The sequence below is a fragment of the Streptomyces sp. NPDC090994 genome (genome assembly GCF_044768905.1).
Taxonomy (GTDB): Bacteria; Actinomycetota; Actinomycetes; order Streptomycetales; family Streptomycetaceae; genus Streptomyces.
Window position 1 is genome coordinate 1 of the sequence record NZ_JBIVWS010000034.1, and the last position, 56,138, is coordinate 56,138.

General features: G+C 71.8%; 51 protein-coding genes and 1 tRNA gene (1 of these 52 running past the window's edge). 24 read left to right on the forward strand and 28 right to left on the reverse strand.

From position 1 onward, the window contains the following. Nucleotides 1–113: 113 nt before the first annotated feature. From prcA to arc, 6 genes are all read right to left on the reverse strand, one after another. Nucleotides 114–851, reverse strand: coding sequence for a proteasome subunit alpha (gene prcA / locus ACIQR3_RS35750; protein ID WP_403545424.1), 738 nt, complete (start codon nt 849–851; stop codon nt 114–116). A 65-nt stretch (nt 852–916) separates the two neighbouring features. Beyond that, nucleotides 917–1,762 carry a proteasome subunit beta gene (gene prcB / locus ACIQR3_RS35755; protein WP_215170747.1) on the reverse strand — a complete coding sequence of 282 codons (846 nt, stop codon included), beginning with the start codon at nt 1,760–1,762 and terminating at the stop codon, nt 917–919. Further along, entirely contained in the window at nt 1,714–2,226 is a 513-nt protein-coding gene (locus ACIQR3_RS35760) for an endonuclease VII domain-containing protein (RefSeq protein ID WP_403545425.1), read from the reverse strand. Before ACIQR3_RS35760 ends, prcB begins: the two co-directional genes overlap by 49 nt. A gap of 114 nt (nt 2,227–2,340) precedes the next feature. Then, nucleotides 2,341–2,559: a ubiquitin-like protein Pup gene (locus ACIQR3_RS35765; protein WP_011027899.1), complete on the reverse strand. Its 219-nt coding sequence runs from the start codon at nt 2,557–2,559 to the stop codon at nt 2,341–2,343. 210 nt (nt 2,560–2,769) lie between these two features. Next, nucleotides 2,770–4,281 carry a depupylase/deamidase Dop gene (dop, locus tag ACIQR3_RS35770; protein ID WP_374198418.1) on the reverse strand — a complete coding sequence of 504 codons (1,512 nt, stop codon included), beginning with the start codon at nt 4,279–4,281 and terminating at the stop codon, nt 2,770–2,772. Nucleotides 4,282–4,518: 237 nt separating this feature from the next. Then, nucleotides 4,519–6,285: a proteasome ATPase gene (gene arc, locus ACIQR3_RS35775; RefSeq protein WP_403545427.1), complete on the reverse strand. Its 1,767-nt coding sequence runs from the start codon at nt 6,283–6,285 to the stop codon at nt 4,519–4,521. Nucleotides 6,286–6,533: 248 nt separating this feature from the next. Here arc and ACIQR3_RS35780 point away from each other — a divergent pair, with 248 nt between their 5' ends. Continuing rightward, the gene (locus ACIQR3_RS35780; protein WP_215170744.1) at nt 6,534–6,833 is read left to right on the forward strand and encodes a ferredoxin; all 300 of its coding nucleotides are present in this window, start codon (nt 6,534–6,536) and stop codon (nt 6,831–6,833) included. 73 nt (nt 6,834–6,906) lie between these two features. On the opposite strand, the gene ACIQR3_RS35785 is transcribed toward ACIQR3_RS35780, so the two are convergent. The 3 genes from ACIQR3_RS35785 to ACIQR3_RS35795 all read right to left on the reverse strand — a co-directional run bounded on the left by ACIQR3_RS35785 (nt 6,907) and on the right by ACIQR3_RS35795 (nt 10,439). Beyond that, complete coding sequence (locus tag ACIQR3_RS35785) at nt 6,907–7,482, reverse strand: hypothetical protein (RefSeq protein WP_403545429.1); 576 nt, start codon at nt 7,480–7,482, stop codon at nt 6,907–6,909. A gap of 240 nt (nt 7,483–7,722) precedes the next feature. After that, nucleotides 7,723–8,625: a tRNA (adenine-N1)-methyltransferase gene (locus ACIQR3_RS35790; RefSeq protein WP_403545431.1), complete on the reverse strand. Its 903-nt coding sequence runs from the start codon at nt 8,623–8,625 to the stop codon at nt 7,723–7,725. Between the two features lie 38 nt (nt 8,626–8,663). Further along, nucleotides 8,664–10,439, reverse strand: a complete 1,776-nt coding sequence (locus ACIQR3_RS35795) for a site-2 protease family protein (protein WP_403545433.1) — start codon at nt 10,437–10,439, stop codon at nt 8,664–8,666. 243 nt (nt 10,440–10,682) lie between these two features. Here ACIQR3_RS35795 and ACIQR3_RS35800 point away from each other — a divergent pair, with 243 nt between their 5' ends. After that, nucleotides 10,683–11,765, forward strand: a complete 1,083-nt coding sequence (locus ACIQR3_RS35800) for a RecB family exonuclease (RefSeq protein ID WP_403545435.1) — start codon at nt 10,683–10,685, stop codon at nt 11,763–11,765. Between the two features lie 67 nt (nt 11,766–11,832). Further along, complete coding sequence (locus ACIQR3_RS35805) at nt 11,833–12,504, forward strand: response regulator transcription factor (RefSeq protein WP_215173697.1); 672 nt, start codon at nt 11,833–11,835, stop codon at nt 12,502–12,504. Nucleotides 12,505–12,621: 117 nt separating this feature from the next. Here the strand turns inward: ACIQR3_RS35805 and ACIQR3_RS35810 are convergent, their stop codons facing one another. The 3 genes from ACIQR3_RS35810 to metH form a co-directional block, all read right to left on the reverse strand. Next, nucleotides 12,622–14,226 (reverse strand): ABC transporter substrate-binding protein, encoded by a 1,605-nt coding sequence (locus tag ACIQR3_RS35810; RefSeq protein WP_403545437.1) that lies wholly within the window; start codon nt 14,224–14,226, stop codon nt 12,622–12,624. A gap of 456 nt (nt 14,227–14,682) precedes the next feature. Beyond that, a complete protein-coding gene (locus ACIQR3_RS35815) occupies nt 14,683–15,384 on the reverse strand; it encodes an HAD family hydrolase (RefSeq protein WP_403545439.1) in 702 nt (233 codons plus the stop codon). A 172-nt stretch (nt 15,385–15,556) separates the two neighbouring features. Further along, nucleotides 15,557–19,069, reverse strand: coding sequence for a methionine synthase (metH, locus tag ACIQR3_RS35820; RefSeq protein WP_403545440.1), 3,513 nt, complete (start codon nt 19,067–19,069; stop codon nt 15,557–15,559). 452 nt (nt 19,070–19,521) lie between these two features. Between metH and ACIQR3_RS35825 the strand changes: the two genes are divergently transcribed. The 6 genes from ACIQR3_RS35825 (at nt 19,522) to ACIQR3_RS35850 (ending at nt 26,537) form a co-directional block, all read left to right on the forward strand. After that, nucleotides 19,522–20,286 (forward strand): IclR family transcriptional regulator, encoded by a 765-nt coding sequence (locus ACIQR3_RS35825; RefSeq protein ID WP_215173705.1) that lies wholly within the window; start codon nt 19,522–19,524, stop codon nt 20,284–20,286. Nucleotides 20,287–20,641: 355 nt separating this feature from the next. Continuing rightward, nucleotides 20,642–21,436 (forward strand): MIP/aquaporin family protein, encoded by a 795-nt coding sequence (locus ACIQR3_RS35830; protein ID WP_403545442.1) that lies wholly within the window; start codon nt 20,642–20,644, stop codon nt 21,434–21,436. A gap of 47 nt (nt 21,437–21,483) precedes the next feature. Continuing rightward, nucleotides 21,484–23,022 carry a glycerol kinase GlpK gene (glpK, locus tag ACIQR3_RS35835; protein WP_403545444.1) on the forward strand — a complete coding sequence of 513 codons (1,539 nt, stop codon included), beginning with the start codon at nt 21,484–21,486 and terminating at the stop codon, nt 23,020–23,022. Nucleotides 23,023–23,030: 8 nt separating this feature from the next. Beyond that, entirely contained in the window at nt 23,031–24,647 is a 1,617-nt protein-coding gene (locus ACIQR3_RS35840) for an FAD-dependent oxidoreductase (protein WP_403545446.1), read from the forward strand. Nucleotides 24,648–24,737: 90 nt separating this feature from the next. After that, nucleotides 24,738–25,409: a FadR/GntR family transcriptional regulator gene (locus ACIQR3_RS35845; protein ID WP_215173710.1), complete on the forward strand. Its 672-nt coding sequence runs from the start codon at nt 24,738–24,740 to the stop codon at nt 25,407–25,409. A 135-nt stretch (nt 25,410–25,544) separates the two neighbouring features. Further along, on the forward strand, nt 25,545–26,537 hold the full coding sequence (locus ACIQR3_RS35850) for a PAC2 family protein (RefSeq protein ID WP_403545447.1): 993 nt from the start codon (nt 25,545–25,547) through the stop codon (nt 26,535–26,537). Nucleotides 26,538–26,636: 99 nt separating this feature from the next. Here the strand turns inward: ACIQR3_RS35850 and ACIQR3_RS35855 are convergent, their stop codons facing one another. The 5 genes from ACIQR3_RS35855 to ACIQR3_RS35875 all read right to left on the reverse strand — a co-directional run bounded on the left by ACIQR3_RS35855 (nt 26,637) and on the right by ACIQR3_RS35875 (nt 31,194). Then, a complete protein-coding gene (locus ACIQR3_RS35855; RefSeq protein WP_403545449.1) occupies nt 26,637–27,587 on the reverse strand; it encodes an SMP-30/gluconolactonase/LRE family protein in 951 nt (316 codons plus the stop codon). A gap of 130 nt (nt 27,588–27,717) precedes the next feature. After that, nucleotides 27,718–28,947 carry a cysteine--1-D-myo-inosityl 2-amino-2-deoxy-alpha-D-glucopyranoside ligase gene (mshC, locus tag ACIQR3_RS35860; protein WP_403545451.1) on the reverse strand — a complete coding sequence of 410 codons (1,230 nt, stop codon included), beginning with the start codon at nt 28,945–28,947 and terminating at the stop codon, nt 27,718–27,720. Nucleotides 28,948–29,043: 96 nt separating this feature from the next. After that, nucleotides 29,044–29,886 (reverse strand): SCO1664 family protein, encoded by an 843-nt coding sequence (locus ACIQR3_RS35865; RefSeq protein ID WP_403545453.1) that lies wholly within the window; start codon nt 29,884–29,886, stop codon nt 29,044–29,046. After that, the gene (locus ACIQR3_RS35870; RefSeq protein WP_215173717.1) at nt 29,850–30,440 is read right to left on the reverse strand and encodes a DUF3090 domain-containing protein; all 591 of its coding nucleotides are present in this window, start codon (nt 30,438–30,440) and stop codon (nt 29,850–29,852) included. The genes ACIQR3_RS35865 and ACIQR3_RS35870 overlap by 37 nt, the downstream gene beginning before the upstream one ends. Before the next feature lie 67 nt (nt 30,441–30,507). Next, complete coding sequence (locus ACIQR3_RS35875) at nt 30,508–31,194, reverse strand: histidine phosphatase family protein (protein ID WP_403545455.1); 687 nt, start codon at nt 31,192–31,194, stop codon at nt 30,508–30,510. Between the two features lie 61 nt (nt 31,195–31,255). On the opposite strand from ACIQR3_RS35875, the gene corA reads away from it, so the two are divergent. Next, nucleotides 31,256–32,248, forward strand: coding sequence for a magnesium/cobalt transporter CorA (gene corA / locus ACIQR3_RS35880; protein WP_403545456.1), 993 nt, complete (start codon nt 31,256–31,258; stop codon nt 32,246–32,248). Between the two features lie 13 nt (nt 32,249–32,261). Here the strand turns inward: corA and ACIQR3_RS35885 are convergent, their stop codons facing one another. Then, nucleotides 32,262–33,053 carry a ferritin-like domain-containing protein gene (locus ACIQR3_RS35885; RefSeq protein WP_403545458.1) on the reverse strand — a complete coding sequence of 264 codons (792 nt, stop codon included), beginning with the start codon at nt 33,051–33,053 and terminating at the stop codon, nt 32,262–32,264. Nucleotides 33,054–33,273: 220 nt separating this feature from the next. After that, the gene (locus ACIQR3_RS35890; protein WP_403545460.1) at nt 33,274–34,329 is read right to left on the reverse strand and encodes an LLM class F420-dependent oxidoreductase; all 1,056 of its coding nucleotides are present in this window, start codon (nt 34,327–34,329) and stop codon (nt 33,274–33,276) included. Nucleotides 34,330–34,441: 112 nt separating this feature from the next. On the opposite strand from ACIQR3_RS35890, the gene ACIQR3_RS35895 reads away from it, so the two are divergent. Both ACIQR3_RS35895 and ACIQR3_RS35900 read left to right on the forward strand, forming a co-directional pair. Beyond that, nucleotides 34,442–35,428, forward strand: a complete 987-nt coding sequence (locus tag ACIQR3_RS35895) for an aldo/keto reductase (RefSeq protein ID WP_403545462.1) — start codon at nt 34,442–34,444, stop codon at nt 35,426–35,428. Continuing rightward, nucleotides 35,425–37,899, forward strand: coding sequence for a helix-hairpin-helix domain-containing protein (locus ACIQR3_RS35900; protein WP_403545463.1), 2,475 nt, complete (start codon nt 35,425–35,427; stop codon nt 37,897–37,899). The genes ACIQR3_RS35895 and ACIQR3_RS35900 overlap by 4 nt, the downstream gene beginning before the upstream one ends. Nucleotides 37,900–37,990: 91 nt before the next feature. Here the strand turns inward: ACIQR3_RS35900 and ACIQR3_RS35905 are convergent, their stop codons facing one another. Continuing rightward, nucleotides 37,991–38,752 (reverse strand): hypothetical protein, encoded by a 762-nt coding sequence (locus ACIQR3_RS35905; protein WP_403545465.1) that lies wholly within the window; start codon nt 38,750–38,752, stop codon nt 37,991–37,993. Nucleotides 38,753–38,799: 47 nt separating this feature from the next. On the opposite strand from ACIQR3_RS35905, the gene ACIQR3_RS35910 reads away from it, so the two are divergent. Beyond that, a complete protein-coding gene (locus ACIQR3_RS35910; protein WP_215173731.1) occupies nt 38,800–38,988 on the forward strand; it encodes a DUF5703 family protein in 189 nt (62 codons plus the stop codon). Nucleotides 38,989–39,070: 82 nt separating this feature from the next. On the opposite strand, the gene ACIQR3_RS35915 is transcribed toward ACIQR3_RS35910, so the two are convergent. From ACIQR3_RS35915 to ACIQR3_RS35925, 3 genes are all read right to left on the reverse strand, one after another. Continuing rightward, nucleotides 39,071–39,892, reverse strand: a complete 822-nt coding sequence (locus ACIQR3_RS35915; protein ID WP_403545467.1) for a chaplin — start codon at nt 39,890–39,892, stop codon at nt 39,071–39,073. A gap of 213 nt (nt 39,893–40,105) precedes the next feature. Continuing rightward, the gene (gene chpH / locus ACIQR3_RS35920; protein WP_403545469.1) at nt 40,106–40,339 is read right to left on the reverse strand and encodes a chaplin ChpH; all 234 of its coding nucleotides are present in this window, start codon (nt 40,337–40,339) and stop codon (nt 40,106–40,108) included. A gap of 197 nt (nt 40,340–40,536) precedes the next feature. Further along, entirely contained in the window at nt 40,537–41,862 is a 1,326-nt protein-coding gene (locus ACIQR3_RS35925) for a M20/M25/M40 family metallo-hydrolase (RefSeq protein ID WP_403545470.1), read from the reverse strand. A 186-nt stretch (nt 41,863–42,048) separates the two neighbouring features. Here ACIQR3_RS35925 and ACIQR3_RS35930 point away from each other — a divergent pair. Further along, nucleotides 42,049–42,136 (forward strand) — tRNA-Leu (locus ACIQR3_RS35930). Nucleotides 42,137–42,239: 103 nt separating this feature from the next. Further along, nucleotides 42,240–42,614, forward strand: coding sequence for a YchJ family protein (locus ACIQR3_RS35935; protein WP_403545471.1), 375 nt, complete (start codon nt 42,240–42,242; stop codon nt 42,612–42,614). Nucleotides 42,615–42,622: 8 nt separating this feature from the next. Here ACIQR3_RS35935 and ACIQR3_RS35940 read toward each other — a convergent pair whose 3' ends face one another. After that, the gene (locus ACIQR3_RS35940) at nt 42,623–43,324 is read right to left on the reverse strand and encodes a FadR/GntR family transcriptional regulator (RefSeq protein ID WP_403545472.1); all 702 of its coding nucleotides are present in this window, start codon (nt 43,322–43,324) and stop codon (nt 42,623–42,625) included. Nucleotides 43,325–43,461: 137 nt separating this feature from the next. Between ACIQR3_RS35940 and ACIQR3_RS35945 the strand changes: the two genes are divergently transcribed. The 8 genes from ACIQR3_RS35945 to ACIQR3_RS35980 all read left to right on the forward strand — a co-directional run bounded on the left by ACIQR3_RS35945 (nt 43,462) and on the right by ACIQR3_RS35980 (nt 49,707). Then, complete coding sequence (locus tag ACIQR3_RS35945; RefSeq protein WP_403545473.1) at nt 43,462–43,986, forward strand: gluconokinase; 525 nt, start codon at nt 43,462–43,464, stop codon at nt 43,984–43,986. Between the two features lie 48 nt (nt 43,987–44,034). Then, a complete protein-coding gene (locus ACIQR3_RS35950) occupies nt 44,035–45,432 on the forward strand; it encodes a GntP family permease (protein WP_403545474.1) in 1,398 nt (465 codons plus the stop codon). An 84-nt stretch (nt 45,433–45,516) separates the two neighbouring features. Further along, on the forward strand, nt 45,517–46,026 hold the full coding sequence (locus tag ACIQR3_RS35955; protein WP_403545475.1) for an NUDIX hydrolase: 510 nt from the start codon (nt 45,517–45,519) through the stop codon (nt 46,024–46,026). Between the two features lie 28 nt (nt 46,027–46,054). Then, nucleotides 46,055–46,447 (forward strand): YidH family protein, encoded by a 393-nt coding sequence (locus ACIQR3_RS35960; protein ID WP_403545477.1) that lies wholly within the window; start codon nt 46,055–46,057, stop codon nt 46,445–46,447. Beyond that, complete coding sequence (locus ACIQR3_RS35965) at nt 46,444–46,821, forward strand: DUF202 domain-containing protein (RefSeq protein WP_403545479.1); 378 nt, start codon at nt 46,444–46,446, stop codon at nt 46,819–46,821. Before ACIQR3_RS35960 ends, ACIQR3_RS35965 begins: the two co-directional genes overlap by 4 nt. A gap of 177 nt (nt 46,822–46,998) precedes the next feature. Next, nucleotides 46,999–47,295, forward strand: coding sequence for a hypothetical protein (locus ACIQR3_RS35970; protein WP_403545481.1), 297 nt, complete (start codon nt 46,999–47,001; stop codon nt 47,293–47,295). A gap of 169 nt (nt 47,296–47,464) precedes the next feature. Beyond that, nucleotides 47,465–48,487 carry a phosphotransferase family protein gene (locus ACIQR3_RS35975; RefSeq protein ID WP_403545483.1) on the forward strand — a complete coding sequence of 341 codons (1,023 nt, stop codon included), beginning with the start codon at nt 47,465–47,467 and terminating at the stop codon, nt 48,485–48,487. A gap of 5 nt (nt 48,488–48,492) precedes the next feature. Continuing rightward, nucleotides 48,493–49,707, forward strand: coding sequence for an acyl-CoA dehydrogenase family protein (locus ACIQR3_RS35980; protein WP_403545484.1), 1,215 nt, complete (start codon nt 48,493–48,495; stop codon nt 49,705–49,707). Nucleotides 49,708–49,719: 12 nt separating this feature from the next. On the opposite strand, the gene ACIQR3_RS35985 is transcribed toward ACIQR3_RS35980, so the two are convergent. Genes ACIQR3_RS35985 through ACIQR3_RS35995 form a run of 3 tightly spaced genes read right to left on the reverse strand, consistent with a single transcriptional unit; the run spans nt 49,720 to nt 52,772 of the window. Next, nucleotides 49,720–50,313: a TetR/AcrR family transcriptional regulator gene (locus ACIQR3_RS35985; protein WP_403545486.1), complete on the reverse strand. Its 594-nt coding sequence runs from the start codon at nt 50,311–50,313 to the stop codon at nt 49,720–49,722. Nucleotides 50,314–50,343: 30 nt separating this feature from the next. After that, complete coding sequence (locus tag ACIQR3_RS35990) at nt 50,344–52,005, reverse strand: class I adenylate-forming enzyme family protein (protein WP_403545487.1); 1,662 nt, start codon at nt 52,003–52,005, stop codon at nt 50,344–50,346. Beyond that, a complete protein-coding gene (locus tag ACIQR3_RS35995) occupies nt 52,002–52,772 on the reverse strand; it encodes an SDR family oxidoreductase (RefSeq protein ID WP_403545489.1) in 771 nt (256 codons plus the stop codon). Before ACIQR3_RS35995 ends, ACIQR3_RS35990 begins: the two co-directional genes overlap by 4 nt. 123 nt (nt 52,773–52,895) lie before the next feature. Here ACIQR3_RS35995 and ACIQR3_RS36000 point away from each other — a divergent pair, with 123 nt between their 5' ends. Continuing rightward, complete coding sequence (locus ACIQR3_RS36000) at nt 52,896–54,158, forward strand: exo-beta-N-acetylmuramidase NamZ domain-containing protein (protein WP_403545490.1); 1,263 nt, start codon at nt 52,896–52,898, stop codon at nt 54,156–54,158. A 21-nt stretch (nt 54,159–54,179) separates the two neighbouring features. Here ACIQR3_RS36000 and ACIQR3_RS36005 read toward each other — a convergent pair whose 3' ends face one another. Continuing rightward, nucleotides 54,180–56,138 carry the 3' portion of a penicillin acylase family protein gene (locus ACIQR3_RS36005; protein ID WP_403545492.1) on the reverse strand. 855 nt of this gene lie beyond the right edge of the window, so the window shows 1,959 of its 2,814 coding nt (coding positions 856–2,814); its start codon lies off the right edge, out of view — the gene reads right to left on this strand; the stop codon is at nt 54,180–54,182.

A 56,138-nucleotide genomic window follows, 5' to 3' on the forward strand; every position in this document is an offset into this window, starting at 1 on the left:
GAGGACGGACACCCCCCACCCCGGCCCCGACCCACCCGCACACGACTGGGCGCTACGCGCACCCCCACCGGACCCGCACAGGCGCCGCAGGCACCCCCACTCAACCGCTACCGCTACTCCTCCTGCCCGCCCCCCGCCCCACCGGACGCCGAAGACGCGTCCAGCAGCCCCGACAGCTGACCCCCCACAATGCGCCGGAACTTCCGCTTCTGCGGCCGCGTACGGTCCAGCACCGCCACTTCCAGCCGCTCCGCGGGAATCTCCCGCTCGCTGCCGTTGGTGTCCCGCGACAGCGCCTGCACCGCCAGCCGCAGGGCCTCCGCCAGCGTCATCCCGTCCCGGTGCCGCTGGTCCAGGTACGAACTGATCTGCTCGGCATTACCGCCGACCGCCACCGACCCGTGCTCATCGACGATCGACCCGTCGTGCGGCAGCCGGTAGATCTGGTCGCCCTCGGGCGTCTCCCCGACCTCCGCGACGACCAGCTCCACCTCGTACGGCTTCTCCGCCGCACTCGAGAAGATCGTGCCCAGCGTCTGGGCGTAGACGTTGGCCAGCCCCCGAGCCGTCACATCATCCCGGTCATAGGTGTAACCCCGCAGGTCGGCGTAGCGCACGCCGCCGATCCGCAGGTTCTCGTACTCGTTGTACTTGCCGGCGGCCGCGAAACCGATCCGGTCATAGATCTCGCTGAACTTGTGCAGCGCACGGGACGGGTTCTCACCGACGAACACGATGCCGTCGGCATACTGGAGCACGACCAGGCTGCGACCACGGGCGATGCCCTTGCGGGCGTACTCGGCCCGGTCGGCCATGGCCTGCTGGGGTGAGACATAGAACGGCGTCGACACCGGTCAACCGTCCCTTTCTGTCGAAGTCACTGGATCACCTGACAACAAAGCAACCGTGCCCGCCGCTACAGCAGCGCCGCCCGCGGACCGTCGGGCTGCTCCAGCCGCCGCTCCAGCACCGAGCGGGCGATCTCGGACGACTCGTCCTCGGTCAGCCGGCGGAAGCCGTCCTCGGTGATCACGGTGACGATCGGGAAGATCCGCCGGGCGACGTCGGGCCCACCGGTCGCCGAGTCGTCGTCGGCCGCGTCGTACAGCGCCTGCACCACCAGCGTGGTGGCGTCGTCCTCGCTCAGGTCCCCCCGGAAGAGCTTCTTCATCGCGCCGCGCGCGAACACCGACCCCGACCCCGTGGCGGCGAAGTTGTGCTCCTCGGAGCGCCCGCCCGTCACGTCGTACGAGAAGATGCGGCCCTTGCCGCGGTCGACGTCGTACCCGGCGAACAGCGGAACGACAGCCAGCCCCTGCATCGCCATGCCGAGGTTGGAACGAATCATCGTCGACAGCCGGTTGGCCTTGCCCTCCAGGGACAGCTGCGCGCCCTCGACCTTCTCGAAGTGCTCCAGTTCCAGCTGGAACAGCTTCACCATCTCCACGGCCAGGCCCGCCGTACCGGCGATACCCACCGCCGAGTACTCGTCGGCGGGGAACACCTTCTCGATGTCCCGTTGCGCGATCACGTTGCCCATCGTCGCCCGCCGGTCACCGGCGAGCACGACACCGCCGGCGAACGTCACGGCCACGATCGTCGTGCCGTGCGGGGCCTCGATGACACCCTGGGTCGGCGGCAGCTGCCGGTTGCCCGGGAGGATCTCCGGCTGGTGCTCCGACAGGAAGTCCATGAAGGAGGACGACCCAGGCGTCAGGAAGGCAGCTGGTAGACGCCCGGTGCTACGAGTGTTGGCTTCCACGCGATTCCTTCCACATAAGCGGCAGCCCGCCTTATGGCATCGGGCCGGTCCTTGAACTGCCCCAGCGCGGCGTTGCAACTGAAGCACAGTACGCCACGGACCCTACCTGTCTCGTGGCAGTGATCCACATGTGCGGCGGGCGCCGCCAGACACACGCAGCAGACACCGCCCTGAGAAGCGATCAGCTCGTCGCGTTCCTCTTCGGTGATGCCGTACTGACGCTTCAGATGACCGGCGCGGCCCTGCGCCGCTTTGCAGGACTTGCAGAGCGTCGCCAGACCATCGGACGCTGTGCGATTCCGGGTCCACTCACTGTGGGGTTTGATCTCCCCGCACGTCCGGCAGAGCTTGTGCCCGTCGGGCACCTCCACTCGCGGACGGACGTTGCACCCCTTGGCCACCTGGCGTTCTTGGTGATAGGCCGCAGCACACTCCCGGCAATAGGCCTGCAACCCGTCACGCATCGCCTTGTTCCGCGCAAACGCTGCCCGCGGCTTGTGGTCCTTACACCGCGAGCAACGCCTACCAGAATCTTCGATCGTCAAGCGAACCCCCCGCTGCAACCTTCCTTTCGAAGGCTACTCGCCGCCCTTCTGAACGAACGAGCGAACGAAATCCTCTGCGTTCTCCTCCAAGACATCGTCGATCTCGTCCAGCACCGAGTCGACGTCGTCGCTCAGCTTCTCCTGCCGTTCCTTGAGGTCCTCCGACGCCTGCGCGTCCTGCGCCTGCTCCTCGACCTCCTCGGTGGAACGCGTGGCCTTCTGCTGCCCGCCGCCGGTGTCCTTGGTCGCCATAACCCTCACCCCGCTCGGTTCGCCCGACACATTCGCTCGTCAAGATCCGACCCTACAAGCCGGCTCTGACATCGGCCCCGCGGAATACAGAACGCGCGGGGACCACCTCGATGATTCCCGGGCCGGGGATTTTCACCCCGGCCCGGCTGACTTCGGCCGGGTACCCACTGCCCCGGATCATGCTCGGATCATGCCCGGAACACGCCCGGTTCATCCTCCGGACAACACCCTGACCAGGTCTTCCGCGGTCCGGCAGCGGTCCAGCAGCTCTTTGACGTGATTACGCGTTCCGCGAAGCGGTTCCAGGGTCGGTACGCGCTGCAGCGAGTCCCGGCCCGGCAGATCGAAGATCACCGAGTCCCAGGAGGCCGCCGCCACGTCGTCCGCGTACTGCTCGAGACAGCGCCCGCGGAAGTACGCGCGGGTGTCCTCGGGTGGCTTCGTACGGGCCCGCTCGACCTCCCCGTCGTCCAGCAGGCGCTTCATGCGGCCACGGGCCGCCAGGCGGTTGTACAGGCCCTTCTCGGGGCGTACGTCCGCGTACTGGAGGTCGACCAGGTGCAGCCGGGGCGCGTCCCAGTCCACGCCGTCGCGGCGCCGGTAGCCCTCCATGAGCTCCCGCTTGGCGACCCAGTCCAGCTCGCCGGCCAGGCTCATCGGGTCGTTCTCCAGGCGGTTGAGGGTGTCCTCCCAGCGGGTCAGGACGTCCTTGGTCTGGTCGTCCGCGTCGGCCCCGTACCGCTCCTCCACGTACTTGCGGGACAGCTCGAAGTACTCCATCTGGAGCTGCACCGCCGTGAGCGTCCGTCCGCTGCGGAGCGTGACGAGCTGCTTCAGCGAGGGGTCGTGCGAGACCTGGTGGAGGGTGCGTACCGGCTGGTCGACCGCCAGGTCCACGGCGATGAAGCCGTCCTCGATCATCGACAGGACCAGGGCGGTCGTGCCCAGTTTCAGATACGTCGAGATCTCCGACAGGTTCGCGTCACCGATGATCACGTGCAGTCGGCGGTACTTCTCGGCGTCCGCGTGCGGTTCGTCGCGCGTGTTGATGATCGGGCGCTTCAGGGTCGTCTCCAGGCCGACCTCGACCTCGAAGTAGTCCGCGCGCTGGCTGAGCTGGAAGCCGTGCTCGTGGCCGTCCTGGCCGATGCCGACGCGGCCGGCGCCGGTGACGACCTGCCGGGAGACGAAGAACGGCGTCAGGTGGCGCACGATGTCCGAGAAGGCGGTCTCCCGCTTCATCAGGTAGTTCTCGTGCGTGCCGTAGGACGCGCCCTTGTTGTCGGTGTTGTTCTTGTACAGGTGGATCGGCTGGGCCCCGGGCAGCTGGGCGGCCCGCTCGGCCGCCTCGGCCATGATGCGCTCGCCCGCCTTGTCCCAGAGCACGGCGTCCCGCGGATTGGTGACCTCGGGCGCGCTGTACTCGGGGTGCGCGTGGTCGACGTAGAGCCGGGCACCGTTGGTGAGGATCACGTTGGCCAGGCCGATGTCCTCGTCGGTGAGCTGGCTGGAGTCGGCGGCCTCCCGGGCGAGGTCGAAGCCTCGCGCGTCCCGCAGCGGGTTCTCCTCCTCGAAGTCCCAGCGGGCCCGGCGGGCCCGGTGCATCGCCGCCGCGTAGGCGTTGACGATCTGGGACGAGGTGAGCATGGCATTGGCGTTGGGGTGACCGGGGACGGAGATCCCGTACTCCGTCTCGATGCCCATTACTCGCCGTACGGTCATGCGGCCCTCCTTGCCCGGCGGTGCCCACGGTCGTGGACGCCGCTCACGTACCGCTGGCGCTCCGGTGCGTGTGCGGTGCCCGTCCCCGCACTGCGCGACTCGGCGGTATGGAAGAGCCTAGAACGCCTTTGCGCTGGTGGGGAGATCATTTGCGTCATTGCCTTGCTCCAGCCGTGGCCCTGGAAAAACAGTCGGCTGCGGGTACCCGCTGAGGGACACCCGCAGCCGTCCGGTTTTTTACAGGTACTGACCGGTGTTCGCCACCGTGTCGATGGAGCGTCCGGTGTCCGCGCCCTGCTTTCCGGTGACGAGCGTACGGATGTACACGATCCGCTCGCCCTTCTTTCCGGAGATCCGGGCCCAGTCGTCCGGGTTGGTGGTGTTGGGCAGGTCCTCGTTCTCCTTGAACTCGTCCACGCAGGCCTGGAGGAGGTGGGAGACGCGCAGGCCCTTCTGGTTCTTCTCCAGGAAGTCCTTGATCGCCATTTTCTTGGCGCGGCCCACGATGTTCTCGATCATGGCGCCGGAATTGAAGTCCTTGAAGTAGAGGACTTCCTTGTCGCCGTTGGCGTAGGTGACCTCCAGGAAGCGGTTCTCCTCGGATTCGGCGTACATCTGTTCCACCGCCGTCTGGATCATGCTCTGGACGGTGGCCGCCTTGTCCTTGTCGTGCTCCTTGAGGTCTTCCTCGTGGAGCGGGAGGCGCTCGGTGAGGTACTTGCCGAAGATGTCCTTGGCGGCCTCGGCGTCCGGGCGCTCGATCTTGATCTTCACGTCGAGCCGGCCGGGCCGCAGGATGGCGGGGTCGATCATGTCCTCGCGGTTGGAGGCGCCGATCACGACCACGTTCTGCAGGCCCTCCACGCCGTCGATCTCGGCGAGCAGCTGGGGGACGATGGTGTTCTCCACGTCCGAGCTGACGCCGGAGCCGCGGGTGCGGAAGAGGGACTCCATCTCGTCGAAGAAGACGATGACGGGGGTGCCCTCGCTGGCCTTCTCCCGGGCCCGCTGGAAGACCAGGCGGATCTGCCGCTCGGTCTCACCGACGTACTTGTTCAGCAGCTCGGGGCCCTTGATGTTCAGGAAGAAGCTCTTGCCGGCGGCCTGGCCGGTGACCTCGGCGACCTTCTTGGCCAGCGAGTTCGCGACCGCCTTGGCGATGAGCGTCTTGCCGCAGCCGGGCGGGCCGTAGAGCAGGACGCCCTTGGGCGGACGCAGCTCGTGCTCCTTGAACAGGTCGGGGTAGAGATACGGGAGCTCGACCGCGTCGCGGATCATCTCGATCTGTCCGCCGAGGCCGCCGATCTGCTCGTAGCCGATGTCGGGGACCTCTTCGAGGACGAGTTCCTCGACCTCGCTCTTGGGGACGACCTCGTAGACGTAGCCGGAGCGGGGTTCGAGCAGGAGGGCGTCGCCGGCGCGGATGGTGATGCCGCGCAGCGGCTCGGCGAGCCGGACCACGCGCTCCTCGTCGGTGTGCCCCAGCACCAGGGCGCGCTCGCCGTCCTCCAGGATCTCCTTGAGGGTGACGATGTCGCCGACGCGCTCGAACTGCATGGCCTCGACCACGTTGAGCGCCTCGTTGAGCATGACTTCCTGGCCGCGGCGCAGGTCGTCCAGCTCGACGCTGGGGCTGACGTTCACCCGGAGCTTGCGGCCCCCGGTGAAGATGTCGGCCGTGCCGTCCTCGTTCGCCTGCAGGAAGACACCGAAGCCGGCCGGCGGCTGGGCCAACCGGTCGACCTCTTCCTTGAGGGCCACGATCTGGTCGCGGGCCTCGCGGAGTGTATTGGCCAGTCGCTCGTTCTGCGCGGATACGCCGGCCAGATTGGTCTGCAGCTCGACGATCCGCTCTTCGAGGATTCTCGTGTGCCGCGGAGAGTCGGCGAGCTTGCGTCGCAGGACGGCGATCTCCTGCTCAAGATAGGCAATCTGTCCGGTCGGGTCGTCGGACCCGCGTCCCGGGCGGATGCCGCGGTTCATGTCGTCGTCGTGGGCTGCCACGGTCCTCACCTCCTCCAAGGGGAGCTGGACGCTTCCAGACCCTACCTGGGTGGGTGTCGATTGAAACCCCTAGATCACAAAGACGGTCGGGGTGTGTCCGATCTTCACCCTTGCGCTCTCCCTCACGCCAGGGGAATACCCACGGAACACGTCGGGAAAGCAGGCGGCGGTAGGCTCGAAGTGTTCAACACCCGTCAGAGCTGGCCGGATTCCCGCCGCTCGACGCAGAAACGGCAGGAGAGACGATCGTGCAGCAGGAGGCCGGAGTCGCCGGTGAGGCGTTGGAGGTCTGGATCGACCAGGACCTGTGTACCGGCGACGGCATCTGTGCCCAGTACGCGCCCGAGGTGTTCGAGCTGGACATCGACGGTCTGGCCTACGTCAAGGGCGCGGACGACGAGCTGCTGCAGGCCGAGGGGGCGACAACACCCGTGCCGTTGCCGCTTCTCACGGATGTGGTCGACTCGGCGAAGGAGTGTCCGGGCGAGTGCATCCACGTACGTCGGGTTTCGGACAGGGTCGAGGTCTACGGACCGGACGCAGAGTGACCAAATCGCAACCTATTGCGTACAGTCCGTGACCACTGTCTGATGTCTCACGTGCGGAGGGCGCCGTTCGCGCTCACACCGCGTGGGCCTTCGAGGGGGCGGAGCGGACGAACGCGCCGTTGTTCCAGCGCCACTTCGCGTCTTCCTCGACGTCCGGGCAGCAACTGGGTACGTCGGCCGACGAGTAGCCGAGGTACGTGGCGAGGACGGCGCCGTCGGTGACGGAGAGGTCGGTGACGGTCCGGCGTTCCTCGGGGTCGATCAGCGTCGCGACCACCCGGGGTTCGCCGTCGCTGCCCGGGGTCAGGACGTAGACGCCGTCGGGCGGGGTGCCCATGGGGGCGTCGCAGTGCACCGCGGCGACCGTCTCCGGGCGGCCGTCGCCGTCCAGGTCGCCGGACGCCTTCTTCTGGACCAGGGCCTTCACCGGACCGCAGTCCAGGGGGAACGTGACGCTCGCGGGGTCGGGGGGTGCGGCCTGGGTCCGGGACGGCTCGGCCTTGGGGCTCGCCGCCTGGGCCGCGGTCGCGGCGTCGGGCTGCAGGACCGAGGAGAGGGCCACCACGGCGGCGACGGCGGTTGCGGTGGCGACCCAGTGGATCGGGCGGGTACGCGTGTGTGCCAGTTCCGGGACGGCGGGGTGCTGCACGAGGAGCGTCTCCTGTGAGGGCTGTGCCGGTGGGGTGCCCAGCATCGTGCCACACGTCACAGTGCGGGGGAACGGCGGGGTGGGTACCCGCGTGCGTTCCGGCTGCGGCGGGCCGGGGCCGGTCGCGTGAGGGGCGCGTGATGGTGCCCTGTCAATGCGACGACGCCGTGGTCCAGTTCCCCGGTTCGTACGGGAACTGGACCACGGCGTCGTCGCGTTGGTACGGGTGACGGGGCCGGGTCAGCGGCCGGTGCCTCCGTCGGCGTTGGGGCCGGTGTAGTCCTCGCCGTAGGCGCCCTTGGCGGGCCGGCGGCGGCGCATGGGCGGTTCCACGCCGTCGGCGAGGCGGCGGGCGGTGAGCAGGAACCCGGTGTGGCCGATCATCCGGTGGTCCGGGCGGACGGCCAGGCCCTCGACGTGCCAGTTGCGGATCATGGTCTCCCAGGAGGTCGGCTCGTTGAAGGAGCCGATCTCCCGGATGGACTCCACGGTCCGGGCGAGCTGGGTGGTGGTCGCCACGTAGCAGCACAGGATGCCGCCGGGGACGAGCGCCTTGGAGACGGCCTCCAGGCACTCCCAGGGGGCGAGCATGTCGAGGATGACGCGGTCGACGTCGGTGTCGGACAGGTTGTCCTGGAGGTCGCCGACGGTGAGCTGCCAGGCGGGGTGCGGGCCGCCGAAGTAGCGCTCCACGTTGCCGCGGGCGATGTCGGCGAAGTCCTCGCGGCGCTCGTAGGAGTGCAGCATGCCCTGGTCGCCGATGGCGCGCAGCAGGAAGCTGCTCAGCGAGCCGGAGCCGACTCCGGCCTCCACGACGCGCGCGCCGGGGAAGATGTCGGCGAAGGCGAGGATCTGCCCCGCGTCCTTGGGGTAGACCACGGCGGCGCCGCGGGGCATGGACAGGACGTAGTCGGGGAGCAGGGGGCGCAGCGCGAGATAGGCGACGTTCCCGGTGGTACGGACAACGCTGCCCTCGGGAGCGCCGATCAGCTCGTCGTGGGGGAAGGAACCCTTGTGGGTGTGGAAGTTCTTCCCGGCCTCGAGCGTGAACGTGTAGTGGCGGCCCTTGGGGTCGGTCAGCTGAACCTGGTCCCCGACCTTGAAGGGCCCGCGCCTGCGGGCGGCACCGGTCGGTTCGGACATGTGACCAGCCTACCGGCGTTTCGGATGCCCACCGACCATCAGGAGGGTCGGGCCATCGCCTTGACGAAGGCGCGCTCGACGTCGGCGGCGGACAGGACGCCGTAGATCTCGCCGGTCTCCTCGGTGACCAGGTACTCGGTGGCGGGGGTGGCGCGCAGGGCGTCGAGGAGTTCCTCGCCGGCCAGCTCGGCCGAGACGCGCATGCCGTCGGTGAGGTCCTGGGCGAGGCCGCTGACCGCGACCCAGGGGCGCCGGTGCTCGGGTACGCCGACGATGGCGGCCTCGCGGACCAGGGACAGGGGGGCGCCCTCGGCGTCGACGACGACCAGGGCGCGGGCGCCGGCGGCGTTGGCGCGGCGCAGCGCCTCGGAGAGCGGGGTGTCGGTCTCGACGGGGACCGCGCGCCGGGTGAGGTTGCGGGCGCGCAGCTCGGGGAGGTGTTCGCGCAGGCGGGCCATGCGCAGGCTGTTGCCGGCGCCGGTCCAGATGATCGCGGCGAGGATGGCGGCCAGCAGGGCGTCCATGACGGTGTCCATGCCGACGTTGTCCACGGCGTCGGCTCCGAGGGCGCCGGCCTGGGTGAGCAGGGGCAGGCCGATCAGGACGGAGATGGCGAGGGCTCGGCCGACCCAGGCGGCGGCGACCGTGCCGCTCATCGGCTTGCCGGTGATCTTCCAGACGACGGCGCGGAGCATCCGGCCGCCGTCCAGGGGGAGGCCGGGGAGCAGGTTGAAGGCGGCCACGATGAGGTTGGAGATCATCAGGCCGGCCAGCAGGACGCCGGGGACGGTGCCGGGTTCGACGGGCAGCAGGGCGAGGTAGAAGACGCCGGCCAGGACGAGGGAGAGCAGCGGGCCGACGAAGGCCAGGACGAATTCGCGGCCGGGGGTCTCGGCCTCCTTCTCGATCTCGGAGACACCGCCGAAGAACTGGAGCTGGATGCGGCGGACCGGGAGTCTGAAGCGGAGGGCTGCGACGGTGTGGGCCAGTTCGTGGACCAGGACGGAGGCGTAGAAGGCGACCGCGAAGAAGAGGGAGACCAGGTAGCGGGCGGCGCCCAGCTCGGGCAGGACGCGGTCGAGCTGGCCGCCGAACACCCAGGTGATCAGGGCGGCGACCAGGAACCAGCTGGGGGCGACGTAGACGGGGACGCCGAACGGGCGGCCCATCAGCAGGCCGCCGCCGGGTTCGCGGGGGCGGCGGGGCGGGCGGCCGGGGCGGCCGCCGTCCGACGGGGTGCCCGTTCGAGTGTGGGTTCGGGAGTCCGCTCGGGTGTCCGCTCGAGTGACCGATCGCGTGTCAGGCCTCGCGTCCGGTTTCACGTCCGGTCGCGTGTCCCGCTGGGTGTCCGGCCGCGCGTGGGTGGGGTGGTCCGCGGCACGGGTGCCGGGGGCGCCGGGGCTGTGGGGGGCCGGGGCCGCCGGGGGCTGCTCGGCCGACGGGTGTGGGGGGTGGGGGGCTGCTGGTGCCTCCGGGCCTGCGGGATCCGGTGTGCCGCCCGGGGCCGCCGGGGCGGCGGGGGCGGGCCGGTCGCCGGGAGCCGTGCGGGTGGACTGGTCGCCGGGGCCCTGCGGACCCGTGCCGTCCTTCTCCGTGCCGTCGCCGTGACCGTCCCGGTCCCGTGCTGCCGGGGTGCCCGCGTCGGAGGCGGGGCCGGGGGGAAGGGGAGCGGGGGCATCGGGGTGGTCGGTGCCGCCGTCCTGGGGCCGGCCGGGGCGTGCGGAGCCGGGGGCCGGGGCCGTGGGCCCCGTGTGGTGCTCGGCCGACTCGCCGTTGCCGGACCGCGGCTGCCCGCTCCCGCCGCTCACGTCCACGGTTTCCCCTCGTTCGAAGCGTCTTCCGCTCCTGCCGGGCGGAAGGGTCTCATGTCGATGGTATGCGGCCCGCTCGCCCCCTTCCGCCCCGGCACCCCTGTGCTCCCCCCTGCTCCCCCTGCTCCCCCTGCTCTCCCCGCTCCCCCGCTCTCCTTGCTCCCACTGCTCTCCCCGCTCTCCCACGTCACGGGCGGCACCGCCGTGGCTGGGTCACTGTCAGTGGTGGGCCGTAGGGTCTGTCGCATGGAGACGAGCATCGAGGGTGTGGTGGGAGACCCCGCCGGTCCGGGCGCACCGGTGGACCCGCTGGTACCAGCCGGTACGGCGGCATCGGCGGCATCGGCGGCAGCAGAGACGACGCCGGGGGCGGACCAGGGCGCGGCGGCCTCAGTGGTCACGGCGGCCGCTTCGGCCGCCGTGACCACTGAGGCCGCCGTGAACCCCGTGGCGGAGCCCTCCGCCCCCGCCACCCCCACCGCCAGGCCCGTCGCCATACCTCCCGCCTCGCTCTCGCCCTCGCGGGCCGGCGACTTCATGCAGTGCCCGCTGCTGTACCGGTTCCGGGTGATCGACCGGCTCCCGGAGAAGCCGAGCGAGGCGGCGACCCGGGGCACCCTGGTGCACGCGGTGCTGGAGCGGCTCTTCGACGCCCCGGCGGCCGAGCGCACCCCGCCGCGCGCGAAGGCCCTGGTGCCCGGCCAGTGGGACCGGCTGCGCGAGACCCGGCCCGAGGTGGTGGAGCTGTTCGCCGACGACCCGGACGGCGAGCGGCTGGCGCGCTGGCTGGCCGAGGCGGAGCGGCTCGTGGAGCGCTGGTTCACGCTGGAGGACCCGAGCCGGCTGGAGCCGGCCGAGCGGGAGCTGTTCGTCGAGACGGAGCTGGAGTCCGGGCTGCGGCTGCGCGGCATCATCGACCGGGTCGACGTGGCGCCCACCGGTGAGGTGCGGATCGTCGACTACAAGACGGGCAAGGCGCCCCGGCCGGAGTACTCCGAGAGCGCGCTGTTCCAGATGAAGTTCTACGCACTGGTGGTGTGGCGGCTGAAGAAGGTCGTCCCCCGCCGGCTGCAACTGGTCTACCTCGGCAGCGGTGACGTGCTGACGTACGACCCGGTCGTCGCCGATCTTGAGCGGGTCGAGCGCAAGCTGCTGGCGCTGTGGGACGCGATCCGGCTGGCGACCGAGACGGGCGAGTGGCGGCCGCGGCCCACCAAGTTGTGCGGCTGGTGCGACCACCAGGCGCACTGTCCGGAGTTCGGCGGCACTCCCCCGCCGTACCCGCTGCCGGTGGTGGCGGCCGGGCCGGGAGGGGGCGGCCGGGCGTAGCGCCCCGGCCGCGTCCGGCGGCACCGGCGCAGGGCAGAATGGGGCCGGACTAGCGAAGGAGACTTACGTGGCCATCCGTGTCCTACTGGTCGACGACCAGCCGCTGCTGCGCACGGGCTTCCGGATGATTCTGGAAGCGGAGCAGGACATCGCGGTCGTCGGCGAGGCCGGTGACGGCCTCCAGGCGCTGGACCAGGTGCGGGCGTTGCAGCCCGATGTGGTCCTGATGGACATCCGTATGCCGCGGATGGACGGTGTGGAGGCGACCCGGCAGATCACCGGGCCCGGGCGGGACGGCCCGGCGAAGGTGCTGGTGCTGACCACCTTCGACCTCGACGAATACGTGGTGGAGGCGCTGCGGGCGGGGGCCAGCGGCTTCCTGCTGAAGGACGCCCCGGCCAACGAACTGGTGCAGGCGATCCGGGTGGTGGCGGACGGCGAGGCGATGCTCGCGCCGAGCATCACCAAGCGGCTGCTCGACAAGTACGCGACCCATCTGCCCTCGGGCGAGGAGCCGGTGCCGGACACCCTGCACACGCTCACCGAGCGTGAGGTGGAGGTGCTGAAGCTGGTGGCGCGCGGTCTGTCCAACGCGGAGATCGCCGCCGATCTGTTCGTCAGCGAGACGACCGTGAAGACGCATGTCGGGCACGTCCTGACCAAGCTGGGGCTGCGCGACCGGGTGCAGGCCGCGGTGTACGCGTACGAGAGCGGACTGGTGCGCCCCGGCGCGCAGTAGGCCGGTCGCGGCACGGCGACGCGAAGGGCGCCCCTCTCCGGAAGAAGAGGGGCGCCCTTTCGGTGTACGGCCGGTGCGGCCGGTGCGGGCGGTGCCCGGCGTGCGGTGCCGGCGGGCTCAGTCGCTGACGCCGCGGCCCAGCTCCCACAGCTGGAGCGAGGAGGCGGAGTTGAGCAGGTAGGCGGTGCCGGTGATGTCGTCGCGGGTGGCGACGTACTGCTTGCCCTGCCACAGCGGCAGCAGCGGTACGTCCTCGGCGACGATGTCCTGGATCTCCGTCAGGCTGTCGGCGGCGGACAGCCGGTCGGCCTCGCGGCGGGACTCAGGGATCAGCGTGTTGATTATCTTGCTGTTGGTGTACGGCGAGTACAGGGTGTTGTTCTTGTCGAGGAACGGCGCGATGAAGCTGTCGGCGTCCGGGAAGTCGGGGAACCAGCCCATGCCGAAGACGTCGTACTCGTGCTTCTTCTGCCCCTCCCGGTACTTGTCCCAGATGATGCCCTTGATGTCGACGTCGAAGAGACCGCTGTCGTTGAGCTGCTTCTGCAGCTCCTCGAACTCCGTCTTGGCGGCGGCGCCATAGTGGTCGGTGGTGTAGTTCAGCGTCAGCTTCACCGGCATGGTGACGTTGGCCTGTTCCAGCATCGCCCTCGCCTTGTCGACGCTCGGGTCGCCGTACTGGTTGAAGAACGAGTTGGAGTGGCCGGTGATGGTGGCCGGGACCATCGAGTACAGCGGCTCGGCCTGGGAGCCGTAGACCTTGGAGACCAGTTCGCTGCGGTTGATCAGCTGGGCCATCGCCTGACGGACGGCCCTGTTCTTGACGGTCGCGGCCTCGGTGTTGAACGCGAGGTAGCGGATCTCCAGGCCGGACACCTCGACCAGGTCGACGGCGCCGCCGGAGGCCTTGGACAGCTCGTCGATCTGGTCGGGCGTCATCGCGCGCGTCATCACGTCGATGTCGCCGTTCTCGATGTCGGCGCCCATCGTCTCGGCGTCGGCGTACGAGACCATCTCGACCTTGTCGTTGTTCACCGTCAGAGTCCCCTTGTAGTTGGGGTTCTTGGTGAACACGGCCTTGGTCAGCTCGTCGCCCTCGGTCTCCGCCTTGAAGGTGTAGGGGCCGGAGCCGGAGAGCTCGAAGCCCTCGCGCAGCTTGTCCTTCGCGTAATCGTCGGAGTCGACGATGCCGGCGACGGGGGTCGACAGCTTGTACGGGAAGGTGGCGTCGGCGGTGTTGAGGTGGAAGATCACCTCGCGGTCGCCCTGCGTCTCGACGGTGTCGATGGTGGACAGCAGGGAGGAGACACCGGTGTCGGCCTGGATGGCGATGGCCCGCTCGATGGAGTACTTCACGTCGGCGGCGGTGATGGCGTCACCGTTGGCGAACTTCAGACCGTCCCGCAGGGTGCAGGAGTAGCGCTCGTTGCCCGTGTCGGTGAAGCCGCACTGCTCGGCGGCCTCGGGCACCGGCTCGCCGTCGCCGCGCGGCTGGATCATCAGCGTCTGCTGGGTCTGGCGCAGGATGTTCCAGAGGCCCACGTCGTACGCCCACGCCGGGTCGAGGGGCGCGGGGGCCTCCTTCGTGGCGGTGAACCGGTCCGTGGTGCCGACGACGATCGCGTCTCCGCCGCCACTGCCACCGTCGGAGCCGCCGCACGCGGCGAGCACCGGCGCGAGCAGGCCGACCACGGCCGGCAGCACCAAAGTCTTGCGGTTCATGCTCGGGATTCTCCAGGGCTGTCGATTCCGTGTATCCGGCTTGCAGGGGTGTCGCGGCCGATCACGGGGGTAAGGGCTGAGGTTCTCGCGATGAGATTAGTCCGCGTCCGCACGACAGTTCGCAGCCGCCGGAGTTGAGCCCCCATCACGCAGTGAAACCGGGCGTGGACACACCGAAAACCCGACAGCGGAAGGATTCGTGCAGGGTTTCACCAATCAGGACACATGGGCACGGCGCCGCCCCCGGGAGTGCGACGAACAGCACAGGCACAGCTTTCTGTCGACCCCCGGGAGCGTGGGGAACGTCACATGGCCAAGCTGGTGTGTGAGGCACTCAATTCGGCCGTCCCGAGCCGGGGAATTACCCTTCGAAACCCCTTCGCCACGCATCTCGGCAACTCACCGGTAGGTTTCCGCGAATTACCCTTCTTTTACCGGTGCACGCTGGGTGAACGTCTAGCGCGTGTGCGTCATCAACCCGCGTAGAAATGCCAGGTCCACCTGTTCCAGCGAGGGCACGACGGTGCGTCTGAGGGCCGGTGCGATGGGGGCGACGGACGGGACCGCGACGACGTGGCAGCCCGCGGCCTCGGCGGCGGCGACGCCGGTCGCGGTGTCCTCGACGACGGCGCATCGGTGCGGATCAGCGCCGAGTCCGGCGGCGGCGGTCAGGTACGGGTCCGGGTACGGCTTGGTGCGCGGGACCTCGTCGCCCGCGACCGTCAGGGCGAAGTGGTGGGCGCCGAGCGAGGTGAGCACCCGGTCGATGATGCGCCGGTGGGAGGCGGAGACCAGAGCGGTGGGGATCTCGTGCTCGGACAGCTCGGCCAGCAGCCGCTCGGCCCCGGGCATGAGGGGCAGGGCCCGGCCGATGCGCTCCTCGAAGCCGTCGTTGAGCAGAACGGTCAGCTCGGCCAGCGAGATGTCGGCGCCGGTGGCCTCGATCAGGAAGCCGGCGCTGCGGGTCATGGGGCCGCCGACCACGACATGGCGCCAGGAGTCGTCCAGGGTGTACCCGAGCCGGGCGAAGACCTCCGCCTCCACGTCCCACCAGAAGCCCTCGGTGTCCACCAGGGTTCCGTCCATGTCCAGGAGCACGGCCTGGAGGGCGGAGCCTTCGGCCGTACGGGTACCGAGCGCGGGGACCGTACTGGTCATCCACTTACCTCCTTGAGGGACGATCAGGCCGGTTCCCTGAGCGGGAACCGGCCTGCGGTGGACCGACCAGTGTACGTCGCCCGCGCACGAAGCGCCCGGTGGTGTGCCGGCGGGCGGTGGCGTACGACCCGGCGGGCGGTGCTCCAGGGCCCGGCGGGCGGTGACGTACGGCTCAGCGGGCGTTGAAGTACTTCGCCTCGGGGTGGTGGATCACGATGGCGTCGGTGGACTGTTCGGGGTGGAGCTGGAACTCCTCCGACAGGTGGACGCCGATCCGCTCCGGCTCCAGCAGGGCGGCGATCTTCGCCCGGTCCTCCAGGTCGGGGCAGGCACCGTAGCCCAGCGAGAAGCGGGCGCCCCGGTACTTCAGCTCGAACATGCCCTGCATCTCGTCGGGGTCCTCCCCGGCGAAGCCCAGTTCGGAGCGGACGCGGGCGTGCCAGTACTCGGCGAGGGCTTCGGCGAGCTGGACGGACAGGCCGTGCAGTTCGAGGTAGTCGCGGTAGGCGTTGGCTTCGAACATCCGGGCGGTCTCCTCGCCGATGCGGGAGCCGACGGTGACGACCTGGAAGCCGACGACGTCCCGTTCGCCGGACTCCTCCGGGCGGAAGAAGTCGGCCAGGCACAGGCGCCGGCCGCGCCGCTGGCGGGGGAAGGTGAAGCGGGTGCGCTCGTTGCCGTCGTCGTCGAGGACGATGAGGTCGTCGTCCTTGGAGACGCACGGGAAGTAGCCGTAGACCACGGCCGCTTCCAGCAGGTTCTCCGTCTGGAGCCGGTCCAGCAGACCGCGCAGCCGGGGCCGTCCCTCGCTCTCGACCAGTTCCTCGTACGACGGTCCGTCGCCGGTGCGGGCCTGCTTCAGGCCCCACTGGCCCTTGAACAGGGCGCCTTCGTCCAGCCAGGAGGCGTACTCCTTGAGCTGGATGCCCTTGATGACGCGAGTGCCCCAGAAGGGGGGCTCGGGGACCGGGTTGTCGACGGCGACGTCGGAGCGGACGTGGCCGGCCTCCGGGCGCTCCTCGACCTCGACGGCCGCGGCCCGGACCCGGCGCTGGCGCAGCTCGGGAAGCCTGGCGCCGGGCACGCCGCGCTTGATGCCGATGAGCGCGTCCATCAGCCGCAGTCCCTCGAACGCGTCCCGCGCGTAGCGGACTTCGCCCTCGTAGATCTCGTGGAGGTCCTGCTCGACGTAGGCGCGGGTGAGGGCGGCGCCGCCGAGGATGACGGGGAAGTCGGCGGCCATGCCGCGCTGGTTGAGCTCCTCCAGGTTCTCCTTCATGATCACCGTGGACTTCACCAGCAGCCCGGACATGCCGATCACGTCGGCCTTGTGCTCCTCGGCCGCCTCCAGGATCGCGGAGACCGGCTGCTTGATGCCGAGGTTGACGACGTTGTAGCCGTTGTTGGACAGGATGATGTCGACCAGGTTCTTGCCGATGTCGTGCACATCGCCGCGGACGGTGGCCAGCACGATGGTGCCCTTGCCCGCCTCGTCCGTCTTCTCCATGTGCGGTTCCAGGTAGGCGACCGCGGTCTTCATCACCTCGGCGGACTGGAGGACGAACGGCAGCTGCATCTGGCCGGAACCGAACAGCTCGCCGACCACCTTCATGCCCTCGAGCAGCACCTCGTTGACGATCTCCAGCGCGGGACGGGCCTGAAGCGCCGCGTCCAGGTCCGCCTCCAGACCGTTGCGCTCGCCGTCGATGATCCGCCGCTGGAGGCGCTCCTCCAGCGGCAGCGCGGCCAGTTCCTCGGCCTTGGACGCCTTCAGCGACTTGGCCGTGGCGCCCTCGAACAGCTGCATGAGCTTCTGCAGCGGGTCGTAGCCCTCGCGGCGCCGGTCGTAGATCAGGTCCAGGGCGGTGGTGACCTGCTCCTCGTCGAACCGTGCGATCGGCAGGATCTTCGACGCGTGCACGATCGCGGAGTCCAGGCCCGCCTTCACGCACTCGTCGAGGAAGACCGAGTTCAGCAGGATCCGGGCGGCCGGGTTGAGGCCGAAGGAGATGTTCGACAGGCCGAGGGTGGTCTGCACCCGCGGGTGGCGGCGCTTCAGCTCGCGGATGCCCTCGATGGTGGCGACCCCGTCCCCGCGGGACTCCTCCTGACCCGTGCAGATGGTGAAGGTCAGGCAGTCCACCAGGATGTCCTCCTCGCGGATGCCCCAGTTGCCGGTCAGGTCCTCGATCAGCCGTTCGGCGATCTCGACCTTCTTCTCGGCGGTGCGGGCCTGGCCCTCCTCGTCGATGGTCAGCGCGATCAGCGCCGCGCCGTGCTCCCGGGCGAGCGCGGTGACCTTCGCGAACCGGGACTCCGGGCCGTCGCCGTCCTCGTAGTTCACCGAGTTGATCACCGCCCGGCCGCCGAGCTTCTCCAGCCCGGCGCGGATGACGGGAACCTCGGTGGAGTCCAGCACGATCGGGAGGGTCGAGGCGGTGGCGAAGCGGCCGGCCAGCTCCTCCATGTCCGCGACGCCGTCCCGGCCGACGTAGTCCACGCACAGGTCCAGCATGTGCGCGCCCTCACGGATCTGGTCCCGGGCCATCTCCACGCAGTCGTCCCAGCGGCCCTCCAGCATGGCCTCACGGAACTTCTTCGACCCGTTGGCGTTGGTCCGCTCACCGATCGCCAGGTAGGAGGTGTCCTGGCGGAACGGCACCGACTGGTACAGGGAGGCGGCGCCCGGCTCGGGGCGCGGCTCGCGCACGGCCGGGGCGAGTCCCTCGACCCGCTCCACGACCTGCCGCAGGTGCTCCGGCGTGGTCCCGCAGCAGCCGCCGACCAGCGACAGGCCGTACTCGCGGACGAACGTCTCCTGCGCGTCCGCCAGCTCGGGGGCGCCCAGCGGGTAGTGGGCGCCGTCCTTGCCGAGGACCGGCAGGCCGGCGTTGGGCATGCAGGACAGCGGGATGCGGGAGTGCCGGGCCAGGAAGCGCAGGTGCTCGCTCATCTCGGCCGGGCCGGTGGCGCAGTTCAGGCCGATCATGTCGATGCCCAGCGGCTCCAGCGCGGTCAGCGCCGCGCCGATCTCCGAACCGAGCAGCATGGTGCCGGTGGTCTCGACGGTCACCGACACGATCACCGGCATGTCGACGCCGAGCGCGTCCAGGGCACGGCGGGCGCCGAGCACGGCGGACTTGGTCTGGAGCAGGTCCTGCGTGGTCTCCACCAGCAGCGCGTCGGCGCCGCCCGCGACCAGGCCCTCGGCGTTGCGCTGATAGGCGTCGCGCAGTACTCCGTACGGGGCGTGCCCGAGGGTGGGGAGCTTGGTGCCGGGGCCCATGGAGCCCAGGACCCAGCGCTGCCGGCCGTCGCGCGCGGCGAACTCGTCGGCCACCTCGCGGGCCACCCGGGCGCCGGCCTCGGACAGCTCGTGGACCCGGTGCGCGATGTCGTACTCGCCGAGGGCGGAGTGGTTGGCGCCGAAGGTGTTGGTCTCCACGCAGTCCACGCCGACCGCGAAGTACTCCTCGTGGACCGAACGGACGATGTCCGGCCGGGTCAGGTTCAGGACCTCGTTGCAGCCCTCCAGCTGCTGGAAGTCGTCCAGCGTCGGGTTCTGCGCCTGCAACATGGTGCCCATCGCGCCGTCGGCGACCACCACGCGGGTGGCGAGCGCCTCGCGCAGGGCGGTGACACGGGTCCGGGTGTCGGCGGACGGGGTGGACGGCGACGAGGCCATGGACGGGCTCCCTAGGATGCGACGGCTGTCGGCTTTGCGGCTTCCCGGGGACATCGGTACACAACGCACCGGGAGGGCGCACGCCGCCAGGGTAGCCGGGAGGCGGGGCCCGCGGTCAGGGCGTCCACGGGACGGACGAGGATGGGACGAGGTGACGGGGGTGTCCCGGGGTGTCACGGTGTGCGGGTCTCGGCGCCGGAGCGCCGAGAGTGCCGGGAGCATCGAGAGTGCCGGGAGCACCGAGGGCGCCCAGGTACCCAAAGCGTCGTAGGCGCGGTAAGCGCCGTAAGCGCCGACGGTGCCTCGCCGTGCGGTCGCCGTGGCCGAGGAGTGCCACAGTTGCGCACCGACCATTGGCGAGAGGTCGGCAGGGACCGGTAGTGTTCGGCATTGCCGAACAGTGGAAGTGACGTCGCGCGTCGACGGTAGGACGGGACGGAGGCGGGACGGCGATGGCACGGAACATCCAGTCGCTCGAACGGGCGGCAGCGATGCTGCGGCTCCTCGCGGGCGGCGAGCGACGGCTCGGCCTGTCGGACATCGCCTCGTCGCTGGGCCTGGCCAAGGGCACCGCCCACGGCATCCTGCGCACCCTCCAGCAGGAGGGCTTCGTCGAGCAGGACACCGCCTCCGGGCGCTACCAGCTCGGGGCGGAGCTGCTGCGCCTGGGCACCACCTACCTGGACGTGCACGAACTGCGGGCCCGCGCCCTGGTGTGGGCGGACGACCTGGCCCGCTCCAGCGGCGAGAGCGTCCACCTGGGCGTGCTGCACCAGCAGGGCGTGCTGATCGTGCACCACGTCTTCCGGCCCGACGACAGCCGGCAGGTGCTGGAGATCGGCGCCATGCAGCCGCTGCACTCCACCGCGCTGGGCAAGGTGCTCTCCGCCTACGACCCGGTCGCGCACAGCGAGGCGCTGGAGACCGAGCGCCGGGCGTTCACCGACCGGACGATCTGCGAGCCGGACGCCTTCGAGCACGTACTGGACCTCACGCGCGCGCGTGGCTACGCGGCGGACATCGAGGAGACCTGGGAGGGCGTCGCCTCGATCGCCGCCCCCATCCACGACCGGCGGCGCATGCCGGTCGGCTCGGTCGGCATCACGGGGGCCGTGGAGCGGGTCTGTCAGGAGGGCGAACTGCGCCCGGAGCTGATCGCGGCGGTGCGGGACTGCGCCCGCGCGGTCTCCCGGGACCTGGGCGCCGGACGCTTCTGACGCCTGCCGCGGCAGGCGGCACCGGGGCGCCGGGGGCGGCACTCCGGCCGTTCGCCTACTCCGGAGATCTGGCTAAATCTGCCAAACTGCCCATACGACGACACACCCGACCGGAAGGTCGGCGACACGAATCGATCAATAACGATCGTGTTTTCGATAACAGGACTCTTGACGGGTGTGCGATGTCGGGATGAGACTCCGTCCATCGGTCGGCATTGTCGAACACCTACCGGCAATAAGCGCTAGAGTGGACGACGCCAAGGGCCGGCAACGCTCTCATTCCCATGAGGGCGCCAGAACACCCGGACGAATCCGGGGGTTCGGCTTCCCTGGACGAAGGACAAAGGAGTCGCGGGTGTCCAGCTCCGACATCTTCATCGGCGAGACCATCGGTACCGCCATACTCATCCTGCTCGGCGGCGGTGTCTGCGCCGCCGTCACGCTCAAGGCCTCCAAGGCGCGCAACGCCGGATGGGTGGCCATCTCCCTCGGGTGGGGCTTCGCCGTCATGGTCGGCGCCTACATCTCCACGCCGCTCTCCGGCGCCCACCTGAACCCGGCGCTCACGCTGGCCCTGGCGATCAAGGACGGCAACTGGGGCGACGTCCCGGTCTACTGGGCCGGCCAGCTCCTCGGCGCCATGATCGGCGCGACCCTGGTCTGGATCGCCTACTACGGCCAGTTCCACGCCCACCTCACCGACAAGGAGATCGTCGGCGGCCCGGGCGCGCAGGACACCACCGCCAAGTCGGTGGAAGCCCAGGAGAAGGGCGCCGGCCCGGTCCTCGGCATCTTCTCCACCGGCCCGGAGATCCGCAACGCAGCGCAGAACCTGGCCACCGAGATCATCGGCACCTTCGTCCTGGTCCTCGCCATCATGACCCAGGGGCTGAACCAGGACGGTGACGGCCTCGGCGCGCTCGGCGTCCTGATCACCTCGTTCGTGGTGGTCGGCATCGGTCTGTCGCTGGGCGGCCCGACCGGTTACGCGATCAACCCGGCCCGCGACCTCGGCCCCCGCATCGTGCACGCCCTCCTGCCGCTGCCCAACAAAGGCGGCTCCGACTGGAGCTACGCCTGGGTCCCGGTGGCCGGACCGCTGATCGGCGCCGCGATCGCCGCGGGCGTCTACAACGTCGCCTTCGCGTGAACCACGCCGGACCCCACCGCCACCACCACGGACCCCAGGAGCACACAGTGACCGACACCCACACCGCCGGCCCCTTCATCGCCGCGATCGACCAGGGCACCACCTCCTCGCGCTGCATCGTCTTCGACCGCGACGGACGCATCGTCTCCGTCGACCAGAAGGAGCACGAGCAGATCTTCCCCAAGCCGGGCTGGGTCGAGCACGACGCCACCGAGATCTGGACCAACGTCCAGCAGGTCGTCGCCTCGGCCGTCGAGAAGGCCGGCATTACCCGCGACGACATCAAGGCCATCGGCATCACCAACCAGCGCGAGACCACGCTGATCTGGGACAAGAACACCGGTGAGCCCGTCCACAACGCCATCGTCTGGCAGGACACCCGCACCGACGCCCTCTGCCGGGAGCTGGGCCGCAACGTCGGCCAGGACCGCTTCCGCCGCGAGACCGGCCTGCCGCTGGCCTCCTACTTCGCCGGCCCCAAGGCCCGCTGGCTGCTGGACAACGTCGACGGCCTGCGCGAGCGCGCCGAGGCCGGCGACCTGCTCTTCGGCACCATGGACAGCTGGGTCATCTGGAACCTGACCGGCGGCGTGGACGGCGGCCGGCACGTCACCGACGTCACCAACGCCTCCCGCACCCTGCTGATGAGCCTGCGCACCCTGCAGTGGGACGAGAAGATCTGCGAGTCCATCGGCGTGCCGACGCAGATGCTCCCCGAGATCCGCTCCTCCGCCGAGGTGTACGGCGAGATCAAGGGCGGCGCGCTGGGCGAGCTGCTCGGCGGCATCCCGGTCGCCTCCGCGCTCGGCGACCAGCAGGCGGCCCTGTTCGGCCAGACCTGCTTCGACGAGGGCGAGACCAAGTCGACGTACGGCACCGGCACCTTCATGCTGATGAACACCGGTGACAAGGTCATCAACTCCTACAGCGGCCTGGTGACCACCGTCGGCTACCAGATCGGCGACCAGAAGCCGGTCTACGCCCTGGAGGGCTCGATCGCCGTCACCGGTTCGCTGGTGCAGTGGATGCGCGACCAGATGGGCCTGATCTCCACCGCCGCCGAGATCGAGACCCTGGCGATGCAGGTCGAGGACAACGGCGGCGCCTACTTCGTACCGGCCTTCTCCGGCCTGTTCGCCCCGTACTGGCGCTCCGACGCCCGCGGCGTGATCGCCGGCCTGACCCGGTACGTCACCAAGGCGCACCTCGCGCGCGCCGTGCTGGAGGCCACCGCCTGGCAGACGCGGGAGATCGCGGACGCCATGACGAAGGACTCCGGCGTGGAGCTGACCACCCTCAAGGTCGACGGTGGCATGACCTCCAACAACCTGCTGATGCAGACCCTCGCCGACTTCCTGGACGCGCCGGTGGTGCGCCCGATGGTCGCCGAGACCACCTGCCTCGGCGCCGCCTACGCCGCCGGCCTGGCCGTCGGCTTCTGGAACAGCACCGACGACCTGCGCGCCAACTGGCGCCGGGCCGCCGAGTGGACCCCCCGCATGGACGCGGACACCCGCGACCGCGAGTACAAGAGCTGGCTCAAGGCCGTCGAGCGGACCATGGGCTGGCTTGAGGACGAGGAGTAAGAACCACCATGACCACCCAGTCCACCCTGCAGTCCGTACCTGCCCTGGGCACGCACCCGGCCTCCGGCTCGAACCCGAGCCGGGCCGAGACCCGGGAGCAGCTCTCCCAGGCGTCGTACGACCTTCTCGTCATCGGCGGCGGCATCCTCGGCATCTCCACCGCCTGGCACGCCGCGCAGTCCGGCCTCAGGGTGGCTCTGGTCGACGCCGGTGACTTCGCCGGCGCCACCTCCTCCGCCTCCTCCAAGCTGCTCCACGGCGGTCTGCGCTACCTGCAGACCGGCGCGGTGAAGCTGGTGGCGGAGAACCACTTCGAGCGCCGTGCGGTCTCCCGCCAGGTCGCCCCGCACCTGGCCAACCCGCTCACCTTCTACCTCCCCGTGTACAAGGGCGGGCCGCACGGCGCGGCCAAGCTCGGGGCCGGTGTCTTCGCGTACTCGGCGCTCTCCGCGTTCGGCGACGGCGTCGGCCACCTGCTCTCCCCCGCCAAGGCCCAGCAGGACGTGCCCGAGCTGCGCACCGAGAACCTCAAGGCCGTGGCCGTCTACGGCGACGACCAGATGAACGACGCGCGGATGGCGCTGATGACGGTCCGCGCGGCCGTCGACGCCGGCGCCGTGGTCCTCAACCACGCCGAGGTCACCGGGCTTCGCTTCACCAAGGGCCGGGTCACCGGCGCCGAGCTGAAGGACCGGCTGACCGGCGAGGAGTTCGGCGTCGACGCCCGCCTGGTGCTCAACGCGACCGGCCCCTGGGTCGACCACCTGCGCAAGCTGGAGGACCCGAACGCGGCGCCGTCCATCCGGCTGTCCAAGGGCGCGCACCTGGTCCTGAAGCGCACCTCGCACTGGAAGGCCGCGCTGGCCACCCCGATCGACAAGTACCGCATCACCTTCGCCCTCCCCTGGGAGGACATGCTGCTGCTGGGCACCACCGACGAGGAGTACGAGGGCGACCCGGCGGACGTCGCCGTCAACGACAAGGACATAGCCCAGATCCTGGACGAGGCCGCGTTCTCCGTCCGGGACCAGCAGCTCGACCGCGACCTCATCACGTATGCCTTCGCGGGGCTGCGCGTCCTGCCGGGCGGGCCCGGGAGCACGGCGAAGGCCAAGCGCGAGACGGTCGTCACCGAGGGCCGGGGCGGCATGCTGTCGGTCGCGGGCGGCAAGTGGACCACCTTCCGCCACATCGGCCGCACCGTGATGCAGAAGCTCCAGGCGCTGCCGGGCCACCCGCTCGGCGACGACTTCGAGCCGGTCTCCTCCCTGCCGAAGAAGCTGCCGCTGCCCGGCGTCGCCAACCCCCGGGCCATCGCCCACCGGCTGCTGGTGGACCGTCCGGCCCCCGGCCCGCGGATGGCGGCCGACACCGCCAAGCACCTGGCGACGCACTACGGTTCGCTGGCCCTGGACATCGCCCGGCTCGCCAACGAGAACCCGGAGCTGGCCGAGCGGGTCCACCCCGACGCGCCGGAGATCTGGGCGCAGGTCGTCTGGGCCCGCGACCACGAGTGGGCCGAGACCCCGGACGACGTGCTGCGCCGCCGGACCACGCTGACCATCCGCGGCCTGGCCACGGACGAGGTGCGCGGCAAGGTGCAGGACCTGCTCGACAAGAAGTAGGACGTACGCGACGGCACCCTCGGCCACCCCATAATGGCCTGATACATCGGATGTCTCAGCGGCATCCCGTACGAGGCTGGGAGGCCGAGGGTGGCAGTCACCGACGAGGCGATCGAGAAGATCAAGGACATGATCGTCTCCGGCGCGCTGCGCCCCGGCGACCGGCTGCCCAAGGAGAGCCGGCTCGCCGACGAACTGGGCCTGTCCCGCAACTCGCTGCGCGAGGCCGTCCGCGCCCTGTCCCTGATCCGCATCCTGGACGTGCGGCAGGGCGACGGCACCTATGTCACCAGCCTGGACCCGCAACTCCTGCTGGAGGCGCTGAGCTTCGTCGTCGACTTCCACCGCGACGACACGGTGCTGGAGTTCCTCGCCGTACGCCGCATCCTGGAGCCGGCCGCGACCGCGCTGGCGGCGGCCTCGATCAGCGACGCGGAACTGGACGCGCTGGACGCCCAGTTGGACGCGCTCGGCGACGACCCCTCGGTGGAGCGGCTGGTCGCGAGCGATCTGGAGTTCCACCGGGGCATCGTGCGGGGCTCCGGCAACTCGGTGCTGTGCTCGCTGCTCGACGGACTGTCCGGGCCCACCACCCGGGCCCGGATCTGGCGCGGTCTGACCCAGGAGGACGCGGTCGGCCGCACCCTGCGCGAACACCGCGCGATCCTGGCCGCGCTGCGCGACCGGGACGCGGAGGCGGCCCGTTCCTGGGCGACCGTGCACATCGCGTCGGTGGAGCAGTGGCTGCGTTCCACCCTGTGATCCGTGCCGGGTGTTCGACCGCGGGGAACGGGGCAGTGATCCGTTCACTCCCCCGTGCAAGGGGGCTGCGGACGCCCCCGCCGCACGCCGTAAGGTTGGGTCGTTAAGCGAGGGCACGTCGGAAGGAGGCGCTGGGTGATCGAGCTCGAGGGGGTTCCCGAGCTGATCGACCCGGTCATGGTGGCCGCGTTCGAGGGCTGGAACGACGCCGGCGACGCCGCCTCCACCGCGGTCGCGCATCTGGACCGGGAATGGAAGGGCGAGGTCTTCGCGGCGCTGGACGCCGAGGACTACTACGACTTCCAGGTGAACCGGCCCACGGTGTTCATGGAGGCCGGGGTCCGCAAGATCACCTGGCCGACGACGCGGCTGTCCGTGGTCCGGGTCGGCGGTGACAAGCCGCGTGACCTGGTCCTGGTCCGCGGCATCGAACCGTCCATGCGCTGGCGCTCGTTCTGCAACGAGCTGCTGGGCTTCGCCCATGAGCTGGGCGTCGAACTGGTGGTCATCCTGGGCGCCCTGCTGGGCGACACCCCGCACACCCGTCCGGTCCCGATCAGCGGCACCACGTCCGACGCCGACCTGGCCCGCCGCATGGACCTGGAGGAGACCAAGTACGAGGGGCCCACGGGCATCGTCGGCATCCTCCAGGAGGCGTGCACGCACGCGGGCGTGCCGGCCGTGTCGCTGTGGGCGGCGGTGCCGCACTACGTGTCGCAGCCGCCCAACCCCAAGGCCACGCTGGCTCTGCTGAACCGGCTGGAGGACCTGATCGGCGTACGCATCCCGCTGGGCGAGCTGGCCGAGGACGCGCGGGCCTGGCAGGTGGGCGTGGACCAGCTGGCCGCCGAGGACAGCGAGGTCGCGGAGTACGTCCAGACGCTGGAGGAGGCCCGGGACACCGCGGAGCTGCCGGAGGCGTCGGGCGAGGCGATCGCCCGCGAGTTCGAGCGGTACCTGCGGCGCCGGGACGGCGGCGGACCGGGCGGCCACGCGACGGCGGACGGCGGCGAGGCACCGCCCGGCCCGCCGTTCCTGCGGGACGGGCGGGACGGCCCCGGCGGGCGTCCGCGGCCGCCGAAGCCGCCGAAGGCCGGCGGCGACGACGAGGATTCCTCGGAGGAGTGACAGAGGAGTGACAGAGGAGTGACGGGGCGCGGCGCTCCCCGGATCTCAGACCTGGTCCGCCCCCCCCGGAGCTCAGACCTGGTCCGCTCCCCCTGGATCTCAGACCTGGTCCACCGCCACCACGTCGTACTCGGTGTCGGGCCGCGGCGGGTCGACGTCGAAGCGCGCGTTGGGCAGGTAGAGGCGGTCGCCCCAGGCGGCGGCCGTCGTCGGGATGCGGAACCGCGGGTCGGTGACGCGGGCGACCACGGTGCCCCGGGTCCCGGCCGCGTCCAGCCGGAACACGTCGACGGCGTTCTGCCACTGCTGGACGGCGTAGAGGGTCCGGCCGAGCAACAGCAGGCCGTCCCCGTTCGGGAGCCGGGCGGGGCCGAGGGCGACGGCGCGGGCGACGCCGGTGCGCGGGTCGACCCGCATCAGGCCGCCGCCGTTGGCGAAGGCGTTGACCAGCAGCAGCGCGCTGCCGTCGGGGGTGCGCTCGATGCCGTTGGCGGTGAAGTCCGGACCCTGCTCCCAGTCCCCGCCGAGGGGGACGGTCCGCAGCGCGCCGGGCCGGCCGTGCCGGTCGAGGGCGACCCGGTGGAGCACCGGCGCGAAGGAGTCGGTGAACCAGGCGGCGTCCGGGGTCAGCACCACGTCGTTCACGAAGGTGGTGCCGGTCGCGTACACCTGTTCCGTCTCGCCGGTACGGGCGTCGACGACGCGTATCTCGCCGCTCTCCCCGCCGGCGACGAAGAGTCTGCCGCGCCGGTCGACGCGCAGCCCGACGCTGGGGTGGCCCGCGCCCAGTCCCCGGGCGACGACCGCGCCGCGTCCGGTGGCCAGGCTCGCCCGGTGGATGTCGCCGTTGGCGAGGGAGCCGAAGTAGGCGTACGGGGCGCGGCCGATGGTGATGCCCTCGGGGCGGAAGCCGTCGGGCAGCGGGAACCGCCGGGGCCAGGGGGCCGGGCCGGCCGCGTGGGCGGTGCCGGCCGGCAGGGCCGCGCCGGTGAGGGCGGCGGCGCCGGCGAGCAGGGTGCGACGTGCGAAGGAGCGTTCGGTGGGTGCCACGGTGCGTCCTTCCGCGAGAGGGCCGGCCGCCGTGCGGCCGGCCACGGGCAGAGGAGCACAGCCCAGCACACGACGGAGGGCTTCCGCAGCGGGTGACCGCCGAAGCCCTCCTGTCACTTCGCCGAGGGCGCTACAGGGCGACGCCCAGCAGCGCGTCCACCGCGCGGGAGACGACGCCGGGGGCGCCGGTGTCCGTGCCGCCCGACTCCTGCTGGAGGGCGGCCCAGCGGTCGACCGCGGCGAGCGCGGCCGGGGCGTCCAGGTCGTTCGCGAGGGCCTCGCGCATCTCCTCGACCAGCGCCTCGGCGGGCGGGCCGTCGGGCCGGGAGACGGCGGCCCGCCAGCGCTCCAGACGGTCCTGGGCGTCCCGCAGCACCTGGTCGGTCCACTCCCAGTCGGAGCGGTAGTGGTGGGCGAGCAGCGTGAGGCGGATGGCGGCCGGGTCGACGCCGTCGCGGCGCAGCTGGGAGACGAAGACCAGGTTGCCCTTGGACTTGGACATCTTCTCGCCGTCCAGGCCGACCATGCCGGCGTGGACGTACGCCTTGGCCATCGGGAACTCGCCGGTGAGCACCTGGGCGTGCGAGGCGCCCATCTCGTGGTGCGGGAAGGCGAGGTCGGAGCCGCCGCCCTGGACGTCGAAGCCCATGCCGAGGTGGTCCAGGGCGATGGCGACGCACTCGATGTGCCAGCCGGGCCGGCCGCGGCCGAGCGACCCGCCGTCCCAGCTGGGCTCGCCCTCGCGGGCCGCCATCCACAGCATCGGGTCGAGCGGGTTCTTCTTGCCCGGCCGGTCCGGGTCGCCGCCGCGCTCGGCGGAGAGCAGCCGCATCGCCTCGGCGTCCAGGCGGGAGACCTGGCCGAAATGGGGGTCGGACTCGACGGAGAAGTAGACGTCGCCTTCGAGCTCGTAGGCGGCGCCCGCGTCGCGGAGCCGCTCGACGAGCGGGACGATGCCCGGTATGGCCTCCACGGCGCCTATGTAGTGCTTCGGCGGGAGCATCCGCAGCGCCGTCATGTCCTCGCGGAACAGGGCGGTCTCCTGCTCGGCGAGGGCGGCCCAGTCGACGCCGTCCCGGACGGCCCGCTCCAGGAGGGGGTCGTCCACGTCGGTGACGTTCTGGACGTAGTGGACCTGGCGCTTGGTGTCGAGCCACACGCGCTGTACGAGGTCGAACGCGTTGTACGTCGCCGCGTGCCCCATGTGGGTCGCGTCGTACGGCGTGATGCCGCAGACGTAGATACGGGCGACGGGACCGGGGTCGAGGGAGACCGGGCCGCCGGTCGCGGTGTCGTGAATCCTCAGGTCGCGGCCCTGACCAGGCAGGGCGGGGACCTCGGAAGCGGGCCAGGCATGCATGACACGAGCGTAACCGGACGGATGTTCCGTACACGAACCGGACGGCGGCAGGATGACCGGTTAGGCGTTCTTGCCGATCTCCCCGGAATGTGCTGATCAGACCTGCGGCCAGGGGATGGCCGGCCACTCGCCGCCCGGCTCCGGATGGGTCCCGGAGGCCAGCAGCGCGTCGACACGCGCGCGCGTGGCCTCGGTCTCGGCCGGTGTGATCAGCTCGCCCAGTCGGGTGGCCAGGTTCCCGCCGTCCTTCAGTGCCTCCCGCAGGGACCCGAGCACCTCCAGGGCCTCCGCGGTGAGCGGTTCCCCCGCCCAGCCCCACAGCAGCGTGCGCAGCTTGTCCTCGGCGTGGAAGGTGACGCCGTGGTCGATGCCGTAGAGCCGGCCGTCGGCGGGCAGCAGGTGGCCGCCCTTGCGGTCGGCGTTGTTGATCACCGCGTCGAGTACCGCGAGGCGCCGCAGCCGCGCGTCGTCGGCGTGCACCAGGAGCGCGGTCCTCCCCTCCCCGACCTCGGCGAAGCCGATCGCCTTCCAGCCGGGCTCCGGCTCCTCGCCGTCGACCAGGGCGAACAGCTCGGCCTCGGGGGTGACCTCGATCCACTGCTGGACCATGCCCTCGCCGTACGGCCCGTCGCGCAGCACCGTCACCGGGACCAGGCCCCAGCCGGTCGCCTCGGAGACCTCGTACGCGGCGACCTCCCGCTGGGCGAGGGTCCCGTCGGGGAAGTCCCACAGCGGCCGTTCACCGGCCACCGGCTTGTACACGCAGGCGGCCTCGTGGCCCTGGTGGGAGACCGTGCAGTACAGCGCCGCGTTGGAGGCGTCGCGGATCCGGCCGCGGACGGTCAGCTCGCCCTGGGTGAGCAGGGCGGCGAGGGACCCGCCGGCGAGGGGTGCGTGCGGTGTCACGCCCCGCGGCGGTATCCGTTCTGGCGCGGACATACGTGTCCTTCCGGGTCGAGCGGGAGGCTGCACAGCGGGCACGGCGGCCGGCCCGCGTTGACGACGTCGAGGGCGCGCTTGGCGAAGGCCCGGGCCTGCGCGCCGGTGAGCCGGACCCGCAGCATCGGGGGGCCGTTCTCCTCGTCCTGGAGGAGCCGCTCCTCGGCCTCGGCGAGGTCCTCCTCGGAGTCGGCGTCCAGCTCCACCAGGGCCTGCGCCTCGACGATCATGCGCTGTTCGTCGCCGTCCCAGGCCAGCGCCATGGTGCCGACCCGGAACTCCTCCTCCACGGGGGCGTCCAGCGGGGCGGTGTCGGCGGGCTCGGTGGGAGCCATGGCGGGGACGGCGGCGCTGCCGCCGCTGCGGCGGACGACCTCGTCGAGCAGCTCGTCCATGCGTTCGGCGAGCGCGGCGACCTGTGTCTTCTCCAGGGCCACGCTGGTCACCCGGGGGCCGGCGGTGGCCTGGAGGAAGAACGTACGGCGCCCGGGCAGTCCGACCGTGCCGGCCACGAAGCGGTCCGGCTGGTCGTAGAGGAACACCTGACGGGACACGTCCTGTCTCCATGGGAAGTCGGGGGTGGCTACTGCTGGGACCGCTTCACCCTACTGCGGCCGACGATCACGGTGCGCCCGCACCGCCCCCGACGGTCGCGTCGTCGCCCGGCGGCTGCTCGGGGGGAGCCAGCGAGGTGAGGTCGCCGGTGTCGCCGAGGCGGACCAGGAAGGGCCGCAGCCGGGTGTAGCGGATCGCCGTGACGGAGCACGGGTCGACGTGGATGCGCTGGAAGAGGTCGAGGTGGAGGCCGAGCGCGTCCGCGACGAGCGACTTGATGATGTCGCCGTGGGAGCACATGAGGTAGACGGCCTCGGCACCGTGGTCGCGCTCCACGCGCGCGTTCCACTCGCGTACCGCCTCGGCGGCGCGGGTCTGCATGGCGCGCATGGACTCGCCGCCGGGGAAGGCCGCCGCGGAGGGGTGCGCCTGCACGACCTCCATCAGCGGTTCGTCCTTCAGCTCGGCGAGCTTGCGGCCGGACCAGTCGCCGTAGTGGCACTCCCCGATCCGCTCGTCGGTGTGGGCGCGCAGCTCGGGCCGGGCGTCCAGCAGCGGCCGGATCGTCTCCTGGCAGCGTTGCAGGGGGCTGGCGACGACCTCGGCTATCGGCAGTGCGGCGAGCCGCGCGGGCAGGGCGGCGGCCTGGGCGGCACCGCGTTCGTCGAGGGCGACGCCGGGCGTCCAGCCGGCGAGCAGCCCCTCGGTGTTGGCGGTGGAACGTCCGTGCCTGACCAGGATCAGCGTGGGCATGCGCCAAGGGTAGGCGTACAGCACCGGGCACCGGCGTCCGGGCGAGGGGAGAATGGGTTCGGTGATCGTCGACTGCGCCATCTACCGGGACGGACACCGCACCGCGGGCCCGGAGGACTTCTCCGACGCGCTGGATCAGGCGCGGTCCGCGGGCGGTTTCGTGTGGATCGGGCTGCACGAGCCGACCGAGGAGGAGTTCGAGCACGTCACCCAGGAGTTCGGGCTGCATCCGCTGGCCGTGGAGGACGCCCTGAAGGCGCACCAGCGGCCCAAGCTGGAGGTGTACGACGACTCGCTGTTCGTGGTCGTCAAACCGGTGGTCTACGAGCCGGAGAGCGACACCGTCTCCTCCGGCGAGGTCATGATCTTCCTCGGGGACGCCTTCGTGGTGGTGGTCCGGCACGGCGAGGGCGCCGCGCTCAAGGCGGTGCGGCAGCGGCTGGAACACGAGCCGGAACTGCTCGGCAAGGGCCCGACCTCGGTGCTGTACGCGATCGCCGACGCCGCCGTCGACCACTACCTGGAGGTGGCCACCGAGCTGCAGACCGACCTGGAGGAGCTGGAGGCGGACGTGTTCTCCCCGGACGGCGGCTCGCGGAACACGGCCTCGCGGATCTACACCTTCAAGCGGCAGGTGCTGGAGTTCCGCCGGGCGACCGGACCGCTGGTGCCGCCGCTGGCCCGGCTGGCCGGCACCGGCGCGTTCGGCGGGGCCGTGCCCTTCGTGAACGACCACGCGCGCCCGTTCTTCCGGGACGTGCACGACCACATCACGCGCGTGAACGACTCCGTGGAGGGCCTGGACCGGCTGGTCTCGGACATCCTGTCGGCGCACCTGGCGCAGATGAGCGTCCGGCAGAACGACGACATGCGGAAGATCTCCGCGTGGGCGGCCATGGCGGCGGTCCCCACCATGATCGCCGGGGTCTACGGCATGAACTTCGAGCACATGCCCGAGCTGCACTGGGTGTGGGCGTACCCGGCCGTGATCGTCCTGATGGCCGCCCTGGAGGTGCTGCTGTACCGGATGTTCAAGCGCAGGGGCTGGCTGTAGCCGTCCGTCCCGGTCAGGCGGGTTCGGGGGCCGCCGGGGTCGCCGGACCGCCGAGGGCGTCGCGGCGTTCGGGCATCTGGAGGGTCACCATGCGGCGCCAGCCGCCGAGCCGCTCGTAGGCGTACACCGCGCGGATGCCCGCCGCGAGCGCCGCCGCCTTGGCGCGGGGCCAGCCGAGAACGCGGCCCATGTGCGCCATCACCGCGAGGCTGACGTCCCGGTAGACCTCGATCTCGGCGAGCGCGCACGCGCGCAGGGTGCGCTGGATCAGCCGGCCGTGTCCGGCGGCGGCGAAGCGGAGCAGTTCCTCGTGGGAGTAGGCGAGGTGGTTGTCCTCGTCGCCCGAGATCATGCGGACCGCGTTGCCGATGTCCGGGTGGGAGGCGAAGTACTTGCGGAGCATGCGCATCTGGTCGGCGGCCCGCTGCTCGGTGACCCTGCTGTGCGCCAGGTACGTGATGATGTCGTCCACGGTGAGCGGCTGGTCGGCCTTGAGCTTCTCGTGGGCGAGACCGATGCCGCGCTTCTCCAGGAGCACGGTGTAGTCGGTCTCCGGAGGGACGGGTACGGGCTCCAGGCCGCGCTTCCTCAGCAGCGCGCCGAAGATGCGGCCGTGCTTGTCCTCGTCCGCCCCGTGCCGGGTGATCTTGGGGGCGAGGGCGCGCTCGCTCTCCGGTACCAGCGCGGCGATCCGCGCGTTCTCCCAGCCGCCCTGCGACTCACCGCTGGCCGCGATGGAGCAGAACAGCCGGAACGACTCGTCGTTGTCGAGGATCTCCTGGAACAGACTCCTGGCCGACAGCATCACCGGTCACCTCTCCGCCTCTGCAAGGGTCCGCGCACCTGTCGAGTCAAGTGCGGGACGTAAGGGACGGCAACAGGTGTGTCGGACAACTCAGCCGAACGAAGGACAGGCGGGCCCATGAGCGGGCGTAACCACGCGCGCGTGGCGGCGTTGTTCCCCGTGACGGCCGTGGCGGGGAAGACCCCCCGAGCCCCCACCACGGCCGTGAGACTTCCCCCTTTCAGGCGAGCCCGGCGCGTTCGAGTGCCTCCGTGCCGGCCCGCAGCGAGGCGAGCCGCTCCTCCAGGGTGAAGCCCGCCGGGGCCAGGGTCAGGGTGGTGACGCCGGCCGCCGCGTAGGCCCGCATCCGGTCGGCGATCCGGTCGACGGAGCCCAGCAATGTCGTCTTGTCGATCAGGTCGTGCGGTACGGCGGCCGCGGCGCCCTGCTTGTCGCCGTCGAGGTACTTGTCCTGGATCTCGGCGGCCTCCTTCTCGTACCCCATGCGCCGGGCGAGCTGGTTGTAGAAGTTCTGCTTGCGGCTGCCCATGCCGCCGACGTACAGCGCGGTGTACGGGCGGAAGGTGTCGGCGAGCGCGGTGACGTCCTTGTCGTCACCGACGGCGAGCGGGACGGTCGGGCAGACGTCGAAGCCGTCGAGCGGCTTGCCCGCCTTCTCGCGTCCGGCGCGCAGGTGCCGGATCGCGGTCTCCTCCAGGTGCTCGGCGGACGGGAAGATCAGCAGGGCGCCGTCGGCGATCTCGCCGGTCTGCTCCAGGTTCTTCGGGCCGATCGCGGCGATGTAGAGCGGGATGTGCTCGCGCTGGGGGTGGACCGTGAGCTTGATCGGCTTGCCGGGGCCGCCGGGCAGCGGGAGGGTCCAGTGCTCGCCGTCGTGGGTCAGGCGCTCGCGGGACATGGCCTTGCGGACGATCTCGACGTACTCGCGGGTCCGGGCCAGCGGCTTGTCGAACTTCACGCCGTACCAGCCCTCGGAGACCTGCGGGCCGGAGACCCCGAGGCCCAGGCGGAAACGGCCGCCGGAGAGGGAGTCGAGGGTGGCGGCGGTCATCGCGGTCATCGCCGGCTGGCGGGCCGGGATCTGGAAGATGGCCGAGCCGACGTCGATGCGCTCGGTCCGCGCGGCGACCCAGGTGAGCACCGTGGCGGCGTCGGAGCCGTAGGCCTCGGCGGCCCAGCAGACGGCGTACCCGAGGCGGTCGGCCTCCTGGGCGACGGCCAGATTGTCCCCGTCCATTCCGGCGCCCCAGTAACCGAGGTTGATCCCGAGCTGCATGACCCATTCCCCTTACCGATCAGTAACGTCCCTGGTGCACCGACCTTAGCGGGCGGATCCGGTTGTCCACAGGCCCCCACAGGCGAAGCCGTGGCCAGTAATCTCGGCGTTCATGGAGCAGAGGCATCTCGGCCGCACCGGCCTGCGCGTGTCCCGCATCGGACTGGGGACCCTGACCTGGGGCCGGGACACGGACGAGCACGACGCGGCGGAGTGCCTGAAAACGTTCTGGGAAGCGGGCGGGACACTGGTCGACACCGCCGACGTCTACGGGGACGGGGAGGCCGAGTACCTGCTGGGCCGGCTGATGGAGGGCCTGGTGCCGCGCCGGGACCTGGTGATCTCCACCAAGGCGGGCAGCGTTCCCGACCCCGACCGCCGCTTCGACGGCTCGCGCGGGCACCTGCTCTCCGCGCTGGACGCCTCGCTCTCCCGGCTCGGCACGGACCACGTCGACGTGTGGCACGTGCACGCCTACGACCCGTACACCCCGCTGGAGGAGACGCTGCACGCCCTCGACCTGGCGGTGAGCAGCGGACGCGCCCGCTACGCCGGGGTCGCCAACTTCTGCGGCTGGCAGCTGGCGAAGGCGGCGACCTGGCAGCTGGCGGCGCCGGGGATGCGCAACCGGCTGGCCAGTACGCAGCTGGAGTACTCGCTGGTCCAGCGCGGCATCGAGCGGGAGGTGCTGCCGGCCGCCCTCGACCTGGGGATCGGGCTGCTGCCCTCCTCGCCGCTCGGGCGCGGGGTGCTCACCGGGAAGTACCGGGGCGGCACGACGCCGGGCGACTCGCGCGGCGCCTCGGAGCACATGGCGCCGTTCGTCGCGCCCTACCTCGACGACACGGCCGCGCGGATCGTGGACGCGGTGGCCACGGCGGCGGACGGGCTCGCGGTGACGCCGCTCCAGGTGGCCCTGGCCTGGGTGCGGGACCGGCCCGGGGTGGCCGCGCCGATCGTGGGCGCGCGCACCGCGCAGCAGCTCACGGCGGCGTTGTCAGTGGAGGCGCTTAGTCTTCCTGACGAGATCTGCCGGGCGCTCGACGACGTGTCGGAGCCTGTGCACCGCTATCCCGATCACGACTGGAGCACGCTGTGAGCACGGAGCCCGAGCCGGCCGAGAACACCGGGGACGCCGTGGACGACGCCGCACCGACGGCGCCGGGCGCCGTGGAGGAGGACGACGCCACCTCGGCGGCGGGGGGCGACTCCGACGGGGGCGAGGGCGCTCCGGCCGACGGGGGCGGGGGCGCTCCGGCCGACGAGGGCGGGGACGCTCCGGCCGACGAGGGCGGGGACGCTCCGGCCGACGGGGGCGGGGGCGCTCCGGCCGACGGGGGCGAGGGCGCTCCGGAGGGGCCGGGCGGGGACGCTGGGGGTGCTGCGGAGGGCGCTGGGCCGACGGCGGCCGGGGACGAGGCACCGACCGGGGACGGCGGGGCCGGGGGCAGCGGGACCGAGGGCAGCGGCGCTGCGGACGGCGGCGCTGCGGACGGCGGCGCTGCGGACGGCGGCGCTGCGGGCGCGGCCAAGGAGTTGTCCGAGGCCGAGGCCGAGCTGGCCGCCCAGCGGATCGAGCGGGAGCGGATCGAGCGGCGGAAGGCGGAGCGGAAGGGACCGGTGGCCGCCGGGGCCAAGCTCAGCGGCACGGCGGCCGACCTGCTCGCCGCCGTCCGGGCCGTGGAGAGCGGCGCGAAGCCGGTGGCGACGGTCTTCGCCGACCCGGAACCCGCACCGCGCCGCCCGTCGCCCGAGGCCGAGCCGGTACGCCGCCCCCAGCCGGTGCCGGACCGGGCACCCGGCGCGGTCCCGCCGCCCGCGCCGGAAGCGGTCCAGGCCGTGCGCCAGGTACTGGCCCGGGGCGGCGCCCCCGAGACACTCGCCGCGCCGACCGCCACGCTCCTCGGCGAGGACGCGGACCACGCCCTGCGCGCGGACCCCTGGCAGTTGCTGCGGATCGCCGGGGTGCGGCCGGAGCAGGCCGACGGCTTCGCGCGGGCGCTGCTCGGTGCCGAGTGCCGCCCGGACGACGAGCGGCGCGGCCGGGCGGTCACCGTCTGGCTCCTGGAGCAGGCGGCGCTCGCCGGGCACACGGCACTGGAGCTGCCCAGGCTGACCGCGGCGCTCGCCCAGCGGGGCGTGCCGGACCCGGACGCCGCCGTACAGGGCACGCTCGCCGAGGGCGAGGCCCTGGCCTTCCAGGACGCCCTGGAGGAGACCGGTGCCCCGGCTCCCGCACCGGCCGGGGGCGAGGAAGGCGGGGACGAGGACGAGGAGCGTCCGGTCCGGGTGCTGATCGGCCTGGAGCGGTACGCGCTCGCCGAGGAGAGCCTCGCCGACGGTCTGGCCCGGCTGGCCGGCTCGGTCCCGAAGGAGGGCGCTTCCCCGGAGGGCTGGGAGCGGGCCGCCGCCGCGGCGCAGGGCGCGGCGGCCGAGCTGATCCGCGCGACCGGGAGCCACGGGCTGGTCCTGCACACCGGTGGCGAGGCCTCCCTGGCCGAACCGGCGGCCCTGCTGCGCGCGGCGCACGGACTCGGTCTGCGCGCCTGGGCCGCCACGCCCAGCCCGTCCGGCCGCGACCGCTTCCTCGCCCTGCTCGCGGCGGACGCGTCCGCGCCGGTCGCGACCGTCGCCGGTCTGCTGGCCGGGACCGAGGGGCCCGGCCGGGACGCGGAAGGCGCTCTCGACCTGGACCTGCTGATCGTGTTCGACGCCCCGCAGATGGACGTGGAGTCGGCCGCCCTGCTCACCGAGTCCCTGCCGGACGGGGCGCGGCTGGTGCTGGCCGGCGACCCCGCCGTGCTGTGGTCCGCGGGCCCGGGGCGGGTCTTCGCCGACCTGCTGGCGGCACGGGTCTGCCCGCAGATCGCCTCCCGGCGGCCGGACCCCGGCCCGCTGGGCGAGCTGGTCTCCGGCATCGGCATCGGTGAGCTGCAGCAGGTCCGGGCGCCGGGCAAGGAGGTCGTGATCGTGCCGGTGCGGGACCCGGGCGAGGCCGTGCACCGCACCGTGCAGCTGGTCTCGGACTCCGTGCCACGGGCGATCGGCGTGCCCGCCGAGGAGACCCAGGTGATCACGCCGGGGCACGGCGGACCGGCCGGCACCCGTGCGCTCAACGCGGCGCTGAAGGAGCGGCTCAACCCGGGCCCGGGCCGCTTCGGCGGCTTCGACCCGGGCGACCGGGTCGCCTACACGCCCGTGCCCGGCCGTACGCTGCCGGGCCGCGTGGTCGACGCCGACGCCGACGGACTGCGCCTGTCCTGCGCGGGCGAGACCGTGGTCGTACCCAGAGAGTGGGTGGAGAGCCGGGTACGGCACGGGTGGGCGCTGACCGCGCACCAGGCGGCGGGCGGGCGGTGGCCCGCGGTGGTGGTGGTCCTGCCCGGTGACGCCGCGCAGGCGCTCAGCCGCCCCTGGGTGTACACGGCGTTCGGCCGGGCCGGGCGTCATCTGTCCGTCGTCCACGGAGTGGACCAGGCGCTCCCCCGGGCCGTGGCCGAGGTCCCGGCGGCGCCCCGGACGACCCGGCTGCCGGTACTGCTCGCTCCGCGGCAGCCGGCGACGGACTGACCGCGCGGCGGGGACGGCAGCCGCCCGGCAGGGACGGGAACGGCGGTGGCCCCGGGACGACAGCTCCCGGGGCCACCGCCGTACGGCCGGCTCAGCGACGGTCCGCGTCCAGCGGCTCCAAGTCCTGATCGTCCTCGTCGTCGTCCAGTTCCCCGTCGTCGTCCAGTTCCTCGTCCTCGTCGACTCCGACGACGCCGTCCTCGTCCAGTTCCTCCGGGTCGAAGTCGTCGTCGAGATCGTCATCGGGCTCGTCGTCGAAGACCGAGCTGACGTCGAACCGGCACACCACCCGCTGTGGGTCGACGTGTTCGAACGGTGCCTCCAGCCACTCGCCGGCCTCGGCGGGTTCGTCCGCGGCTGTGACCCAGAGCGTGGAGTCGCCCTCCTCCAGACCGAACTCCTTGTGCCGGGAGGCGACCTCGTCGGGTTCGAACTCTCCGAAGAGGAGCCCCAGCGCTCCGTGCACCGTGCCGGAGGCGCCGTTGCCCGGGCCGCGTTCGCCGTCCGCCTCCTCGACCCGCCGGGCCTGTGCCAGCAGCCGCTGCGGCTCCGCCACGGCGTAGTCACGGCGGATCAGCACGCTCACCGCGTTCGGTTCCTCGGGGCCCGTGTACGGCGGCAGCGCGTCCTCCGCCGCGGGGATCTCGAAGGGAGTGACCTCGTCGTACCGGTCGTAGAGCAGCTCGTCATACGCCTCGGCGGCGGCTGCCACCTGGTTGAACGCCTCGTAGACGGCCGGGTCGTCGTCACCCGACCGTCGTTCGACCGCGGCCAGGTGACGGTCGAGCGCGGTCTTGACCGCCTCGGCGGCGGCGCGTACCTCGGCAGCGGTGGGCTGCACAGCATCAGACATACAGCAGACGCTATCCGTACCGGGCCCCAGCCCGCACAATAGATGCGATGCCGGAATACGAATTTGTCGACGTGTACGTACCGCGCGGGGTCTCCCGCAAGGAGACGGCACGTCTGCTGACGGACCACGCCGAGTACGGACACTGGGAGTTGTACCGCCTGAGCCTGCTGCGCGACGGCAGCCGCAGGGTGCGGCTGCGTCGTCGGATCATCCGACAGATGCGCGCCACTTGGTGAGGCGCGGCAGGCCGGTGGCGGTGGAAACGGAGCGGGCCCCGCCGGTGCGGCGGGGCCCGCTCCGTCTCCACCGTGGGGAGCGTCACACCGAGGCGCGCGCCTTGCGGTACAGCACCGCGCCCGTGAGCAGTACGCCCGCGCCCATCGGCAGGGCGAGGCCCAGCGGCAGGTCGCTGCCGGTGGCCGCGAGCTGCGCCTCGGGGGCGGGCTGGGTGACCGACGGACCGTCCGGCGTACCGCCGCTCCGGACGGGCGGGGTGCTCGGCTCGCCCGGGTCGCCCGGGTCGCCGGGCTCACCGGGCCGGCCCGGGTCACCGGGTTCCCCGGGGTCGCCCGGCTCCTCGGGGCTGCCGGGGTCGCCGGGGTCGCCCGGGTCACCCGGCTTGCCGGGAGGCGTCTCCGTGCCGCCGCCCGGCGGGTCGGTGGGGTGCCCGCCGCCCTCCTGACCGCAGCCGTTGCCGGTGGCCGGGTTGGCGACGCCGATGACGCTCACGCTGTTGCCGCAGACGTTCACCGGCACGTGGACCGGCGCCTGGACGTGGTTGCCGGAGCCGACGCCGGGCGAGTCGGTGGCGTGACCGCCGGCGTCCGCGCCGCCGCCGTGCGACCCGTGGCCGCCGGACGCCCCGCCGGAGTGCTCACCGGAGTGTCCGCCGGAATCGCCGTTGGCGCACGCGTTGCCCACCGCCGCGTTGAGGCCGCCGATGACGGTGACCGTGTTGCCGCAGATGTTCACCGGCGCGTGTACCGGCGCCTGCACCAAGTTGCCGCTGAGCACGCCCGGCGACCCCGAGGCGGCGCCCTGGGCGCCGGAGCCCGTCGCGTGGGCGGTGCCGCCCGCGGCGGCGAGCACGCCGGTGGCCGCCGCCATCGTCATCAGGCCCTTGCGGGTGACCTGTCGCATGTGCTGAATTCCCTGCCTTCGACCTTGTGCCGACGTTCGACGTTGTTACACGTTCCGCGGTCCACATTCCGCGTCCTGCGGTTCACGTTCCGCGATTCGCGTTCTGCGGTTCACGTTCCGCGTTCCGCGTTCCGAAAGGCCGGTCGGCCCCGGAGCACACGGCATGCGCTCCGGGGCCGACGGGCTCAAGCCCTTACCGGGCGAGGCGCAACGTCACTTGTTGACGCAGGTGTTGCCGAAGGCGGGGTTCAGCAGGCCGATCACGTTGATCGTGTTGCCGCAGACGTTCACGGGAACGTGAATCGGCGCCTGGACGACGTTGCCGGAGAGCACACCCGGGGAGTGCGCGGCGGCACCCTGGGCGCCGGAGTCGGCGACGGCCAGACCCGCACCCGCCATAACCAGTCCACCGGTGGCAGCGGCAGCGGCGACGACCTTCTTGATCATTATTCCTCCTAGTTGGCAAGCGCGATCCAAATTGCGGATCACATGACCAGTAACGAGGAGGGAGTAATCGGGCTACGAGCTTATGGTCGCAATCACCCTTCCCGGTCGGGCTCCGCACACCCGGCCGATTAACGGAGTGTCGTTTCAGCAGCCCAATTCGGGACGCATCACCCTCGGACCCTCAGGAGACGTCACCTTCAGGACGCGTCGATGAAGCGGTCCAGCACCCGCACCCCGAACTTCAGGCCGTCCACCGGCACCCGCTCGTCGACGCCGTGGAACATCCCGGCGAAGTCCAGCTCCGGCGGCAGCTTCAGCGGGGCGAAGCCGAAGCCCCGGATGCCGAGGTCGTCGAAGGACTTGGCGTCCGTGCCGCCGGAGAGCATGTAGGGGATGGCCTTCGCGGCCGGGTCCTCCGCGACCAGCGCGGACTGCATCGCGGCCACCAACGCCCCGTCGAAGGTGGTCTCGACGGCCTTGTCGGAGTGGACGTCCTCGCGCCGCACCTTCGGGCCGAGGATGCGGTCGAGGTCGGCGAGGAACTCCTCCTCGTGACCGGGCAGGAACCGTCCGTCGACGTGCGCGGTGGCCTCGCCGGGGATGACGTTGACCTTGTAACCGGCCCCCAGCTGCGTGGGGTTGGCGGTGTTGCGCAGGGTCGCGCCGATGAGCTTGGCGATGCCGCCGAGCTTGGCGAGGGTGCCCTCCATGTCCTCCGCGTCGAGTTCGACACCCATCGCGTCGCCGAGTTCGTCGAGGAAGGCCCGGGTCGTCTTGGTGACCCGGATGGGGAACTGGTGCCGTCCCAGGCGCGCGACGGCCTCGGACAGCTCGGTGATGGCGTTGTCCCGGTGGATCATCGAGCCGTGCCCGGCGGTGCCGGCCACCGTCAGCTTCATCCAGTGCATGCCCTTCTCGGCCGTCTGGATCAGGTAGAGCCGGCGCTGCTCGCTCACCGTGAAGGAGAAGCCGCCGACCTCGCTGATGGCCTCGGTGACGCCCTCGAAGAGGTCCGGGTGGTGGTCGACGAGGTACCGGGCGCCGTACGTGCCGCCCGCCTCCTCGTCGGCGAGGAAGGCCAGGACGATGTCGCGCGGCGGCTTGCGTCCGCTGCGCAGCCGGTCGCGGACGACCGCCAGGGTCATCGCGTCCATGTCCTTCATGTCGACGGCGCCGCGGCCCCACACGCACCCGTCCGCGATCTCGCCGGAGAAGGGGCCGTGGGTCCAGTCGTCGGCGTTGGCCGGGACGACGTCGGTGTGGCCGTGGATGAGCAGCGCGGGCCTGGACGGGTCCTCGCCCTCGATCCGGGCCACGGTGGAGGCGCGTCCGGGGTGGGACTCGAAGATCTTCGGTTCGAGTCCCACTTCGGCGAGCTTCTCCGCGACGTACTCGGCCGCCTTGCGCTCGCCCGGCCCCGAGTGGTCGCCGTAGTTGCTGGTGTCGATCCGGATCAGGTCGCGGCAGAGGTCGACGACCTCGTCCTCGCCGGTGACGCTTCCGGTCGTGCCCGAGTCGCTCACGTGCTTCCTCCCGCTGTCACTGCTGGTGGGTCCCCCTCATCCTCCTCCCCCCGGCGGGTGACGCCCAAGACCGGTCCCGGCCCGTCACACGCCGTTCACGCGAGGGCGGGGGTGATCGGGCACCCCGGGAAGCCTGGTAATGTTTACGTCGTCGCCGCGGGAAACGCCCCGCACGACAGACACCTTGTCCGGGTGGCGGAATGGCAGACGCGCTAGCTTGAGGTGCTAGTGCCCTTTATCGGGCGTGGGGGTTCAAGTCCCCCCTCGGACACCAGATGAGACCCCTGCTCGCCAGGGGTCTTCTGCTTTTCCCCGTTCACCGCCAGGGGGCGGGGACGCTCCCCTGCGCGGAACGGCGACCCGGCACAATGGCCGTCATGACCACCCGTACCTGCCCCTGCGGGCTGCCCGAGGCGTACGAGACGTGCTGCGGCCGGTTCCACGCGGGGGCCGCCGCCGCGCCGACCGCCGAGGCCCTGATGCGCTCGCGCTACAGCGCCTTCACGCGGCTGGACGCGGGCTATCTGCTGCGCACCTGGCACCCGCGCACCCGCCCGGCCCGGCTCGACCTCGATCCGGGGATGCGGTGGACCGGGCTGGAGATCCTGGAGACCACGGACGGTTCCGCCTTCCACTCCACCGGCACGGTGACGTTCCGGGCGTCCTACCGGGGCGGCTCGCTGCACGAGCGCAGCCGCTTCCAGCGGGTCGACGGGGCGTGGGTGTACGTCGACGGGGAGTTCCTGGACTGAGGGCCGCGCTACGGCGCGAGGATGTCCAGTTCCTGGAGGGCGCCGACCGTGATCTCGCGGGTGAGCGCCTCCGCGCGCTCGGCGTCGCGCTCGCGCACGGCCTCCGCGAGGCGGACGTGGAGGGTGACGGCGGCCGGGTCGGGGTCCTCGAACATCACGGCGTGGTGGGTGCGGCCCGAGAGGACCTCGGCGACGACGTCGCCGAGCCGGGCGAACATCTCGTTGCCCGAGGCGTTGAGGATCACGCGGTGGAAGGCCACGTCGTGGAAGAGGTACTGCTCCAGCCGGTGGCCGCTGGAGTTGGCGACCATGCCGAGGGCGCACTCGGTGAGTTCCGCGCACTGGGCCGTCGTGGCGTTGCGCGCGGCGAGGCCCGCGGCCACCGGCTCCACCGCCGAGCGCAGGACGGTGAGCGAGCGCAGCTGCCGGGGCCGGTCGGCGCCCGCCAGGCGCCAGCGGATGACCTGGGGGTCGTAGACGTTCCACTCGCGCTCGGGCAGGACGGTCACGCCGACGCGGCGGCGGGACTCCACGAGGTGCATGGACTCCAGGACCCGTACCGCCTCGCGCATCACGGAGCGTGAGACGTCGAAGCGCTGCGCCAGTTCGTCGGTGCGCAGGACACTGCCCGGAGGGTAGTCGCCGGCGGTGATGGCGGGGCCGAGGGTGTCCAGTACATGGCCGTGCAGACCCCGGCCCGGTGTGCTCATGCACTCAGCGTACGTGCCGGATCACACCGACAAAAAGTCAGACTTATATGTCACAGACTCTTGAATTCGTCGTACCTAATGGGTTTCAGTTGCGTCGACATCACGTGTCGACGAAGACAGCAGACAGCGAGAGCACGATGCAGCAGCCGCAGATCCCCCATGTCGTCGTGGTCATGGGCGTGGCGGGCACCGGGAAGACCACCATCGGTCCCCTGCTCGCCGCCCGCCTCGGCGTTCCCTACGCCGAGGGCGACGACTTCCACCCGCCGGCCAACATCGCCAAGATGACGGCCGGCACCCCGCTCGACGACGACGACCGGTGGCCGTGGCTGGACGCCATCGGCGCCTGGGCGCACGAGCGGGCCGGGCTCGGCGGGGCGGTCAGCTGCTCGGCGCTGAAGCGGTCGTACCGCGACCGGCTGCGGGCCGCCGCGCCCGGTCTCGTCTTCGTCCACCTCACGGGCAGCCGCGAGCTGATCGAGGACCGGATGTCGCACCGCGAGGGGCACTTCATGCCGACGGCGCTGCTCGACTCCCAGTTCGCCACGCTCCAGCCGCTCCAGCCGGACGAGGCCGGGGTCGCCGTGGACGTCTCCGGCAGCCCCGAGGAGATCGCCGAACGGGCCGTCGCGGCCCTCCGGGCGCTTCCCGGTCCCGCGTAGCACCCCCCGCACCCACCCCCGCACTTCCATCACCGCAAGGGAAACACCGTGACCAGACTCAGCGTCGAGATGCTGGCAGCGGACACCGTCGAGCCGATCACCTCGGCCGGTCACGCCCAGCTGGGCATCGCCGTGCTGCTGGGCATCGCCGTCATCGTCCTGCTCATCACCAAGTTCAAGCTGCACGCCTTCCTGGCGTTGACCATCGGTTCGCTGGCGCTCGGCGCGTTCGCCGGGGCGCCGCTGGACAAGGTCATCACCAGCTTCACCAGCGGGCTCGGCTCCACCGTCGCCGGCGTGGGCGTGCTGATCGCCCTCGGCGCGATCCTCGGCAAGATGCTCGCCGACTCCGGGGGCGCCGACCAGATCGTGGACACGATCCTCGGCAGGGCGAGCGCGCGCTCGATGCCGTGGACGATGGTGCTGATCGCGTCCGTGATCGGCCTGCCGCTCTTCTTCGAGGTCGGCATCGTCCTGCTGATCCCGGTCGTCCTGATGGTCGCCAAGCGCGGCAACTACTCGCTGATGCGCATCGGCATCCCGGCGCTGGCCGGCCTGTCCGTGATGCACGGCCTGGTGCCGCCGCACCCCGGTCCGCTGGTCGCGATCGACGCGCTCGGCGCCAACCTCGGCGTGACCCTGGCGCTGGGTGTCCTGATCGCCGTCCCGACGGTGATCATCGCCGGGCCGGTCTTCTCGAAGTTCGCGGCCCGCTGGGTGGACGTCCCGGCGCCCGAGCGGATGATCCCGCAGCGCGCCTCCGAGGACCTGGAGAAGCGCCCCGGCTTCGGCGCGACCCTGGCCACGATCCTGCTGCCGGTCGTGCTGATGCTCGCCAAGGCGCTCGTCGACATCATCGTCGACGACCCGGACGCGCTGGTGCAGCGGACCTTCGACGTCATCGGCAACCCGCTGATCGCCCTGCTGGCCGCCGTGATCGTGGGCATCTTCACGCTGCTGCGGCCCGCCGGGTTCGCCAAGGACCGCGTCTCCGGGCTGGTCGAGAAGGGCCTCGCGCCCATCGCGGGCATCCTGCTGATCGTCGGCGCGGGCGGCGGCTTCAAGCAGACGCTGATCGACTCCGGCGTCGGCCAGATGGTCCTGGAGATCTCCGAGGACTGGTCGATCCCGGCGCTGCTGCTGGCCTGGCTGATCGCGGTGGCGATCCGGCTGGCGACCGGTTCGGCGACCGTGGCGACCGTCTCGGCGGCCGGCCTGGTCGCGCCGCTGGCGGCCGACATGTCGACGACCCACGCGGCCCTGCTGGTGCTGGCCATCGGCGCCGGTTCGCTGTTCTTCAGCCACGTCAACGACGCCGGCTTCTGGCTGGTCAAGGAGTACTTCGGACTCGACGTCGGCCAGACGGTCAAGACCTGGTCGGTCATGGAGACGATCATCTCGGTGGTCGCCGGCGCGCTGGTCCTGCTGGTCTCCCTGATCCTGTAGGTCCCGCACGGCCGGCGGACGGCCGGGACGGCCCGAGGCCCCGGCGGATGCCCGGGCCTCGGGCCGTCCTGCTTGGATGGTTCCATGAGCGCTGCGGACGAGATCCTCGACATCGTCGACGAGCACGACCGGGTCGTCGGCCGGTCCCCGCGCGGTGAGGTGTACGCCGAGGGGCTGCGCCACCGCTGTGTGTTCGTCCAGGCCCGGGACGCACGGGGACGGATCTTCGTCCACCGGCGCACCGCGCAGAAGCTGGTCTTCCCCTCCCTCCACGACATGTTCGTCGGCGGGGTGGTCGGCGCGGGCGAGTCCTACGACGACGCGGCGCTGCGCGAGGCGGAGGAGGAACTGGGGGTGAGCGGGCTGCCGCGCCCCCGGTTCCTGTTCAAGTTCCTGTACGACGACGGGGGCGGGCGGAGCTGGTGGTCGGCGGTGTACGAGGTGCGCTGCGAGTCGGCCGTACGGCCGCAGGCGGAGGAGGTCGCCTGGTACGACTTCCTGCCGGAGGAGGAGTTGGTGCGGCGGCTCGACGAGTGGGAGTGGGTGCCCGACGGGCTGGCGGCGTACCGGCGGCTCACCGGGCGGGAAGGGTGACCGGCACCGGCCCGATAGGGTCCCGCTCGTGATCGACTTCGCACGCAACGTCCGCCTGTGGTTCGCGCCCGACGCGGTCCGGCGGGAGGGCGGCACCCCCGACTACCGTTTCTCGCTGGCGAACGAGCGCACCTTCCTGGCCTGGCTGCGCACCGCGCTCGCCCTGATCGGCGGCGGGTTCGCGGTGGACCAGTTCCTCCCCGGCCTGCGCTGGGGCTGGCGCGTCGGGCTGGCGCTCACGCTGCTGGCGTCAGGGGTGCTGTGCTCCTTGCGCGCCGTCAACCACTGGGTCCGCTGCGAGCGGGCGATGCGGCGCGGCGAGGACCTTCCGGTCTCCCGCTTCCCCGCGCTGCTCGGCGTCGTCGTCGCCGTGGTGGCCGTCGCCATGGTCGTGGTGGTGCTGGTCGGGTGGGAGGGGTGAGCGGCGCCCCTCCCCCGCACCACGAGCCGGAGGTTCCCGGCCCGGCCCCGGACCCGGACCGTGACCCCGACCGGGATCCGGGGCTTCAGCCCGAGCGCACCCGGCTCGCCTGGCGCCGCACCACCCTGGCGGGGGCCGTCGCCGCGGTGCTCGGCGCGAAGACCGCGCTGCACGGCGGCGCCTCCGCCGTCTCCGTCACCGCCGGCGCCCTGGCCTGCTTCCTGTGGCTGGGCGTGCTGTTCCTGGCCCACCGCCGCATCGCCGCCGTCGCGTCCTCGAACCGGCCCCCGGCGCTCGCGCCGCCGCATGCCGCCGCGGTCGCCCTGTGCACGGTGGCGATGGCGGTGTGCGGGGCCGTTCTGATCCTGGCCTAGCCGGCTCCGTACCGCGCGCAGCCGATCGTCTTCATGGCTCCGGCCCTCTGGGGTACCCGGGCGCCACGCGACCCGGAATGTACCGATACGCACCATCGGCGTGGCAGCCTGACCGACGGCGGCCGCCCGCCCGGACGCCCGCGCCAGTTCCCGTCGTCCATCCCGAAGGTGAGCACCATGAGCACCCTGCACCAGGAACACCCCGCCCACGCGCACGCGCACGGTCCGGCCTGCGGGCACACCGAGGTGCCGCACGGCGACCACGTTGACTACGCGCACGACGGGCACCTGCACCGCGAGCACTCCGGCCACTGGGACGAGTGCGAGACCGCCGGGCACACCGCCCACGAGGGGCACGAGCACCAGCACGGCGAGACGTGCGGGCACGCGCGCGTGCGCCACGGCGACCACGTCGACTACCTCCACGACGGTCATCGGCACGCGGCGCACGACGGCCACTGGGACGACCACTGACGGCACTCCCCGCGGCCTCCCGGCGGCTCCTCGCGCACCCGCGCGGGGAGCCGTCGGCGCGTGGTGGCGCGGATCACGTTCCGGTCCGCCCTCTGGACGGCATACCGACCGGTCGGCATCATGATCCCGGTACGGTCCACCCCTCGTCCACCCCGCCGGAGGAGCGCCGATGAGCCCCGACCACCCGCCCGGACTCGATCCCGACCGGCTGCGCGGCCTGCTCGACCGGGAGCGGCCGGGCCTGGTGCGCGGCCCGCTGACGGGCCGGCTGATCGAGGGCGGACGGTCCAACCTCACCTACGCGGTCACCGACGGCGTCTCCCGCTGGGTGGTGCGGCGCCCGCCGCTCGGTCATGTGCTGGCCACCGCGCACGACATGCGGCGCGAGCACCGGGTGATCAGCGCCCTGCACCCGACCGGCGTGCCGGTCCCCGGCACGGTGCTGCTGTGCGAGGACGAGGAGGTGCTCGGGGCGCCGTTCTACGTGATGGAGTTCGTCGAGGGCACGCCGTACCGCACGGCGGACCAGCTCGCCCCGCTGGGCCCCGAGCGCACCCGGGGTGCCGTACTGAACCTGGTGGACACCCTCGTCGAGCTGCACGCGGTGGACCCCGGCGCGGTGGGCCTCGCCGACTTCGGGCGGCCCGAGGGGTTCCTCGACCGCCAGCTGCGCCGCTGGGCCAAGCAGCTCGACGCCTCCCGCGACCGCGACCTGCCCGGCATCGACGAACTGCACGCCACGCTCGGCCGGGAGCTGCCGCGCTCCCCCGCCCCCGCCGTGGTGCACGGCGACTACCGGCTGGACAACGTCCTGATCGGCGACGACGACCGGATCACGGCGGTGCTCGACTGGGAGATGTCCACGCTCGGTGACCCGCTGACCGACCTCGGGCTGCTGGTGATGTACAGCCGGCCGCTCGGGATGCCCGGCTCGCCCGTCTCCACCACCGCCGAGGCTCCCGGGCACCCCAGCCCCCGGGAGCTGGTCGAGCGGTACGCCGCGCGCTCGGGGCGCGACGTGTCGGGGATCTCGTGGTACACGGCGTTCGCCTGGTTCAAGCTCGCCGTGATCCTGGAGGGCATCCACTACCGCTACACGCTGGGGCAGACGGTCGGGCGCGGTTTCGACCGCATCGGCGACCTGGTGCCCGTCTTCATCGAGCACGGACTGACCACCCTTCAGGAAGGCTGACCGGCATGGACTTCGCGTTCGACGCCCGTACCGAGGAACTCCGCGCCAGGCTGCTCGCCTTCATGGACGAGTACGTGTACCCGGCCGAGGCGGTGGCGCACGAGCAGCGCGCCCGGCTGGCGTCGCCCTGGGAGACCCCTCGGGTGGTGGAGGACCTCAAGGCCGAGGCCCGCCGCCAGGGCCTGTGGAACCTGTTCCTGCCCGACGCCGAGCACGGCGCGGGCCTGACCAACCTCCAGTACGCGCCGCTCGCCGAGATCACCGGCCGCAGTCCGCAGCTGGCACCGACGGCCACCAACTGCGCGGCGCCGGACACGGGGAACATGGAGGTGCTGGCCCAGTTCGGGAACGAGGCGCAGAAGAAGCAGTGGCTGGAGCCGCTGCTCGCCGGGGAGATCCGCTCCGCGTTCGCGATGACCGAGCCGGAGGTGGCCTCGTCGGACGCCACCAACATCACCACGCACATCCGGCGCGAGGGCGACGAGTACGTCATCACGGGCCGCAAGTGGTACATCTCCGGGGCGATGAACCCGGACTGCAAGATCTTCATCGTGATGGGCAAGACCGACCCGGACGGCGGCGACATCCGCCGGCAGCAGTCGATGGTGCTGGTGCCGCGCGACACCCCGGGGGTCACCGTCGTGCGCGGGATGCGGGTCTTCGGTTACGAGGACCACTGGCACGGCGGGCACGCGGAGGTCGTCTTCGACCACGCGCGCGTGCCGGTGTCGAACCTGGTCGGCGAGGAGGGCGGCGGGTTCGCGATCGCCCAGGCGCGGCTCGGGCCCGGCCGCATCCACCACTGCATGCGGCTGATCGGCATGGCGGAGCGGGCGATCGAGCTGATGTGCCGGCGGGCCGTCTCCCGGTCCGCGTTCGGCAAGGCGCTGGCCCAGCAGGGCGTGGTGCAGAACTGGATCGCGGACGCGCGGGTGGCCGTCGAGCAGCTGCGGCTGCTGGTGCTGAAGACCGCCTGGATGATGGACACCGTGGGCAACCGGGGCGCGCACACCGAGATCCAGGCGATCAAGATCGCGACCCCGCGCACGGTCGTCGGCATCCTCGACCGGGCGATCCAGCTGCACGGCGCGGGCGGGGTGAGCCAGGACTTCCCGCTGGCCGAGCTGTACGCGGGCGCCCGGACCCTGATGCTGGCCGACGGTCCGGACGAGGTGCACCAGCGGTCGCTGGCGCGGCGGGAGCTGAAGAAGTACCTCTGACGGCCCGGCCCTCTAGGGCCGCAGCGCCCGCAGCAGCAGGTCGGCGAGGTGGTCGGCGAGTTGCTGGGGGCTGAGCGGGCCGTCGGGGCGGTACCAGGTGGACAGGTGGTGGATGGAACCGAAGTGGTAGTCCACCACCAGGTCCGCAGGGGTCTCCTTGGAGAAGACCCCTGCCTGCTGGCCCTCCTCGACCAGGGCGCGGAAGCGTTCGTGGTAGCGGCGGCGCTCGGCGCGCACCTGCCGGTTCTTCTCCGGGCTCAGGTGGTGCATGGAGCGGAAGAAGATCGACGCGTCGTCCAGGTTGTCGATGGTGGTGACGACGACGTCGGCCGCCGCGTCCCGCAGCCGCTTCTCGACCGGTTCGTCGGCGTCCGCGAAGGTGTCCAGGCGTTCCTGCTGGAGGCGCAGCACGCGCGCGTACACCTCGTGCAGCAGGTCGTCCTTGGAGCCGAAGTAGTGGTAGAGCGCGCCCTTGGTGACGCCGGCCGCCTCGACGATCTCCTGCACCGAGGTGCGGTCGTAGCCCCGCTCCGCGAAGAGCCGGGTGGCGGCGGCCAGAAGCCGCTGCGGCACCGGGGTGCCGTCCCCGTCCGTCGTCCTGGGCACTGCCGCCACCTGCCTTTCCGTGACACTGTTCTAGTCGTTGCGGGAACGCAGTTCCCGACGGAGGATCTTGCCACTCGCCGTTTTCGGCAGTTCGGGCAGGATCTCCACCTGGCGCGGGTACTTGTAGGCGGCCAGTCTCTCGCCGCAGTACGCGGCCAGCTCGCCGGGGTCGGCCGCGGCGCCCGGGCGGAGGCTGATGTACGCCTTGACGGTCTCGCCGCGGTAGCCGTCGGGCACCCCGACGACGGCCGCCTCGCGGACCGCCGGGTGGGTGTAGAGGACGTCCTCGACCTCGCGCGGCCAGACCTTGAAGCCGGAGGCGTTGATCATGTCTTTCTTGCGGTCGACGACGTAGAGCCAGCCGCGCTCGTCCATGAAGCCGATGTCGCCGGTGCGCAGTTCGCCGCCGGGGAAGGTCTCGGCGGTGGCGGTGGGGCGGCGCCAGTAGCCGGGGACGACCTGGGGGCCGCTGACGACGATCTCGCCCTGCTCGCCGAAGGGCACCTCCTCGCCCTGGTCGTCGAGGACGCGGACGACCGTCTCGGGTCCGGGCACGCCGACCGCGAGGGTCCCGGAGACCGGGTCGACGGGTGCCTCCAGGTGGGGCGGTACGGAGGCGCAGGGGGCGGTGCACTCGGTGAGGCCGTAGCCGTTGCGGATGTACGGCCCGAAACCGGCCCGGAACCTCTCCACCAGGGCGGGCGGCAGCGGGGCGCCGCCGGAGGAGATCACCGTGAAGGAGGCGAAGTGGTCGCGGGTGACGCCGGGGTGGGCGGCCAGGGCCATGAAGGCGGTGGACGGGCCGACGGTGTAGTGCGGGCGGTGCTCGGCGAACGCGTCGAGGACGACGCCCGCCTCGAAGCGGTAGGCGAGGACGAGCGTGCCGCCGCCGGCCAGGCAGGCACCGAACTCGCAGACCAGGCCGGTGATGTGGAACAGCGGCGCCAGCGCGAAGTAGACCGGCGCCTCGGGCAGGCCGAGCCCGGTGCGCTGCCGTTCGGCGTTGTACATGATGTTGCGGTGGGTGTTGGTGGCGCCCTTGGGGGTGCCGCTGGTGCCCGAGGTGTAGCTGATCAGCGCGGTGTCCCCGGCGGCCGGGGCGCGGTCCGGCGGGGCCGGGTGGCCGGCGCGGGCCGCTTCCGTGAGGTCCTCGGCGTCGGTCACGGGCTGCCGTGCGAAGGCCAGTACGCGCGCGTCCCCGCGGGTCTGGAAGTCCAGTTCGCAGGCGGTGAGCACGATCCGCACCGGGGAGTCGGCGGCCGTGTCGCGCAGATACGCCTCCCAGGCGCGGTCGGAGCAGATCAGCGCGCTCGCCTCGGCGTCCCGCAGGACGTGTCCGGTCTCCCCCGACTTGTACATGGGGTTGACGGGGACCACGGTCCCGCCCGCCTTCCAGGCGCCGAGGACGGCGAGGACGAAGTGCGGGGAGTTCTGGAGGACGACGGCGACGCGGTCGCCGCGCTCCAGGCCGCGGGCGGCGAGCCGGCCGGCGACGGAGTCGCTCAGCTCGTCCGCCTCGCGGTAGGTGAGGCGGCCGTCGAAGTAGGCGAGGAAGGTGCGGTCGGGAGTCTCGGCGACCACCCGGCGCAGGGCGTGCACCAGGGAGGCGTCCGGGTGCAGCGGGGCCTTCTGGACGTCGGTGAGCAGGTCCAGCCAGGGCTTGGCCGCGTACCGGGAGCCGGTGGGGGTCATCGGGCGCTCCCCTCCTCCCACTGGCGCTGGAGCCGGTTCATGCCGCGCAGCCAGCGGTCCGGTTCGGCGGCGCGGGCCTGGTAGTACGCGGCGACCTCGGGGTGCGGGAGGATCAGGAAGCGGTCCTCCTCGATGCCCTTGAACAGGGCGTCGGCCACGTCCTCCGGCTCGATCGCGGTCGGCGCGAGCACCAGGTCGCCCGCGCTGCCGCTGGCGGTGAGCATGTCGGTGCGCACGCCCTGCGGGCAGATGGCGTGCACCTTGATCCCGCGGTGGCGGTACGTCAGCGACAGCCACTCGGCGAAGGCGTAGGCGCCGTGCTTGGTGACGCTGTAGGGGGCGGCGCCGATCATGGTGAGCAGGCCGGCGGCGGAGACGGTGGAGACGAACCGGCCCCGGCCGCGCTCCAGCCAGTCGGGCAGCAGGGCGTGGGCGGCGCGGACATGGGCCATGACGTTGACGTCCCAGGCCAGCGCCCAGACGGCCTCGTCGGCGGCCTCGGTGCCGCCGGAGCCGACGCCCGCGTTGGCGCAGTAGACGTCGACCGTGCCGCCGAGCGCCTCGCGGGCCTCGTCGACGACAGCCGAGGCGTCGCCGGGTATCGCGATGCCGCCGATCTCCTCGGCGACCGCCTTCGCCTTGCCGGGGTCCAGGTCGTTGACGACGACGCGGGCGCCCCCGGCGGCGAAGCGGCGGGCCAGCGCGGCCCCGATGCCGCCTCCCGCTCCGGTGACGACGACACCCGCGTCCTGCACGGCTTCCACCATCGGTCTCCTTCGACGCGACGCCAACTGGCGGTGACAGACTAACCAGTCGGTATGTGCTGCGGAAGGGTGTTTCGCGGTTCACCTCGTTCCGCCGGGCCGGGCCGCGCACTAGCGTGCGTGGGCATGACACTGTCCAGACGGACCTTGCTCACCACGACGACGGCGGCGGCGACCGCGACGGCGGCGACCACCGGAACCGCGCGGGCGTCCGCCGGTACCGGCCGGGCGTCCGGCGGGCGCCGGACGCGGACCGGCTTCGAGCGGCTGGCCGCCGACGGGTACGCCCTGCTCGACGGCGACCGGGTCGGCGTCGTCACCAATCCGACCGGCGTCACCCGGGACGTGCGGCACATCGTCGACGTCATGCACGCCGACGACCGGGTGGACCTCACCTCCGTCTTCGGCCCCGAGCACGGCTTCCGCGGCACCGCCCAGGCGGGCGGCTCGGAGGGCCGGTACCAGGACCCGGCGACCGGGCTGCCGGTCTACGACACGTACCTGAAGAGCGGGCAGCCGCTCGCGGACGTCTTCACCGCGTCCGGCGTGGACACCGTCGTCTTCGACATCCAGGACGTGGGGGCGCGCTTCTACACGTACATCTGGACGCTGTACGACTGCATGGAGGCCGCCGCGCTCGCGGGCAAGCGGTTCGTGGTCCTGGACCGGCCCAACCCGGTGACCGGGCGGGCCGCGCTGGGCCCGGTGCTGCACCCGGAGTTCGCCACCTTCGTCGGCCGGCGGCCGATCGCGCAGGCGCACGGCATGACCGTCGCCGAGCTGGCGCGGCTGTTCGACGGGGAGTTCCTGACGACGCCCGTCGCCCTGGAGACCGTAACGATGACCGGCTGGCGGCGGTCCGACTTCTACGACGCCTCCGGCCTGCCCTGGGTGCCGCCGAGCCCCAACATGCCGACCCCGGACACCGCGCTGGTGTACTCGGGGACCTGTCTGTTCGAGGGCACCAACCTGTCCGAGGGGCGCGGCACCACCCGCCCGTTCGAACTGCTGGGCGCGGAGGGGATCGACGGGGCGTGGGCCGCCGCCGTCAACGGGCTGGGGCTGCCGGGGGTGCGGTTCAGGGAGGCGTACTTCGCGCCCGTCTTCTCCAAGTTCCAGGGCAGGACGGTCGGGGGTGTGCAGCTCCATGTGCACGACCGCGCGGCGTTCGATCCCGTGCGTACGGGGATCGCGCTGCTGGTGACCGCCAAGCGGACCTGGGACGGGTTCGCCTGGCGGTCGGACGGGTGGATCGACAAGCTGACCGGTTCCGCGCGGGTGCGCATGATGATCGACGCCGGCGCGGACACCGACGAGGTGGTGGCGGGCTGGCGGGCGGAGCTGGAGGCGTTCCGCCGGGTGCGCGCGCGGTACCTCGTCCACCGCTGAGCGCCCGCCGCCCGCCCGTACTCACCTGTGGGACGTGAACTCCACCACCTGCTGGTAGGTGGGGCGGTTCTGCCAGCCGACCGGGCCGTGCCTGATGCCGCCCAGGGTGCGGTGGACGATCGCGTCGGCGCACCACTGGTCGCCCGCGGCGCAACTGTCGTCGCCGGGGTAGACCTGCGCGGGCGTCTTCGCCGCCGCCTCCTTCAGGGTGGCGATCAGCGTGTCCCGGCAGGCCGCCGGGTCGCCGCCGCCGCAGTAGGCGCGGGCGAGGGGACCGCGTACGGACTCGCCGAGCACCGCCCTCAGATCCTTGTCGACAAAGCTCCACCAGCCGTACTGGAAGGCGCTGCCGGCGTGTCCGCCGGTCGGGCCGTGGGCGGCGGACGGGGACTCGTCGACGGGGAGGTTGGCGGTGAAGGCGTCGTACAGTCCGCTGCCGAGACCGGGTTCGAACGCGGCCCGCACCAGCAGCGGCCACCAGGCGTCCAGGGTGCGGACGGCGTCGGCGTGGGCGTACGTCCTCGAACCGGCCGAGGTCTCGGTGCGCTTGCCGCCCGCCGCCAGCCAGGCCCGGAGCCGGTCGACGGCCGCCTTGGCGGCGGGGTCGGTCACCGGGGCAGTGTCGATCACCTTGAGCAAGTCCGGCAGGACGTCCTCGGCCCGCAGATCGGTGAGGCCCGCGTCGGCCATCGCCCGGACGAGCGAGGCGCGCGTGACTCCGCCCTGCTCGACCAGTTTCCGCACCCGGTCGTCGAGCAGGTTCCCGCGGTGGACCGAGCCGTTGCCCCAGGAGGCGACCGAGTAGCCCTCGGCCACCTTGTTGTTCCAGGAGACGTAGTAGTCCTGGCCGGCCGACTGAGGGTGGGCGGAGGCGGGGGTGTAGTCGGCGGTGTTGGCCGCCGGGTCCCAGCCCCGCCACTCCCCCGCCGGGCGGGCCCAGACGGGGAAGTCGGCGTCCACGCCGTCGGCCCGCACCGGGTTGTCGCCGCTGTTGTAGTACGCGGTGTGCTCGGCGTCGGCGTAGAACCAGTTGAAGGTGTAGTTGATGTGCTGGACCGCGCGCTGGAAGTCCTGCGGGCCCTGGACGTAGCCGGGGTCGTTGAGCATCTGGAAGCCGATGATCGAGTCGGCCTCGTGCAGGAAGGACGAGCGCAGGGAGACGTAGGCGACCTTCGTGCCGCCGACGGTCGCGCGGTGCTCCACCGGGCCGTACTTCGTGCGCCAGACCCGCAGGGTGTAGGAGCCGGCGGCGGTGGAGTCGGCCACGGTCGGGGTCCAGGCGTTCTTGCGCTCGACCTTCTCCATGGGCGTGCAGGTGCCGCGGTAGAGGTAGTGGTAGTCGTCCTGGCACAGCTCGACGGCGTACGTGTCGATGATGTCCTGGCCGGACGTGGTCGCGCTCCACGCGTAGTCCTGGCCGCGGCCCAGTTCGACGTACATGCTCAGGCCCGCGAAGGAGGCGCCGCGGGCGCTGAGGCCGGGGCCCTGGATCTCCTGGAGCATCAGGAGCTGGGGCGCGAAGTAGCCGGTCTGCGGTCCGAAGACGGCGACGGGGTGTCCGCTCGCGGTGTGGTCGCCGCTGACGACGAGGGCGTTGGACATGCCGCGCCGGGCGGAGGAGAGGGTGCCGGTGGCGGCGGTGGCCTGCTCGGCCGCGCTGCCCGTGCGGTCGTGCACGAGGGGTTCGGCCGTCACCGAGCCGGCGTCGGGCAGGGCCCGGTGCCGCGGGTCGGCGGGCGGGGTGAGGTACGGGAAAGTGCCGTCCTGGACGGTGAGGGCGGCCTCGGGGTCGTCGCGCTGGCGGAAGGACTCCCAGACCTCGGTGCCCTCGGTGACGCCGTACTTCTCCTGGGCGGCGAGCAGGGACAGGGCGTTGTTCACCTCGCCTCCGCCGCCGGAGCCGAACAGGGCGCCTATGACGGAGGCGAGGGCGACCAGGTCGGCGGGTTCGAAGTGCTCGATGGTGCCGGCGTTGGTGAT

Excerpts from the sequence above, each read along its gene's own strand:
- ACIQR3_RS35760 (WP_403545425.1), bottom strand. The coding sequence starts at position 2,226 with ATGCGTGACGGGTTGCAGGCCTATTGCCGGGAGTGTGCTGCGGCCTAT.
- ACIQR3_RS35765 (WP_011027899.1), bottom strand. The coding sequence starts at position 2,559 with ATGGCGACCAAGGACACCGGCGGCGGGCAGCAGAAGGCCACGCGTTCC.
- dop (WP_374198418.1), bottom strand. The coding sequence starts at position 4,281 with ATGACCGTACGGCGAGTAATGGGCATCGAGACGGAGTACGGGATCTCC.
- ACIQR3_RS35790 (WP_403545431.1), bottom strand. The coding sequence starts at position 8,625 with ATGTCCGAACCGACCGGTGCCGCCCGCAGGCGCGGGCCCTTCAAGGTC.
- ACIQR3_RS35800 (WP_403545435.1), top strand. The coding sequence starts at position 10,683 with ATGGAGACGAGCATCGAGGGTGTGGTGGGAGACCCCGCCGGTCCGGGC.
- ACIQR3_RS35810 (WP_403545437.1), bottom strand. The coding sequence starts at position 14,226 with ATGAACCGCAAGACTTTGGTGCTGCCGGCCGTGGTCGGCCTGCTCGCG.
- ACIQR3_RS35815 (WP_403545439.1), bottom strand. The coding sequence starts at position 15,384 with ATGACCAGTACGGTCCCCGCGCTCGGTACCCGTACGGCCGAAGGCTCC.
- metH (WP_403545440.1), bottom strand. The coding sequence starts at position 19,069 with ATGGCCTCGTCGCCGTCCACCCCGTCCGCCGACACCCGGACCCGTGTC.
- ACIQR3_RS35825 (WP_215173705.1), top strand. The coding sequence starts at position 19,522 with ATGGCACGGAACATCCAGTCGCTCGAACGGGCGGCAGCGATGCTGCGG.
- ACIQR3_RS35840 (WP_403545446.1), top strand. The coding sequence starts at position 23,031 with ATGACCACCCAGTCCACCCTGCAGTCCGTACCTGCCCTGGGCACGCAC.
- mshC (WP_403545451.1), bottom strand. The coding sequence starts at position 28,947 with ATGCATGCCTGGCCCGCTTCCGAGGTCCCCGCCCTGCCTGGTCAGGGC.
- ACIQR3_RS35865 (WP_403545453.1), bottom strand. The coding sequence starts at position 29,886 with ATGTCCGCGCCAGAACGGATACCGCCGCGGGGCGTGACACCGCACGCA.
- ACIQR3_RS35875 (WP_403545455.1), bottom strand. The coding sequence starts at position 31,194 with ATGCCCACGCTGATCCTGGTCAGGCACGGACGTTCCACCGCCAACACC.
- ACIQR3_RS35885 (WP_403545458.1), bottom strand. The coding sequence starts at position 33,053 with ATGCTGTCGGCCAGGAGTCTGTTCCAGGAGATCCTCGACAACGACGAG.
- ACIQR3_RS35890 (WP_403545460.1), bottom strand. The coding sequence starts at position 34,329 with ATGCAGCTCGGGATCAACCTCGGTTACTGGGGCGCCGGAATGGACGGG.
- ACIQR3_RS35895 (WP_403545462.1), top strand. The coding sequence starts at position 34,442 with ATGGAGCAGAGGCATCTCGGCCGCACCGGCCTGCGCGTGTCCCGCATC.
- ACIQR3_RS35905 (WP_403545465.1), bottom strand. The coding sequence starts at position 38,752 with ATGTCTGATGCTGTGCAGCCCACCGCTGCCGAGGTACGCGCCGCCGCC.
- ACIQR3_RS35910 (WP_215173731.1), top strand. The coding sequence starts at position 38,800 with ATGCCGGAATACGAATTTGTCGACGTGTACGTACCGCGCGGGGTCTCC.
- ACIQR3_RS35915 (WP_403545467.1), bottom strand. The coding sequence starts at position 39,892 with ATGCGACAGGTCACCCGCAAGGGCCTGATGACGATGGCGGCGGCCACC.
- chpH (WP_403545469.1), bottom strand. The coding sequence starts at position 40,339 with ATGATCAAGAAGGTCGTCGCCGCTGCCGCTGCCACCGGTGGACTGGTT.
- ACIQR3_RS35935 (WP_403545471.1), top strand. The coding sequence starts at position 42,240 with ATGACCACCCGTACCTGCCCCTGCGGGCTGCCCGAGGCGTACGAGACG.
- ACIQR3_RS35940 (WP_403545472.1), bottom strand. The coding sequence starts at position 43,324 with ATGAGCACACCGGGCCGGGGTCTGCACGGCCATGTACTGGACACCCTC.
- ACIQR3_RS35945 (WP_403545473.1), top strand. The coding sequence starts at position 43,462 with ATGCAGCAGCCGCAGATCCCCCATGTCGTCGTGGTCATGGGCGTGGCG.
- ACIQR3_RS35955 (WP_403545475.1), top strand. The coding sequence starts at position 45,517 with ATGAGCGCTGCGGACGAGATCCTCGACATCGTCGACGAGCACGACCGG.
- ACIQR3_RS35970 (WP_403545481.1), top strand. The coding sequence starts at position 46,999 with ATGAGCACCCTGCACCAGGAACACCCCGCCCACGCGCACGCGCACGGT.
- ACIQR3_RS35975 (WP_403545483.1), top strand. The coding sequence starts at position 47,465 with ATGAGCCCCGACCACCCGCCCGGACTCGATCCCGACCGGCTGCGCGGC.
- ACIQR3_RS35980 (WP_403545484.1), top strand. The coding sequence starts at position 48,493 with ATGGACTTCGCGTTCGACGCCCGTACCGAGGAACTCCGCGCCAGGCTG.
- ACIQR3_RS35990 (WP_403545487.1), bottom strand. The coding sequence starts at position 52,005 with ATGACCCCCACCGGCTCCCGGTACGCGGCCAAGCCCTGGCTGGACCTG.
- ACIQR3_RS35995 (WP_403545489.1), bottom strand. The coding sequence starts at position 52,772 with ATGGTGGAAGCCGTGCAGGACGCGGGTGTCGTCGTCACCGGAGCGGGA.
- ACIQR3_RS36000 (WP_403545490.1), top strand. The coding sequence starts at position 52,896 with ATGACACTGTCCAGACGGACCTTGCTCACCACGACGACGGCGGCGGCG.